This is a genomic window from Streptococcus sp. IsoGale022, from assembly GCF_031142805.1.
In the GTDB taxonomy this organism is placed as follows: Bacteria; Bacillota; Bacilli; order Lactobacillales; family Streptococcaceae; genus Streptococcus; species Streptococcus sanguinis_A.
On the sequence record NZ_JAKZJI010000015.1, the window covers coordinates 1 to 57,671 of the forward strand.

Sequence of the window (57,671 nt, forward strand, 5' to 3'; positions counted from 1 at the left end):
TTGCGGTTTTTTTGTTATAAAAATAGTCTAAATCACTCATCTAAGCGAATAAACATCATTGCGTTAAGTAAGGAGATGAGTGCGACCGTATTAATATTATTGGAATAGATCAGTCTCTTGTTCTCAATGGGTGGAATAACAAAATTAGAAATGATGATATCGTAAGGTGATTCTTTTAAAGAATCAATTGATAGTTCTAATTTATTCCAAACTTCAAGTTCAAAATTGTTGCTGCAATAATAAGAAAGTGTCTCTGCTACTGATTTTGCATGATACTGATCAAAATTACTCATGACTAGAACCTTTAATTTAGGCTGATTTTGTAAAAGATTCAGTACTAAATGTTTGCTGTGGGTGATAAAAGTATAGGATAGATGGTTGACTTTCATTGGTGTGCTATGGATATCCAAAGTCTCTAGATAATGTTCAATCCCTTCCTTTACCTCTGAAACAAAGCGAGGGAAAATATTTTTAAAGTTCTTGATTGTATTCCCTTTTTGATCAAACAGAATAAATTCTGTAGATAGTTCCTGGCGGTGCAGATGTGCTGTATTATGCAAATGACAAATAAGATTGTCATTATTGTCTATTTTTAGATTATATTTGCTTTCTATCTGATCAATTAAATCACTTAATAATTTATACGAATTTTTTACATAGCTGTCTGTTTTTGCGCAGCTCATAAATAGATTTTCATCAATGAAAAACATTTTTTGAAAATAGGAGACAAATAGTTGACCTATCACTTCTTTATTCAAAGAGATATGATATTCAGAATCAAAGCTCGCTACAATGTCTTCGATTCCTTCTGCCTGCATGAAAGATTCTAACAATTGATTGTTAAAAGAATCTTTCTCAACTTCCAAGAAATGACCAAACTTTATTCGATATAAATTTGTAACCAGGAGCAATTTTAACATTCTTTGAGTTGAGAAATTGACAGGAAATGAAGTTTCTTTATAGACCAGTTCTAACAGCTTACACAAAGGTTCTACAGAAAAATCTGTAAAGGGCCATTCAAGAAAATAATATTTTTCCGAAAAATATTGTGCAAAAAAATAACGGATATCAATCTCATCTCCAATTATCCGAGCAGGATTGAGACTAATTTTAAAATTATATTGTTTTTTTATGATTTTGTTAATATGACTGATTATACGATAGAGTGAAGAAGAGCTTATATAAAATTCTTTACAAATACTCTCAGTTTCATATCCTTCGTTAAAGAAGATGAATTCTAAAATTGAAAAATGGGTTGAATGCTTAAAAAAATGGTGATAGACCATTTCAATATCACTATCATCAGTATTAATGATACGTATGCCATTAGTAGACGAGTGAAAAATCAATTGAGGAAAAGAGGACTTGACATGGGATAAATCATCTTTTACTGAACGTTCCGTACAATTCAATAGTTCAGCTAGCTCAGAAATATGAAACCAGCGTTTGTTTTTAAATAGTAGTTCTAATAGTTCTAATTGTCTGTGGCTCTTTTTAGACAGTAATTCTCGCATTAAAATATTATCTTTCTTTATATAGTGTTTTTATTATCAGGCAATTATACCATATTTTGTGCATTTAACCTCGTTTAACAACTCTAAAATATATCTAAAAATGCTGATAAAAGCCTATAGAACAAGTAATTCTTATATTTGCGTATCTATAGTACAGATAAACGGAAAGAAAACCAAGTTGAATTATTATGTTTCCAAGTTGGAAAATTATATAATTATGTTAATCAAAAAATAATAGTAAAAAATATTATTAAACAATTTTGATTTAGAAAAAATTAGAAAGGAGAATCAATATGCTTTGGTCTATTATTGTTGGAGGAGTTATTGGTCTTATTGCTGGATCAATCACTAAAAAAGGCGGCTCAATGGGTGTTATTGCAAACGTTGTTGCAGGTTTAGTTGGTTCTGCTGTCGGTCAGTCACTTTTAGGAACTTGGGGTCCTAGTTTGGCTGGTATGGCCTTGCTTCCTTCTATCATTGGTGCAGTTATTGTAGTAGCTGTTGTATCATTTTTTGTAGGTAAAAAGGCATAAATTGTCTTTTTACTTTTCAAAATACAATTTAAAATTTAATGATGTGAGGATTCAATATGTCAAAATCAAGAAAAATACTTTCCCTTATTTTCTGTATTTTAATCTTGACAATTTTGATTCCTGTTTTGCTAGACTTTCATAAAGTCAGCGGTCTGGGGCTCCAGTTATTTAGCTGGAAGTTATTCATTTGGAAGCAGATTCCTTTTGTGGGTTACTATCTTTCTAGGTATGTTTTCTGGGGTACTGTGGTTTTAGCAAGCTTAATCTTACTACTGATGTTAGTGATAGCTTTTTATCCTAAGAGACGTTTGGAAATTCAGCTAGCTGATGCGGATGGGAAACTGATGCTGAAAAATTCAGCCATTGAAGGGTTTGTTCGTAGTCTGTTAACAGAACACGGTTTAATTAAAGATCCTACAGTTTCAGTAAATAGCCGTAAAAACAAATGCATGGTGTCCGTTAAAGGGGCAATCGTTCCTTCGGAAAACATCATCAAGAGAAGTCAGTTGATTCAAGAAGAAATTGCGTCTGGATTGACAGAATTCTTCGGAATCAATCATAATGTCAAGCTTAAAATCTCTGTCTCAGACTTCAAGCCAAAAGAAGCGGCTAAAAAAACTACTAGTCGTGTAAAGTAAGGAAGTAAAAAATGGAATGGTTTAAAAAATATCAATATCCAATCTTGTCTGGATTAGCAGGCATTATTCTAGCGTGTTTTATCCTATCCTTTGGCTTCTTTAAGACTCTATTTGTCTTGATTTGCGCTACTCTAGGGGCAGGAATTGGATATTATATTCAAAACAAAAATATATTTAAATAAGAATAAAGGAGTTTAACATGTCAAATAAAGATGTTAAAGATGTTGCAAAAAAAGAAGTTGCTCAAGCAGCTCATGAAGTAAAAGGTGAATTGACTTACGATGATAAGGTCATTCAAAAAATTATTGGTATCTCTTTAGAGAAAGTTTCAGGCTTGCTTGCTGTTGACGGTGGCTTCTTCTCTAACTTAAAAGATAAAATTGTCAACTCTGACAATGTCACTCATGGCGTTAACGTTGAAGTTGGTAAAGAACAAGTAGCTGTTGACTTGAACGTAGTTGTGGAATATCAAAAGAATGTTCCTGCATTATACGAGGAAATCAAAAAAGTTGTTGTGGAAGAAGTATCTAAGATGACTGATTTGGAAGTTGTTGAAGTAAATGTCAATGTTGTTGATATTAAAACAAAAGAACAACACGAAGCTGACTCAGTAAGCCTGCAAGATCGTGTGACAGACGTTGCTGAATCAACAGGCGAATTTGCTTCAGAGCAATTCGAAAAAGCAAAATCTGGTATTAGCGGCGGTTTCTCAGCTGTTCAAGAAAAAGTTGGCGATGGTGTAGAGGCTGTTAAAGACGCTGCATCAAATGAAAAAGCTCGCGTTCGTTAATTCTCTAACCAAGATTAGGAATTCTTATATTCTTTCATTGCTTTAAAAATTGAAACTAATAAAGGAGGTATCAATTATGTCTACAGAAGAAAAATTCAACCAAGCTAAAGGTTCTGTAAAAGAAGGCCTAGGCAAATTAACTGGTGATAAAAAAACAGAAAAAGAAGGAGCTGCTGAAAAAGTAGTTTCAAAAGTTAAAGAAGTTGCAGTAGATGCCAAAGATGCTGTTGAAGGCGCAATCGAAGGCGTTAAAAATATGGTTAAAAAAGACGAAAAATAAGAGAAAAATTGATTTTCCTTAAAAATAATCTTTCTTAATTCTAGCAGCGGACAAACGCTATATACAGTTTAAAGGAGGCCATATTTCAAGGTCTCCTTTTCTACTTAAAAGATTTTTTGATTTTTAGAGTGTAAACGCTTGCAAAAATCTAAATAGAGTACTATAATAGAGTTAAAGAAATAGAGAGAAAGGAAACCAAATTCATTCGCTTTTAAGTTTACTTTGTTGGTATAGTTGTTTGTAATACATAAGTAGTTGCTTTACTTGACATATTGGTTGAATTGTCAGACAGGCCTGCTTAGCTTGCCTGATTGTAACGATAGTATAGAAAGTAGAAGCTTTTAGATGGTTTTCAAACTTCGAGAATTCAATCAATAGTGCTTTATTATGTTATAGAGATTTCCAATGTTAAGATAAAAAGAAAATCATTAGCGGTTGAAGGAATTAAAAGTTTATAAAAAATAATAAAAACAATAAATAAAAAATTGTTATTCAGTTACACCTTGGATGAACTGATTGCTCTCATACCAGCGAAGTAAACCAGACCTCTAGCCGAGTAAAGCTAGAGGTCGTTTTTTGCTACGATTGGCATGCCATATATCTGGGGTGAAAGCCCTCTGGGGGATGTTTTCTTGTACTTTGCAAGTATAATATACCGTTGACAAGAAAGGGTTTTCGTTATATATTTATATTAGGAATGATGATTGGGAAACAATTAGCAGTTAGAAGGGAGGTTATTATAGGAGCTGTTTTTCAAGCGTCATCATTGCTTTTCATTATTAGAAGGGTATGATTATGCCGATTATAAGAAAAGTTCAAATGTATCTTTTACTTCTGTTTTTCTCTTTGAGCAGTGTCTTGCCAAGTCAGATTGTCTTTGCGGAGCAGTCGCAGAACGGAGAGATAAGCGATACAGTGCTGTCCAATCTCTATCTGGTAGACTCTTCTCTGCAAAAAAGTTGGTTTGTCCATCAATGATTTTACGTCATTAAATCGGAAAGACGACGAATTTTATCGGGATTTGAAGGAGTATGTCAATGATGTGGCTAATCAACTGACAGGCGATAAAGAAGCGATGGAGAAGCAGGAAAAAGCCAAAAACATGGCTAATCAATGGAATTATGCTTATGAGATGGCCAAGTTAAACATGGGCCGCGATGCCAATGCGACAACTCTTGAAAAAGAGACAGCCTATATGTATCTGTCTCACTTCGTGGACATTAAGACAGGTGTTTTAGAGAAAGTCGTACCAGAGTATTCTAACGAAACCTACTTCAGTTCCTGGATTGTCAATGACGACAGGCGCACTTACGATACCTATCTAAGAGGGGTTCAGAGGGGAGAACTGATTTATAATACTATCAATACCGTTAAAACCCTAAAAGATAGTGCTGATTTATTGAAGGAGGCTGTCAATATAGAAGAACTTGATTTGACTGCTTCGCAGACAGCACTTAGAGCATCTCATTTGATAATACAAGCTGGTAGAAGTGGAGTAGATTTAAGAAATCAAGTGGACACCTTTAAAACCTTATATAATTCTTCCTCAAATTTAAGGGAACTAATCGCAGCCTTGAATAAAAGTCTTGACTTGGAAAAATATGACGAATACTATAGGAATAGTGTGGTAGACTTACTCTTCAATGCTGTTTCCTCCGTAACAATCGGAGTAGACAGCTATGTTCTGTCAAGTCTGGGAGTTATGCCGCAAGGACTCTTCTTCATGGTCGCCAAGGATTTGATTGACAAATACCGCTGGATTTCGCTGATTCAATACAATGGCATGCGGGTCAGCAAGCGGATGCTCCGATACTATGGTGTTGACTGGTGATAAGCAATTTGCAAGACCATGTGAGCCAATAAAAGGTGAGAAACCCGAATATCATACAGCTTGATATTCGGGTTTTTGGAAAGGTAAAGAGAAAATGAAGCTGAAAAAAGAAAAATGTCGGCACCAGCTGTTTGACTATGAGGCCGACTATGTCATCTGCCCAGCCTGCGGTGAGCCTATTGCGGAGAATATACCGAATAATCCCAATTTCAAGCTGCAGATGATTCGGCGGAGTCGGAAGTATAAAAGATTTTTAAGGTGGAAAAAAGGTTATTTCTTTTTCTTGTTTTTAATATTATTTTTAATGTTATTCATTATCTTCAATTATCAATTCTTGGATAGTTTAGTGATTAAAAGCTACGGGATTACAGGTATTGATTCTTTTGAGCCTATTCTCAAATGGAGCTTCTATCCCTTCAAAGATGTTGTAGAGACAGCGGCCGTCCTCACTTTTATTCTTGCAGGACCTCAGCTTGATAGACGAGAATGGCTGAGACGCTGGCATCTTCAAAAGCATGCACATTACTATTTGGCATCATATCTGTATCCAGTAATCAGAGTAGCAAATTATATTCTGTTAATTTATCTAGGCAGTGAATTTTGGAGTAAGCTTATTTATTTAGAAGAGATGGACTTGTTGAATTATCACTTAGGTGGTCAGGAACTGATTTACGCTAGCGCGGTCTATGCTAAGGAAAATCTTCGCGGCCTTTACATTGTTCTGGGCCTTAATTTTCTTGCAGACTGCTGGCTCTTTTTCTACCAGCGCTTGGCTATATGGGCGAATCGTTTTTAGGATTTATGAAAGAGTATGAATATAAAAAAAGAAAAATGCCGCCACCAACTGTTTGACTATGAAGCCGACTATGTCATTTGTACGGCCTGCCTCTTTCTGCCTCTGATCTTTCCTTGCCATATCGGTCTTTGGGTAGAAGTGATTGGAATTTTGACGACCTAAATCCTGCCCGGCTTTCTCAGTAATCCCAATCACAGTTTTGTCTCGGCTGATCTCAGCCCCATCGATTTTGCTCATTTGATTGAGCGGCTGTTTCTTCTGGACATTATCACTTTTGGGTAGAAGTTGATTGGGCTTTCCGAGCATTTCGGCAATGAAAATTCCTCCCCCTGTCTGACCTTCTGCCCTATACCCCTTGTAATAAGCTAGAACGTAGATTCTCAATGAGGTTTCTGCTTATAGAGGTAGCGTTTCCGATTCTAAGCTTGATAGCTAGCCTGCTGTTCTTTTCTGCTCATGCTCTGGCAACGGTCGGGCTGGCTTTCTTGGTTACAGCTGCTATAATGGTTTATTTTGTCCGTTTTAATCTGACTGGCAAAGCCTAACCCTAAAAAGGGACAGTTTGCGGCTGTTTCTTTTTTTGCTGTCGGTGTGTTTTTCGTGGTTAGAAAAATAGCTCCATTCTAAGTGATAATGGAAAAACAATTTTTCTTTGTTTTGAAAAAAGCTGAAAAAATGCTATAATAGGTTAGATGTGCGAACCTTTGGTTTGCAAGACTGTAATTCGACTTGGCTAGCCAAGGACCGTTAGTAATAAAATAAAGAATCTTTGTTAAAAGTGAGGTTCTGAAAATTGAATAGGAGAAAAAATGAGCAAGAGCAATATTAAACTGATTGCTTTGGGCGGCGTACGTGAAAATGGTAAAAACCTCTACGTTGCCGAAGTGGATGATTCCATTTTTGTATTGGATGTTGGGTTGAAGTACCCAGAAAATGAGCAGTTGGGTGTGGATTATGTCGTTCCCAACATGGACTATTTGTTTGAAAACAAGAAGCGGATTGCGGGTGTCTTTCTGACACATGGGCACGCAGATGCGATTGGTGCTCTGCCTAATCTTTTGGCAGATGCGAAGGTGCCAGTTTTCGGATCAGAGTTGACGATTGAGCTGGCTAAGCTTTTTGTTAAAAATAACGATGCAGTTAAGAAGTTCAATGATTTCCATGTGATTGATGAAAATACTGAGATTGAATTTGGTAAAACCGTGGTTTCCTTCTTCCGGACGACCCACTCGATTCCTGAGAGTTTGGGAATTGTCATCAAGACCAGAAAAGGCAGCATCGTTTATACAGGTGATTTCAAGTTTGACCAGTCTGCCAGCCCCTCCTACGCGACAGACTTTGGCCGTTTAGCTGAAATTGGCCGTGAGGGTGTTCTGGCCTTGCTCAGTGATTCAGCCAATGCGGACAGTAGCGTTCAGGTGGCTAGTGAGAGCGAGGTTGGCAAGGAAATCGAAGATACGATTGCCGACTGGGATGGCCGCGTGATTGTTGCGGCGGTTGCCAGCAACTTGTCTCGTATCCAGCAGGTCTTTGATGCAGCTGCTGAGACTGGCCGTCGAGTGGTTTTGACAGGCTTTGATATTGAAAATATCGTTCGTACAGCTATCCGCCTCAAGAAGCTGTCCTTGGTGGACGAACGCCTTTTGATCAAGCCTAAGGAAATGTCTAAGTTTGAAGACCATGAGCTGATTATCTTGGAGACTGGCCGGATGGGTGAGCCTATCAATGGCCTGCGCAAGATGTCGATCGGCCGTCACCGCTATGTGGAAATCAAGGAAGGCGATTTGATTTACATCGTAACGACGCCGTCAATTGCCAAGGAAGCGGTCGTAGCTCGCGTGGAAAATATGATTTATCAGGCGGGTGGCATTGTCAAGCTGATTACCCAAAACCTGCGGGTTTCGGGTCATGGGAATGCGCGTGATTTGCAGCTCATGATTAACCTGCTGCAGCCTAAGTACCTCTTCCCTATTCAGGGTGAGTACCGTGGCTTGGATGCTCATGCTAAGGCTGCCATGGAAGTCGGCATGCTGCCGGAAAATATCTTCATTCCTAAGCGGGGCAGCATCATGGAATACGACCATGGTGATTTTGTGCCTGCTGGTGCTGTGTCAGCAGGAGATGTCATGATTGATGGGAATGCGATCGGTGATGTGGGCAATATCGTCCTGCGCGACCGCAAGGTCTTGTCTGAAGATGGTATTTTCATCGTGGCACTCACAGTTAACCGTAAGGAAAAGAAAATCATTTCCAAGGCTAAGGTACACACCCGTGGATTTGTCTATGTCAAGAAGAGCAGAGATATTTTGCGTGAAAGCTCTGACATTATCAATAAAACAGTGGAAGACTATCTGGCGCAGGATAGCTTTGACTGGGGTGAGCTGAAAGGAGCTGTCCGTGACAGTTTGGCCAAATATCTCTTTGACCAAACCAAGCGTCGTCCAGCTATTTTGCCGGTCGTTATGGAAGTGCGGTAAAAATCTAAACACAAATACAAGAAAAGTCGGGCTTCGGCTTTTTCTTGTCAGGAAGATACGAAGGAGAAATGCGAATGGCAGTGATGAAAATAGAGTATTATTCTGAGGCTTTGGAGATGGAATGGGGCGTCAATGTCCTCTATCCGGACGCAGCTCGTGTTGATAAGCCGGATGATAAGGATATTCCTGTTTTGTACCTGCTTCATGGTATGAACGGTAACCACAATAGCTGGCTCAAGCGCTCAAATATTGAGCGTCTGGTTCGCTCGACCAACTTGATTGTTGTTATGCCTAATACCAGCAACGGCTGGTACACCGATACTCAGTACGGCTTTAACTATTACGAAGCCATCGCTGAGGAGCTGCCTCGGGTGCTCAAGCGCTTTTTCCCAAATATGTCAGATAAGCGGGAGAAGAATTTTATCGCTGGTCTTTCCATGGGCGGATATGGAGCCTTTAAGCTGGCTCTCAAGTCTAACCGCTTTTCATACGCAGCTAGTCTTTCTGGCGCTTTGAGTTTTCTTGATGCTCGACCAGATAATGCTGAAATAGCAACACCAGCCTATTGGCGGGGAGTTTTTGGAGACTATAAAGACTGGACCAGTAGTCCTCATTCGCTAGAGAGCATAGCTAAGCAATCTGATAAAAAGACCAAGCTTTGGGCATGGTGCGGCGAAGAGGATTTTCTCTACGAGGCTAATCAGGAGGCAGTAAAAAACCTGCAAGACTTGGGCTTGGAGATTACTTACAGCCACAGCCCGGGTAAGCATGAGTGGTATTACTGGGAAAAGCAGATGGAGAATGTGCTGGCCTGGCTTCCTATCGACTTCCAGCTGGAAGAGCGCCTATCGTAAAAATAGACTGTAAAGTCGTATTCTGCCTTCAGAGTATGATATAATGATTACGTTTGAAAATCGGAGTGGGAATAATTCCCTGAAACACAAATAGGAGAATGGAACTTTGACAAAAGCGATTCGAGTGCGTTACGCACCAAGTCCGACTGGACTTTTACACATCGGAAATGCGCGGACTGCGCTCTTTAACTACCTCTATGCTCGTCATCATGGCGGGACCTTCATTATCCGTATTGAGGATACAGACCGCAAGCGCCATGTAGAAGACGGAGAACGTTCACAGCTCGAAAACTTACGCTGGCTGGGCATTGACTGGGATGAAAGTCCTGAGACTCACGAAAACTACCGCCAGTCTGAGCGCTTGGATATTTACCAAAAATACGTCAATGAACTCTTGGACAAGGGCTTGGCTTACAAGTCCTATGTGACTGAGGAAGAATTAGCGGCTGAACGCGAACGTCAGGAGGAAGCTGGTGAAACACCGCGTTATATCAATGAGTTTCTAGGCATGTCAGAGGACGAGAAGGCAGCCTACATCGCTGAGCGCGAAGCAGCGGGTGTTATTCCGACGGTTCGTCTGGCTGTTAATGAAGCTGGTGTCTACAGGTGGACTGACATGGTCAAGGGCGAAATTGAGTTTGAAGGCGGCAATATTGGTGGCGATTGGGTTATCCAGAAGAAAGACGGCTATCCAACCTACAACTTTGCTGTGGTTATTGATGACCATCTGATGGAAATTTCACATGTTATTCGTGGAGATGACCACATTGCCAACACGCCTAAGCAACTCATGGTTTATGAAGCTCTGGGCTGGGAAGCTCCAGAATTTGGCCACATGACCCTGATTATTAACTCTGAAACAGGTAAGAAGCTGTCCAAGCGCGATACCAATACCTTGCAGTTTATCGAGGATTATCGCAAGAAGGGGTATCTGCCAGAAGCAGTCTTTAACTTTATTGCACTGCTGGGCTGGAATCCTGGCGGCGAGCATGAGATTTTCTCTCGTCAAGAGTTGATTGAGCTCTTTGATGAAAAACGTCTCAGTAAGTCCCCTGCTGCTTTTGACCAGAAGAAGCTGGACTGGATGAACAACGAATACATCAAGAATGCAGATTTTGACACAATATTCGCTCTGGCTAAGGCATACCTGGAAGAAGCGGGCCGTTTGACAGACAAGGCAGAAAAGCTTGTAGAGCTCTATAAACCACAAATGAAGTCTGTAGACGAAATCGTGCCGCTGACAGACCTCTTCTTTGCGGACTTTCCAGAGTTGACAGATGCGGAGCGTGAGGTCATGGCTGGTGAAACGGTACCGACCGTGTTGACAGCCTTCAAAGAAAAGCTAGAAGCCATGTCTGATGCAGATTTTGTGACGGAGAATATCTTCCCACAAATCAAGGCTGTCCAAAAAGAGACAGGAATCAAGGGTAAAAATCTCTTTATGCCGATTCGGATTGCCGTTTCGGGCGAAATGCATGGACCAGAGCTGCCAGATACGATTTACCTGCTGGGCCGCGAAAAATCCATCCAGCATATCGAAAACATGCTGAATCAAATTCAATAAGATAAACCAGCTTTCTAGCTGGTTTTTACTTTGCAAATTTTTGTTTTTATGTCACAATTGTAATAAGAAAATACCTTAAGGAGAGAAAAATGAAAAAATGGATCATCATCTTGATTGGAGGACTAGTAGCCTTACTCGTGCTAGTAACCTGTAATCAAAAGAAAGAGCAGACGAATCCTGCTTCCAACAATTCTAAAGCAAGTTCGACTAGTTCTGCATCTTCTAAAAAGTTTGAAAGAGGGACCAATTCGAGCGAACTTGATAGTCAAGCGGATAATCAGGAAACTTCTGATACAGGCTCTCAGCAGAATTTGGAAACTGAAGCTGAAAAGTCTACCAAGGAAACTAGCAAAGGAGAGAAAGAGACGGCATCAACTTCTAGTTTGGATATGAAGGCTATTGCTTCTGGAGATTTCTCCAGCATGATTGGTACTTGGCAGGATGCCAAAGGGAACAGTTATACATTCGATGCGTCTGGTATTGAGTCAGATGTTGCCAAGCTTGAGACAGGAGATTACTCTGGGCCAGATGAAAATGGGATTTACCGAGCAGGGATTCGTTGGAAAAACCAAACTGGTGCTGCCTTTCTTATAATCCCAGCAGGAAAGAGTCTGCCAGCTGGGGAGACTGTCAATGGAACGGATCCGACTGATACCAGTCAAGATCGCTTTATCATTACTCAAAGCGTTTCCGAACATCCCGATGTTTTTTACCGCGTAAAATAAGGAGTCTTGACAGACTCTTTTTTCTTGTTTTAAGTCCAGTATATAATATATTGATTTTGAATAAAAATCGATAAAACGCTTTTATTTTAATAAATATTAAATTTCCTCTTGACATTCGCATTTTCATACAGTAGAATGTTTAAAAATAAAATGTAGAAGGATAGAGGTAATCGCATGGTTAAAGAGAAAGTCATTTTAGCGTATTCCGGCGGCTTGGACACTTCGGTGGCTATTACTTGGCTGGACAAGGATTATGATGTGATCGCGGTCTGCATGGACGTAGGTGAAGGAAATGATTTAGATTTCATTCATGACAAGGCGCTGAAAGTTGGCGCTATCGAATCACATGTTATTGATGTTAAAGACGAGTTTGCGGAAGACTACGTCTTGGTTGCTCTGCAAGGACACACCTTCTATGAACGAAAATATCCTCTAGTGTCCGCTCTGAGCCGACCTTTGATTTCTAAGAAATTGGTTGAAATTGCCCACAAGACGGGGGCGACGACCATTGCCCATGGCTGTACCGGAAAAGGAAACGATCAGGTTCGCTTTGAAGTGGCTATCGCCTCCTTGGATCCCAGTCTCAAGGTCATTGCTCCGGTTCGGGAGTGGAAATGGTCTCGGGAAGAAGAAATCAATTATGCCAAAGCTAATGGTGTGCCCATTCCTGCAGATCTGGATAGTCCTTATTCAGTCGACCAAAACCTTTGGGGACGGGCCAATGAGTGTGGTGTCTTGGAAAACCCTTGGAATGAAGCGCCGGAAGATGCCTATGATTTGACGGTTGCGCCAGAAGCAGCGCCAGACAGCCCAGTCTATGTAAATATTGACTTTGAGGCTGGCGTGCCAGTTGCTTTAGATGGCAAAAAGATGAAGTTGGCGGACTTGATTCTTGAGCTGAATGACTTGGCAGGACAGCACGGTGTTGGGCGGATTGACCATGTGGAAAATCGTCTGGTAGGGATTAAGTCTCGGGAAATTTATGAATGCCCTGGGGCGGTGACTCTCTTGGCTGCCCACAAGGAAATCGAGGATCTGACTCTAGTCAGAGAATTGGCTCATTTCAAGCCGATTATCGAAAATGAGCTGTCTAATCTCATCTATAATGGTCTCTGGTTTAATCCAGCGACAGAAGCCTTGATTGCCTATCTCAAATCCACCCAGCAAGTGGTCAATGGCACAGCTAAGGTGAAGCTTTATAAGGGGTCTGCGACAGTCGTGGCGCGTAAGTCTGACAATTCTCTTTACGATGAAAGTCTGGCCACTTATACCAGTGCAGATACTTTTGACCAGGATGCTGCGATTGGCTTTATCAAGCTGTGGGGGCTTCCATCTAAGGTTCACGCAGAGGTTCAGGCTCACAAAGACAAATAGAAAGGGGCTTTCCTATGGCGAATCATAAACTGTGGGGCGGACGTTTTGAAGCCTCTCTGGAAGGCTGGGTAGAAGAGTTTGGTGCCAGCATCGGATTTGACTATCGTCTGGCTCCTTATGATCTGCAGGGCAGCCTAGCCCATGTCAAAATGTTGGGGCAGACAGGAATCATTGCTCCAGAGGAAGCGGCTGCTATTCAGGCGGGCTTGGAAAAGCTGTTAGCACGTTATGAGGCTGGAGAGCTTGAGTTTGATGTGCGTAATGAAGATATTCATATGAATATGGAGGCTCTTCTGACCGAGGAGATTGGGCCAGTAGCTGGTAAGCTCCATACGGCTCGCTCCCGTAATGACCAGGTGGCGACAGATATGCACCTTTATCTCAAGGATCAGCTCGGTCAGATTGCGGAGAAACTCTTGAATTTGCGACAGGTGCTGCTGGCCTTGGCAGAAGAGCATGTAGAGACCATCATGCCAGGCTATACCCATCTGCAGCATGCTCAGCCGATTAGCTTTGCCCATCATCTGCTGGCCTATTATCAGATGTTCAGCCGGGATAGTCAGCGCTTTGCTTTTAATCTGGAGCATACGGATTTGTCTCCTTTAGGAGCAGCGGCTCTGGCGGGGACAACATTTCCGATTGACCGAGAGTTGACAGCTGATTTATTGGGCTTCAAAGGTATTTACCACAATTCCTTGGATGCGGTCAGTGATCGGGACTTTATCTTAGAATTTCTATCTAACAGCAGCATTCTCATCATGCATCTGTCTCGTCTCTGCGAGGAGCTGATTAACTGGTGCAGCTATGAATACGGCTTTGTCAGCCTGTCAGATACCTTTAGCACCGGGTCTTCCATTATGCCGCAAAAGAAAAATCCGGACATGGCGGAGCTGATTCGGGGCAAGAGCGGTCGGGTTTACGGTCATCTCTTCAGCCTTCTGACGGTTATGAAATCCTTGCCCTTGGCTTACAATAAGGACCTGCAGGAAGACAAGGAAGGCATGTTTGATACAGTAGATACCATCCAAAAATCGCTGGATATTATGGCGGGTATGCTGTCTAGTATGACTGTAAACAAAGAAAAAATGCTGGTCTCAACTCAGCAGGATTTCTCCAATGCGACAGAATTGGCTGACTATCTGGCCAAGAAAGGACTGCCTTTCCGGGAAGCCCATGAGATTGTCGGAAAGTTGGTGCTGGAATGCAGCAAGGCAGGCTATTACTTACAGGATATCTCTCTGAATCGCTATCAGGAAGTGTCGTCGCTGATTGAGGAAGATATTTATCAAGCGCTTGAGTCCCAGAATGCTGTACAAAAGCGGAATTCCCTTGGCGGGACAGGATTTGCACAGATCCGTCAGGAATTTGAAAGAGCGAAGAAACAGCTGGAAAAGGCATAAGATATAGGGAACATCGCAAGGGGATTGCGGTGTTTTTTAAGTGAATCGACCTTTTAAATATTTGTAAAAACAGCGTCATAGCGGCTCTTATTGGCATTTTCGAAAAATATGGTATAATAGATATAATTTTGGTGGATGGAGTTGAGTTTTGAGAAAAAACTATCGCGTCAAGAGCGAAAAAGATTTTAATGCGATTTTTAAAAAAGGGCAGAGTTTTGCTAATCGAAAATTTGTCGTTTACATGTTAGAAAAAGATCAGAAGCATTTTCGAGTTGGAATTTCCGTCAGTAAAAAGCTAGGGAATGCAGTAGTTCGTAATCGTATTAAAAGAAAAATTCGCCATGTCTTGATGCAGCATCAGAAACAGTTAGTCCAGGCAGACTTCGTCGTTATTGCTCGCAAAGGAGTGGAAGAGCTGGACTACCACCAAGTTGAACAAAATTTATTGCATGTATTAAAGATTGCTAAACTTTATCAGGAAGGATTCATTTGTGAAACAGAAAAGTAAATTAGGGATTTTGCTGGTTGCCTCGCTGCTCTTTCTCACAGCCTGCGGAACCAGTCAAGTAACGGCCGATTCACATGGCTTTTGGGAGAAGCTGGTCTATTTCTTTGCAGATACCATTCGCTTTCTATCATTTGGTGGAAGCAAGGGGATTGGGATTATTCTCTTTACCTTGATTATCCGGACAGTTCTCCTGCCGGTCTTCCAATTCCAGACGACTTCTTCGCGCAAGCTGCAGGAAGTACAGCCACATATCAAGCAGCTGCAGGAAAAGTATCCTGGTAAGGATATGGAGAGCAGAACAGCCTTGGCTGAGGAAACGCAAAAACTCTACAAAGAAATGGGTGTCAATCCCTATGCCTCATTCATTCCACTCTTTATCCAGATGCCAGTGCTCTTGGCTCTGTTTCAAGCCCTGACTCGGGTTGAATTTATGAAAACTGGCCACTTCCTCTGGCTCAATCTAGGAGCGACAGATCCGACCTTTATTCTTCCGCTGTTGGCGGCTCTCTTCACTTTCTTCAGTACTTGGCTTTCAAACAAGGCCTTGCCTGAGAGAAATGGCGGTATGACAGTCATGATGTACCTGATGCCAGTGATGATTTTCTTTTTTGCCCTCTATGCAGCGAGTGGGGTAGCCCTCTACTGGGCGGTCTCAAATGCTTATCAGGTGGTTCAGACCTTGCTGCTGAGCAATCCTTTTAAAATCATTGCCGAGCGGGAAGCCAAGGAACGGTCAGAGCGTCAATTGGAACAGAAAAAGAAACGTGCCCTGAAAAAAGCACAGAAAAAGAAAAAGTAAGTAAGAAGGAGGACTCTTGCAATGGTTATTTTTACAGGAGCAAGTGTTGAAGAAGCCATTCAAAATGGTTTGAAAACGTTGGATATTCCACGGATGAGAGCGCATATCACTGTTATTTCACGTGAGAAAAAAGGCTTTTTAGGTCTGTTTGGCAAGAAGCCAGCTCAGGTGGATGTCGAGCCGATTGCTGAGACGACAGTTGTCAAGGCCAATCAAAAGGCTGTAAAAGGTGTTCCCGAAGAGATTAACGCTCAGAATGAGCCTGTGCAGTCTGTCAGTGAAGCGACGGTTGATTTGGGCCGTGTGGTAGCTGCCATCAAGAAGGTCGAAGGAGAAGGCGAAGTTATCTCAGATGAGGTCAAGGCTGAAATTCTCAAAAATGACAAGCAAGCCAATACGATTTTAGAAGAGACTGGCACTATTGATCTTCTCAAGACCAACCAAGCTATTGATGAGGCAGTTGCTCAAGCAGAAGCGGACGATAGTAAGGTTATCTCTTTTGAACAAGCAGCTAAAGACAAGACTGAGCCGACAGAAACAGAAGAAAGCTCGTTTGCTGACTTAGGCATCCAAGTTGAAGCAGACTATGATATTGAAGAAGTAGTTGAAAACGTAACGAACTATGTTCAGAAAATTGTTGATGAGATGGATGTTGAAGCGGGCATTTCCAGCAGCCACAACCGCCGAACTATCAACATGCAGATTGATACCAATGAACCGGGGCGCGTGATTGGCTACCACGGAAAAGTCTTGAAAGCTCTGCAGCTATTAGCGCAAAACTATCTTTATAACCGATACTCTAAGAGCTTTTATATTTCCATTAATGTCAATGACTATGTTGAGCATCGGGCAGAAGTGCTGCAAAGCTATGCGCAGAAACTGGCTCAGCGGGCTTTGGAAGACCGACGCGGTCAGCACACAGACCCTATGTCTAACAGCGAGCGTAAAATTATCCACCGCATCATCTCTCGCATCGATGGCGTGACTAGCTATTCCGAAGGTGACGAGCCAAACCGCTATGTCGTTGTGGATATTGACAGCGAATAAAAAGAAAGCCAGCAGAGATGCTGGTTTTTGCATATAGAAAGGATTTTTATGTCACTTTTTCCAGCTATTGAAAGTTATCTGCCTCATCAAGGGGCTAAGTATATATCTCCAGACAAGGCAGGGCAGCTGCGTGAGTCTATGTTGGAGTTGAGAGCTAAGGGGCAGGCGGCACGCAAGGAGTTTGCAGACCTGGTCAAGGATTTTCAGAGCCTCTATCCTAAGCTGACCTTGGAGCGAACCAGCCAGTGGATGAATCAGGCACAGATACTGCGGCCCCATTTTTGGAATTATCTTAAAGGCTATGGAGAAATTACTGAGCCAATGTTTGCTCTGCGCTTGTATGGAACTGCAGAAGATTTTGGAGTGTCGCTGGAGGTGAGCTTCATGGAGCGCAAGAAAGATGAGCACAGCCTCAGCAAGCAAAATCGGGTATTGGAGCTACCTATTCAGCCACCAGCTTACTATTTTGCTCAGATAGATGGTGTGAGTCAGCGCTTTGAAGGCAGAGAGGAAAATCGCCAGTTCCTTAATCAGCAGCTGACGGTTGGACAAGTTCGTAAGGTCTTGGTCAAATACGATATTCCTCTTTCTCAGGCTGTTTCAAGAGAGCAGGTACTGTCCCAGCTTCAGGAGGCCATGACAGCCTTGATTCCCTTTTATGAAGCGACTCGGACTTTATGATTACGTTTACAAAGAGAAAGTTATTTAAGTAAGTATTGACAAAAGTCTTGGAATCATATAGAATAGTAAAGTATGTTTAGTAACTGATCACAACTAGCCGGCTAAACGAATACAAGAATCTAAGAGGAGGTATTCATCGTGAAACGTACTTATCAACCAAGTAAAATCCGTCGTGCGCGTAAACATGGTTTCCGCCACCGTATGTCAACTAAAAACGGTCGTCGTGTATTGGCAGCTCGCCGTCGTAAAGGACGCAAAGTTTTGGCTGCTTAATCCAAACGATTTATCAAAAAACCAGCGGAGACTCGAGACCGCTGGTTTTTTTGCGCTTTTAACGAGAGGACTCTATAGAACGAAGTTCAGTACTTGATAAGTGGTAGCAGTTTTGTCCTTTTTTTCTGAGTTCATAGATTTGAACTTTGTCCTCATAAGTTAATTTCATTTAAAAAACACCCCAAAAGTTAGATTTTTTGTGTCTAACTTTTGGGGTGCGGTTCATAATCTACTTTCTGGTTTTTGAATGTCGTTAAGATCCATTGCTCCTTATCCTGCTGGTAAAAGTATTGGATAAAGATAGCAGAGCAAGGTAAAGCTTATCAGGGCGTAAAAGATGCCAATGCGAATGGCTTGGATAGGTTTGTAGAAACGAATCAGGGTCAGTAGGCACCAAACTAAGAGTACTAGGATAAACCATGCTGAAATCAAGCGCAGCGGTGTTGGTCCGTAAAGGTAGATGTAGATGCCAAATAATTTCCAGCCAGCTAGCAAGGCCAGCAGACCCGTAAAGATAAAGAGGATAGTAGCTGCGAATCGCGTCCCTTTATAGTCCCAGAGTGGCTTTTTGGCAATCAGATAGAAGACACCTAGAACTGCAAAGTTAAGGATAGAGACCCGAACCAGCTGCCAGAAGCCAGCTACAGCAACAGTCGAAGCATTCTGTGGAGAAATAGCTTGAGCGACTGTTCCGGCGCTCAGGAGCTGACCGAGCTCACCCAGACCTGTCAGGAAGAAGACAGCATAGGTCAGACAGAGGCTACCGATGATAATGTAGGCTGCCAAAGCAGGGGCTACTCGCAAAGGGCAGATGCTTGCTTGAAATTTTTTGTAGCTTAGTTTAGTATCTTTTTTGCCTAACAGACTGCCGGCAAGGAGCCCATACAAGTAGAGACTAACAGGGACAGCCAGGCAGGCCTTGAAGAGAATCATGCTGCTATCAAGACTTGAAAAGAGCGAGTCAAGTAGATTCTCAATGAAATCAGCGGTATTGCTGAAGAAAGAGGCAAAGCTGTCTGAAACCTGACTCAGCTGGGACCAGACAAAGTAGACCAAGATTCCCGCGACAAAGAAGCTGCTGACAATAATAGCGAGCTGTTGGGCTTTCTTTGAAGATATACTGTCAGAGCTGTCAGAAGAGTCCTGCTGCTTACCTTCTATAAAGACTAGAATGGCAGCAATGAAGTTTTTAAAGGGCAGGATGCAGAAGGCTTGAATGGCATCAAACCAGACTAGAATCCCCAAACGCCCCTGACTTAACCAGCCGGTGCGGGACAGAATGTAGAAGGCGAATGAGATGTGGATGGCTAGAAATTGGAAAAATTCTAGCTGGCGATGAAGTCCCCAGATACTTAAAGCGAGGGCCTGAGCTAGCGTCATAATCAGAAAGCTTCTAGCCTCTAACCTGCTGTCAAGATTTTTCATCTGCAGAGATGGATAGGCCAATTTCCTGATTAGGGTTTCGCTTAACAATATAAGACCAATTGCAAAAGGGAAAAAGGGTGCAGTTTGATAATTAAAAAATACAGCAGAGTAAAAGTAAGTTAAGAGATAGAGAATCAGATAGCTGATTTTAAAGAATCGCAGTTGCCTGTCCTCTAGGCCTGTGAAGATGGTCTGTCGTTCTGCTTCTGCGGGCAGACAAGGCTGGACATTCATCTGTTCTTGTGCTGGATATTCCATAATTATTTCTCCTCCTCATCGTCAGGGATATACTCCAAAATATCGCCGGGTTGACAGTCTAGTTCACGGCAGAGAGCGTTGAGTGTTGAAAAGCGGACAGCCTTGGCTCGATTATTTTTTAGGATAGATAGATTGGCTGGTGTTAGATCAATCAACTCTGCTAAACGGCCAGCACTGATGCGCTTTTGCGCCATGACAAGGTCTAAATTTATCTGAATCATAAGACCTCCTAAATAGTGTAATCCACTTGATCCTGCAGCTCAATGGCCTTGCCAAAGGCATTGCGGATGACACGGATAATCAGCGTCAAGATGCTACAGGAAACAGTGACTAAGAGCATGGGCAGATAGGCTGTCAGTCCCATGAAGAGGGAGATAAGAGCGACAGTGCCGACTTCCCAGCCAAGATAGCGCATGTACTGAACATTTTGTGTGATAAAAACCTGATTTTTACCGATACGGCTAAGGAGTCGATAGAGATGGACAATGCAGGCTAGAGCCAGGCAACCGAGGACATAGCCGAGCAGCAGCAAGATCCAAAAGCGCGTCTCCCCTTGAAAGAAAGGAGAGGGAAATTCGATAACTAGATTGACGACCCAAGGTCCTAGGGCTATCAGGATAATGGAAGCAATAAATAAAAGGCTGATACTGATTTTTGTAAGAGTAATGCTCATATCTTCAGCAGTCTTTTTCATTTTGTCCGTCATAATTTCCTCCAACTAACGTTTCATTTCTTAGTAACTATAACACGTATTTTATCGATAATCAATAAAAAACTATCGAGAAAAGATAAAATCAGTCTTAAGAACTAGATGAAATTTTCTAAAAATCTCTTATTTTATAGAGATGGATTTCTTGTCTGGAGATGAACAGAGCAGAAGGGGATGAATATTTTGCTTGATTTTTGATATAATGAAAAACAGGAATTGTATACTCTTTTTGGTTAGAAGCGGAGTATCTGTATGTAAGGAGGGAAGAGCTTGTGGGTGTAAAGCTTGTTCATTATCGTAGTAAGTTATATGAATTTCTCATGGTGCCTGCCATCGTTTCAAGGGATGATAAACATATGTGGATGGATTTACGGCAGAATCAAAAGGAGCTGCTTCTTGATGTACAGCCGCATTATGATAAGCTCTATCAGGATTTACTTCCTTTGAAAAAGGAGCTTGTTGCGGTTAGTTTGTTTGAAGGAGCTACGGTGGGACTGGCTCCGCTCCTCTACCTCTACTTGCTAGAAAAAGGAGAAGATCCGGCCAATCCGCATGACTTGTTAGAATGTTTGAAAAAACTAGACGCAGAGCAAATCATCTATTGTTTATCACTTAAGCTTTCTAAAGGGGAAGTCACCAAGGGACATCCTGAAGATCTGCTGGCTTTTATAGAGAATAGTGACAAGTCTCCAGAAAATAAATGGTACTGCTACCAAGCTATTCAGCATCCAGAGAAGCTTCGGGACCAATTAGTTTCCTTGCTGGAAAGAGTGTTCGAGCTCTATCAGCCTATTTATGAGCAGTTTGAGAAGGAAGTTCTAGCTTTTGAACAAGAATTTAGCCTATCTGATGTGATGAATGATGATGAGCAGAATGCCAAGCTTCTTGAAAAAGACACACAAGTCTTTGTTCTGTCACCCATGTTTATTGACTCTTTTCTCGAAAAGGTCCCTGATTTCACTTCCTATTCTTTAGTCCTTTCGACGAGAAGTTCCCAGTTATCAAAGGCGGAATCGGAGCTTAACGATGAAACATTTGCTCTAACCTTAAAAACTCTTGGTGATGAAACCCGCTATAAAGTCTTGATTGAATTGATTCAGCCGCATGCCAAGAATAAAGATATAGCTAAAAAACTGGGGCTTACAAGAGCCTCTATCTCATTCCATACGCAGAAGCTGCTAAATTCTGGCTTGCTGGAGCTTGTGGTGGATGATGATTCTGTTAAATACACGGTCAATAAAGAACTGATTCGAAAGATTATAGAGAAGTTCAAACAGGACCTAAAATAGTTTCAGAAGACCTGGATTTATTCTAGGCCTTCTTTTTGTAAAGCAATAATCTAACAAAAGTTTGACAATAGACTAATTTATTGTTATGATTTGTTAAACAAAAATCTAACAAGAGTAAAGGAGATGTCGTATGATTGTTTTTGCAAAAAACAAAAATTTTCGCCAGTTGCTCATCAATCAATGGATTTCAGGTTTTGGAGACATTGTTTTTTATTTGGCTTTGATGAACTATGTTTCCGCCTATTCCTTTGCTCCACTTGCGGTTTTATTGATTTCTCTTTCTGAAACGCTACCTCAGTTAATTCAAGTTTTTACTGGAGTTGCGGCGGACTTTCAGAAGAATCGTATCCATAAATACCTGCTTATACAGTTTAGTAAGGTACTCTTATATAGCTTGGTAACATTTTTGCTGCTTGGACAAGATTTCTCTTTCTTGACTCTGCTTGTGATTTGCTTGATTAACTTTCTGTCGGATAGTCTGAGTTATTTTTCAGGTGCCATGCTGACGCCGGTTTATGTAAAGGTTATTGAGCAAGATATGACCTCTGCTATGGGCTTTCGGCAGGCTAGTATGAGTCTGGTTCATATTTTGGGGAATCTAGCTGGCGGTTTTCTCATTGCTTGGATGAGTATTGGAGCTTTGGCAGGTCTGAATGCTCTGACATTCTTGCTAGCTTACCTTGGTTTTTGGCATATTAGTAAAAGTTTACAGGACTTAGAACCGGAGCTCAGCAGTGCCAAGGAGCTAAATAAAGAGAATTATTGGCAGCATTTATTGGATTCTCTTAAGGTCTTACTGGGATTGAAAAACGTTGTGAGGTTGTTATTGGTTTCAACCTTTGGGCAAGTCACTCTGAACATTCTGACGCCAGTAGCGACTCTTTTATTGCTGAAAAGGCCTTTTTGGAATTTGCAGATCGGTCAGTCCATTGCCGTGTTAATTGTTCTAAGTTCCGCTGGTCTGATCTTAGGGAACATTTTGAGTGGCAGTTTGCTGAAAAAACTTTCTACTAAGCTTGCTATGTATGCAAGCTTAGTATTTGAGGGCTTTATTCTTTGCGGTTTTTTCTGGCAAAACTTTTTACTTGTACTGATAGCAAGCTTTGCTTGTGCTGTTGTAGTCGGTCTGCTAAGTCCAAGATTGCAGAAATCTGTATTCAGTATGATTCCAGAAGAGTCCATGGGGGCCATCCAGTCAGCTATTAATCTATTTAGCATGGCTGTTCCGAGTGTTTTATCCATGCTGTTAATAGCTCTTGCCAGCAGCATGGGAATTATTTATATTCTCCTCCCGCTTGTGTTAATGCTAGCACTGTCTTTCTACTTAATTATTCCAATGGAGAACTTGAAGATGGATTCGGATAGCTGTTGAATGGCAGCTATCTTATTTTTTCTGCTTTGAAGAGACTTCTGATTTTTCAGGTCATTTTTGGTATAATAAAGGACAGGAAATACAAGGAAGTAAACCATGAAGATTTTTGATACACATACGCATTTAAATGTGGAAGAATTTGCTGGTCGAGAGGCAGAGGAGCTCCAGTTGGCCTCTGAAATGGGCGTCAGCAAAATAAATATTGTCGGTTTTGACCGACCGACTATTGAGCGCGCTTTGGAGTTGGCAGACAGCTATGATCAGCTTTATGCTACGATTGGCTGGCATCCGACTGAGGCTGGGACTTATGATGAGGCGGTGGAAGCCTATCTGCTGGACAAGCTTCGTCACCCCAAGGTGCTGGCTTTGGGCGAGATTGGGCTGGACTATCACTGGATGACTGCGCCCAAGGATGTTCAGGAGCGGGTATTTCGCCGCCAAATCCAGCTCTCTAAAAAGCTGAATCTACCCTTTGTCGTTCACACACGTGATGCCTTGGAAGATACTTATGAGATTATCAAGAGTGAGGGAGTTGGTCCTCGAGGCGGTATTATGCACTCTTATTCTGGCTCTTTGGAAATGGCAGAGCGCTTTATCGAGCTAGGGATGATGATTTCCTTTTCTGGAGTGGTTACTTTTAAGAAAGCGACGGATATTCAGGAGGCTGCGCGGAGCCTGCCTTTGGACAAAATCCTCATCGAGACTGATGCACCTTACTTGGCGCCTGTTCCCAAGCGTGGCCGAGAAAACAAAACAGCCTACACCCGCTATGTTGTAGAGAAAATTGCTGAGCTTCGTGGGCTGACTGTCGAAGAAGTAGCGCAAGCGACCTATGCCAATGCAAAGAAGGTGTTTGGGCTTGACTGAGAAGATAAAAATCCCTCAGGTAATCGTTGTCGAGGGCAAGGATGATACAGCTAATCTTCAGCGATTTTACCAAGTTGACACTTACGAGACGAGAGGTTCCGCTATCAATGAAGAAGACCTAGAGCGGATAGCGAAACTGCACCAGCTGCGTGGGGTTATTGTCTTTACCGATCCAGACTACAACGGTGAGCGTATCCGTCGAATGATTATGGAGGCAGTGCCAACTGCTCAGCATGCCTTTCTCCGCCGTGACGAGGCGGCTCCCAAGTCTAAGAGCAAAGGTAAGTCGCTTGGAGTAGAGCACGCTTCATTTGAGGATTTGCAGCAGGCATTGGCTGGGCTGGTCGGATATTTTGACGATGAAGATAATTTTGATATTAGCAAAAGCGATCTTGTGCGACTAGGTCTGATTATGAGAAGCGATAGCCGACAGCGTCGAGAGTATCTGGGTGAGGAGCTCCGTATCGGCTATTCTAACGGCAAGCAGCTACTCAAACGCTTGGAATTGTTTGGAGTGACCTTGGCGGAAGTGGAAGAAACCATGCTCAAATATTCAGACTAACGGAGTAAGAAATGAAAAAAGTAATTATTACGGGTGGCAATAGTGGTATTGGCTACCAGGCTGCTAAACAGTTAGCTGAAAAGGGGTGGTCAGTGACCCTATTTTGCCGGCGAAAAGAAGCTGCTGAGCAAGCCTGTGAGAAAATCCGTCAACAAACAGGAAATCTGCATGTAGATTATATCTTGGTTGATTTATCTGATATGAAAAGTGTCAGGAAAGCGGTAGAACAGTATATCCAAAAAGAAGAGAATTTAGATGTTTTAATTAACAATGCGGCTGATTTTGATTTATCAATCAAAAGTCCTGTGATAACCAAAGATGGATTGGAAAAGCAATTTGCGACCAATGTTGTCGCCCCTTTCTTGCTTTCTATCCTGTTGAAAGGTTTGTTGGAAAAGTCAGAAAGTGGTCGGATTATTAATATTTCTTCCCAAGGGCTGGTGCTTTATCCTTTCATGAAGCTTGATTTTGAAAATTTATCCGGTCAAAAACATTACAGTCCTGCTAAGATCTATTATCAGAATAAGCTGGCCTTGTTGATGCTGTCACTTTATATGCGGAAACATTGGAAAGGTATCAAGGTTCAGGCGATCCGTGTGACCAATGTCAAAGTAGATATGCGCCGCTATGATCACCTCAGCGCTTTTATGAAAAATCTTTATAAAATTAAGTCTAGATTTTCGATTAGTCCTGAAAAAATGGCGAAAGTCTATATAGCTTTATCTACAGAAGATGGCTATGATGGCTTTTTGTATGACGAGAAATGCAAAGAAGTTAAGGCTAATGCATTTGCTTACGAGGCAGAAGAGCAGAAAAAACTTTACACCTTGCTAGGGCAAATGACCTCCTTAAAAAATAATGAATAAAGAATTAGAAAAGAGAAAAGATGCGTATTGCAGACCATAGTGTGACCCGTGCCATTCTGGAGCGTCACGGTTTCACCTTTAAAAAATCTTTCGGTCAGAATTTTCTGACGGATACCAACATCCTCCAGAAGATTGTGGACACAGCTGAGATTGACAAAAAGGTCAATGTCATCGAGATTGGGCCCGGTATTGGGGCTTTGACAGAATTTTTGGCGGAAAGTGCCGCGGAGGTCATGGCCTTTGAGATTGATGATCGGCTAGTGCCGATTTTGGCGGATACTCTGCGCGATTTTGACAATGTGACAGTGGTTAATCAGGATATTCTCAAGGTTGATTTGGCCCAGTACATAGCAGAGTTTAAGAATCCAGACCTACCTATCAAGGTAGTGGCAAACTTGCCCTACTACATCACGACGCCGATTCTTATGCATTTGATTGAGAGCGGGATTCCTTTTAGTGAGTTTGTCGTGATGATGCAGAGAGAAGTAGCGGATCGGATTTCGGCTCAGCCGAATACCAAGGCCTATGGTAGTTTGTCGATTGCGGTCCAGTATTACATGACGGCCAAGGTTGCCTTTATCGTGCCGAGGACAGTCTTTGTGCCAGCGCCAAATGTGGATTCAGCTATTCTCAAGATGGTGCGCAGAGACCAGCCTGCAGTTGCGGTACAGGACGAGAAATTCTTTTTCAAGGTCTCCAAGGCCAGCTTTGTCCACCGCCGGAAGACTCTCTGGAATAACCTAACCAGTTATTTTGGGAAGTCAGAGGAGACTAAAGGCAAACTGTCAGCAGCCTTAGAACGAGCTGACTTATCTCCAAGTGTTCGGGGAGAAGCTCTGAGTTTAGAAGAATTTGCTCGCTTGGCAGACGCTTTGAAGTCTGAGGGATTATAAAAAAATAGAAGATCCGCTCTGTATAGCTGTTCTTCTATTTTGCTAATGAGGTACATATGAAAGTGAAATTTCTGTCTTTTCTCTGCAGTGTAATTCTGCTTCATAATAACAAAAAATCCTATCAATCATGATAGGATTGCTTTTTATGCGGAGGAAGGGATTTGAACCCTCACACCCGTACGGGCACATGCGCCTGAAGCATGCGTGTCTGCCGTTCCACCACCTCCGCTTGAGATTCTATTATAACTTATTTTTGTGAAAATGCCAATAGAGAATGTGAAATTTTTTCATACTACGAAAAAGCCTCTATTTTTTCTTTACTAAAATAGTTCTATAATATTGCCATTATAGTAAGTATTTGTTACAATAAAATTAACTGCTTATTTAGGTAATGAAATAAAAAGGAGAATGTTATGAAACTGAAAAGATGGCTGCTGTTTTTGATGCTGCCCCTTCTGTTTTTGCTGGATTTGAAGCTGTTTAAAGTAACTGCTCAAGCTGATGCTTTGAAGAATGCAATCACAGATATTAAAATCTGGGACCATTCTAATGGCCGCGAAGCAACCAAGGTTAACGGTGCTTACAATTTGGTTCAAGGGGGAAATTATCGTTATGAGTTAGTCTTTGATTTATCTGCTTACGATAATCGCCTAAAGGATGGGGATACCTTTACCTTTACAGTACCAAACGGTGCAACCATTGCTAATGGGACGACCTTTAATCTGATAGATCAGGAAACGCAGGTTGCTCTTGGAGCTGCTAAGATGACATCGAATGGTTCTGCTAAAGGCGGTGTCATTACGGTTACACTTCAAAATTTGGCGGATTATAGATTGAAAACGACTGCCAGTGGAGTAAGAGGAAGCTTCTTCTTTGATTTTCAGGCGACAACAGTAGGCGCTCAACAGGATTGGAATTACAATCCTGAGGAAACTCAAGGATCAATGAGTCATAAGGTAACCATTAACGAGCGCAAACAGAGCAATTTTTCAACAGAGGGAGAAAACTATGCCAAAATAGGAGGAGTTATTGCGAAGAAGCCATATAATTCGACTATTCTTGGCAAGAGCGGTGACTACTCACACAACTGGACTGTGCGTATCAATACTCAGCAAAAGACTTACAACTCTCCAATTGTTATCAAGGACACCATTCCTGATAGCAGCGCGCCAATGCAATTCGTTCCAGAGCAATTTGTTCTGCGTCGGGGAGTTTATACAACAAGCTTGTCTAGTATCGCAAATTCAGTTATCTTAAAAGAGGGCCAAGATTATACGGTTACTTATAATGAGACCTATACTGAATTTACTCTGACAATTCTTAATCCAGACAACCATGCCTTTATGTTGAGCTATATGACAACTTCACCAGCTGATGGTTCTTTGGTGTCGAATACGGCTGAGATGGAAGTTGATAATGAAAAACTGCCATTCAGAGATGACCGTCCTGGTCAGACGAGTTCTACAGTAGAGCGTAGTAGCCGGATTACAGAAGGCGGTGTCATTACAGCGGATATCAGCAACAGTCTGGTTCTCTACAAGCAAGATTCTAAGACTGGCAAAATGCTGGAAGGTGCTGTCTTTAAGGTGACAACTCCTAGCGGTGAAGAGATTACTCTGCCGCCGACAGATGCTAACGGTCGGGTTTCTACACAGCCTTTTTCAAGTGAAGAAATCAAGAAAGGTCAATTCACAGTAGAAGAAGTAACAGCTCCGGAAGGCTATGTACTGGACAGCAATCCGATGAAAGTGACTATCAAGGCTGATGGAGCGGTTAAGACAGTCAAGAATACGGTGGATTCAAATGCCAGCAAAAAGCTGACAGTCAGGAAAGTTTGGAAAGATGAAAACAATCAGGATGGCAAGCGTCCGGCTTCTATTGCTGTAGATGTCTACGCTAACGGTCAAAAGTTAGCTGATAAGACAGTGACCGTAACTGGTGGAAGTACAGATGCAGAGTGGACAGCTCAGACAACTGATTTACCAATCTTTGATGCAAGCGGTCAAAAAATCACCTATACAATCGGTGAAGATCAGCTTGATGGATATGATGCTCCAGAAGTAAATCAGGAAAATCTCACTGTTACCAATAGTCGTACGCCAGAGAAAATCGCTATCAAAGCTAGCAAGAAATGGGATGACGCTGAAAATCAAGACGGCAAACGTCCTGCCAATGTTGTTGTAAAACTTTATAAAGAAGTTGGTGGTCAGAAATCAGAAGTTGCGAATCGAACTCTGACCGAAGCTGATCAGTGGTCAACTGAGTTTACTAACTTGAACAAGTATGAAGAAGGACAAGAAGTCGTTTACTCTCTGGAAGAAGACGCGGTCCCTCACTATCAATCTCAGGTAACTGGCAATGCTGCTGACGGCTTTGTGGTGACCAACACTTACAAGCCAGAAACCATCAAGATTTCCGGTCAAAAGAAGTGGGATGATGCGGAAAACCAAGACGGCAAGCGTCCAAATGCTGTTAGAGTCAAGATCTTGAAAGGCCAAGATATTGTCGATGTACAGGAAGTGACGGCTGCCAACGGTTGGAAATATGAATCCAATCCTCTTCCTAAATATGCAGCTGGCCAAGAAATTGCCTACACTGTAAGCGAAGAAGCTGTCTCAGGATACACGAGCAAGGTGGACGGCTACAACATCACCAACTCTTACACTCCAGAAACGGTCAAGATTTCTGGTCAGAAAGTCTGGGATGATGCGGAAAACCAAGATGGTAAGCGTCCAGCTTCTGTTAAGGTTAAAATTCTGAATGGTGATACGGTTGTTGATGAGCAAAATGTGACTTCTGCTAACGAATGGAAGTATGAGTCGAAGGCTCTGCCTAAGTATGCAGCAGGTCAAGAAATCACTTATACCGTAAGTGAGGAAGCTGTACCAGGTTATACTAGTAAAGTAGATGGTTACAACATCACTAATTCTTACACTCCAGAGACAACGACTGTGTCTGGAAGCAAGACTTGGGAAGATGGCGATAACCAAGATGGCAAACGTCCAGCTTCTATCACAGTTAATCTGCTAGCTGACGGTCAAAAAGTCAATACTCAAACAGTCGGAGAGGCAGAAGGCTGGTCTTACAACTTTACTGGCTTGCCAGTCTACAAGGATGGCCAACGAATTACCTATACAGTAACGGAAGAAGCTGTACCAGGTTATTCAACCAGTCTCAATGGCTACAATATCACTAACTCTTATACACCAGAAAAGACAGAAATCACTGCTAGCAAGACTTGGAATGACAGCGACAATCAAGACGGCAAGCGTCCAACTAAGATTAGCATTAAGCTGATGAAGACCGTCGGCGGTGTCAAGACAGAAGTCGCTAGCAAGGAAGTGACCGCTGCTGATCAATGGCAAACCAAATTTGAAAATCTGCCAGTCTATGAAAATGGTCAGAAGATTGATTACTCTATCGAGGAAGATGATGTGGCTGGCTACACTAAAGAAATCAAAGATTTCACAGTTACCAACTCTTACACTCCAGAGATGATCAAGATTTCCGGTCAAAAAGTCTGGGATGACGCTGATAACCAAGATGGCAAGCGCCCGGCTTCTGTTAAGGTTAAGGTGAAAAATGGCGATACTGTCGTAGATGAGCTGGAAGTAACAGCTGCTAACGATTGGAAGTTTGAGTCTAAAGCTCTTCCTAAGTATGCAGCAGGTCAAGAGATTGCCTATACTGTTACTGAAGAAGCAGTTGCGGAATATCAAACTAAGATTGATAAGTTCACCATTACTAATTCTTACACTCCTCAAAGTACGGAGTATGCTGTTACGAAGGTCTGGGATGATGCTAATAACCAAGACGGTAAGCGTCCAGCTTCTATCACAGTGCAACTGTATAGCTCAGTAAATGGTAAAGAGCCAGTTGCTGTCGCAGGTAAGACATTAACCTTGACGGCTGATAATGAGACAGCTGCTAACACTTGGAAAGCAAGCTTCACCAATCTGCCTCAGTTTGACAAGGGACAGGAGATCACCTACTCTGTCAAAGAGGATGATGCAACAGTAGCCGCTTTGAAAGAAAAAGGTTATAGTCCGAAAGTAGAAGGTCAGACAATCACTAACTCTCATACTCCTGAGCAGGTTAAAGTTTCTGGTCAGAAAGTCTGGGATGATGCAGACGATCAAGACGGCAAACGCCCAACATCTATTACAGTTAAAGTAATGGATGGAAGCACTGTTGTTGATACACTTGAAGTAACAGCTGCTAATGGATGGAAGTTTGAATCTAAAGACCTGCCTAAATATAGAAATGGTCAAGAGATTGCCTACACACTTACTGAAGATGCTGTTGCTCAGTATGAAACTAAGATTGATAAATTCACCATTACCAACTCCTATACTCCAGAAACCGTTAAAGTCTCTGGTCAAAAGGTTTGGGATGATGCTAATAATCAAGATGGCAAGCGCCCAGCATCCATCAAGGTCAAGATTTTGGACGGAGATAAGGTGGTAGATGAGCTGGAAGTGACAGCTGCTACTGACTGGAAGTTTGAGTCCAAAGATCTGCCTAAGAATAAGAAGGGCAAGAAAATCAACTATACAGTCCTTGAAGAAGTGACGGTTGAGGGGTATAGCAGCAGCCAAGAACAAGCAACAGATGGCAGCTTCACTTTGACTAATAGCTATAAACCAACACAGATTGCTGTTAAGGGAACTGCGGTATGGTCAGATGCTGAAAATCAAGATAAGGTGCGACCTTCTAAGATTACTGTTCGACTCTTGGCAGATGGCAAGCCAATCAAAGAAGAGGTTGTGTCAGGAGAAAATGGTTGGCAGTATGACTTTAGCGGCCTTCCTAAGTACAAGGACGGTAAGGAAATTGTCTATAGCGTTGCGGCTGATCCAGTAGATGGCTACAAGCTTGAGATCAACGGTACTCAGCTGACCTTCAGTCATATCCCTGCTAAGAAAGAGAGTGTTGAAGATAAGGTTTCAACTAATAAGCCAGGCGGTCAAGCTCCGAAAGTCGGAGGAAAAGCTCTTCCTCGTACTGGTCAGGAAGAAAATCTCCTTGTTACTATTCTTGGCTTCCTAGCAGCTCTTCTCGCAGGAGGAATGCTGATGGCTAAGGCGAAACGCAGCTAATCAGTTTTGTGACTTACTGAAAATCACAGTAAGCATCTCATTCGATATAAAAAAGCGAACAGGTTCTTTTGAGCCTGTTCGCTTTTATCATGCCAGTTTCATTCTAAATATTTTAAAGCAGCTGCTTTCTATGAAAAATGAACCTAACCTTAAGAAATGCCTTCTATGCAAAACAAGCAAGCTAAATCTCGCATTTTTTGTTATAATGAGTGTATTAACTTTTAAGGAGCAATCTTGCAAGGAAAAATCATTAAGGCCCTGGCTGGTTTCTATTATGTAGAGTCGGACGGACAGGTTTATCAAACCAGAGCGCGGGGTAATTTTCGCAAAAAAGGGCAGACACCCTATGTCGGTGATGAAGTCGAATTTTCAGCAGAAAAAGACTCGGAAGGCTATATTTTAAAAATAGCAGAGCGTAAAAACAGCCTCGTTCGGCCGCCGATTGTTAATATCGACCAGGCAGTTGTAATCATGAGCGCGAAAGAGCCAGATTTTAATGCCAATCTGTTGGATCGCTTTCTGGTGCTTTTAGAGCATAAGAGGATTCATCCTATTATCTACATCAGCAAGTTAGACCTGCTTGAAGATGAGCAGAGCTTGGATGCCTATGTACAGTCCTATCAGGCTATCGGCTATGAGGTCGTTAAAGCAACTGAGGAGTTATTACCGCTGCTGACAGGGAAAATCACTGTTTTCATGGGACAGACTGGGGTTGGAAAGTCCACCCTGCTCAATAAAATCGCTCCAGACCTGCAGCTTGAAACAGGAGAGATTTCTGAAAGTCTGGGCCGTGGCCGTCATACGACACGGGCTGTCAGCTTTTACAATCTAAATGGTGGGAAGATTGCCGATACACCAGGATTTTCGTCTTTGGATTACGAGGTGACTACAGCTGAAGATCTCAATCAAGCTTTTCCAGAGATTGCTGAGGTCAGTCAGTCCTGTAAGTTTCGTACTTGCACTCATACCCACGAGCCAGCTTGTGCTGTCAAGCCAGCAGTTGAGTCCGGCCAGATAGCGTCATTCCGCTTTGATAATTACCTGCAGTTTCTCAGCGAGATTGAAAATCGTCGGGAGACCTATAAAAAAGTTGCCAAAAAAAATTCTAAATAAGGAGAAGAACTATGACTTCATTCAAAATTGCCCCTTCAATCTTAAGTGCGGACTATGCTAATTTTGAATCAGAACTGAAAAAGTTAGAAGCAACAGGCGCTGAGTATGCTCATATTGATATTATGGATGGTCATTTTGTACCCAATATCAGCTTTGGGGCTGGGGTTGTTGCCAGTATGCGTCCTCACAGCAAGCTAGTCTTTGATTGTCATCTGATGGTTTCCAATCCTGAACATCATATTGAAGAATTCGCTCGTGCCGGTGCAGATATTATCAGCATCCATGCCGAAGCGACACCTCATATCCATGGAGCACTGCAGAAGATTCGGGCAGCGGGAGTCAAACCTAGTGTTGTGATTAATCCGGGAACACCAGTTGAAGCAGTCAAAAATGTTTTGAATTTGGTTGATCAAGTCCTTGTGATGACAGTTAATCCAGGCTTTGGTGGTCAGGCCTTTCTGCCAGAAACCATGGATAAGATCCGTGAGCTGGTCGTTCTGCGTGAAGTCAATCAGCTGAATTTTGATATTGAAGTGGATGGCGGTATTGACGATAAGACCATTGGAATTGCTAAAGAAGCTGGTGCCAATGTCTTCGTAGCAGGCAGCTATGTCTTTAAGGGTGATGTCAATCATCAAGTTCAGACCTTACGGGATGCCTTGCATGACTAAGATTGCGCTGTTTGCTGGCGGGAATTTGGAGCATTTTAGCTTAGATTTTGATGTTTTGGTCGGAGTAGATCGTGGAAGTCTCTTTCTGCTTGAGCAGGGAGTTTGTCCTGACTTGGCTGTCGGGGATTTTGACTCTGTGACTGAGGAAGAATTGCTGCGCATAAAAGACAGTGCCAAGGAAGTCATTCAGGCCCATCCTGAAAAGGATGATACGGACTTGGAGTTAGCTGTTCTAGCTTGTTTTGAACGGTATCCAGATGCCCATTTGACCATTTTCGGCGCCTTTGGGGGCCGTCTGGATCATGCCTTGGCCAATGTTTTCCTACCCAGTAGTGAAAAAATTGCACCTTATATGGAGAAGATTTTTCTGGAAGACGAACAGAATCTGCTGACCTATGTTCCCAAGGGGCGCCATGAAATCAGGCCGGTAACTGGCATGCGTTATCTAGCCTTTCTGCCGTCGGATGATGCTGCCTTAACGATTGAGGGCGCCAAATATCCGCTCAATAAAGATAACTTTTTTTTCAAAAAAGTGTATGCTTCTAACGAATTTATAGATAAGCCCATTTATTTGGACTTTGATAGCGGCTATACAGTCGTCATTTACAGCAAAGACAGGAGCTGATATGGAGTTTATAATCATCCTCATTCTTTTGGGAAATCTAGTGCTGACCTTTCTTTTATGGCAAAAGCTTAGTCAGCAGACCGAGACGCTAAAGCAAGTCTTGGAAAATCAGGCAGATCATCTATCGGATCAGTTGGACTATCGCTTGGAGCAAGAAAGCCAGAAAAAGCAAACGGCTCAGAAAGAGCTGGAATTAGCTCTGGGAGATCGTTTGAGCGAGGTCAGGACAGATTTGCACCGCAATTTGACAGAGCTGCGCTTGGAAATCAGTGACAACCTGACCAAGAATCGGGATAAAACTGACGAGCGTATGCGGCAAATCCAAGAGTCCAATGAAACCCGTCTAGAGCAGATGCGGCAGACTGTTGAAGAAAAACTGGAGAAGACACTTCAGACTCGTCTTCAGACTTCTTTTGAAACGGTCTCTAAGCAGTTGGAGTCTGTCAATCGCGGCCTGGGAGAAATGCAGAGTGTTGCTCGAGATGTCGGTACACTGAATAAGGTCTTATCCAACACCAAGACCCGAGGGATTCTAGGGGAGCTGCAGCTTGGTCAGATTATCGAGGACATCATGACGGCCAGTCAGTATGAGCGAGAGTTTGTGACGGTGGCCGGTTCCAGTGAGCGTGTCGAATATGCTATTAAACTGCCGGGACAGACAGAGCATGAATATGTCTATCTGCCTATTGATTCTAAGTTTCCTCTGGCTGATTACTACCGTTTGGAAGATGCTTATGAGTCTGGTAGCAAGGAAGAGATTGAGCTCTATCGCAAGTCTCTCTTAGCAAGTGTTAAACGCTTTGCCAAGGATATTAAGAGTAAATATCTGGCACCACCAGCTACGACCAATTTTGGAATTATGTTTCTGCCAACGGAAGGTCTCTATTCGGAAGTTGTCCGCAATCCAGCCTTTTTTGACAGATTGCGACGTGAGGAGCAGATTGTGGTGGCAGGTCCATCGACCTTGTCTGCCTTGCTCAACTCGCTCTCTGTCGGCTTTAAAACGCTCAATATCCAAAAAAGTGCTGACGACATCAGCAAGGTTCTGGGTTCTGTCAAATCCGAGTTTAACAAGTTCGGTGGCATTCTGACCAAGGCACAAAAACACTTGCAGCATGCTTCGGGCAATATTGATGAACTCTTAACCCGTAGGACAGGAGCTATCGAAAGAACCTTACGCCATATTGAGCTGTCTGACCAAGACCTCGATTTAAATTTACTTGATTTTTCAGAAGAAAGGGAAAACAATGAAGATTAATCAAATGAAAAAAGATGAACTGTTTGAAGGTTTCTATCTGATCAAGTCAGCAGAAGTCCGTCAGACAAGGGCTGGGAAAAATTATCTGGCCTTCACTTTCCAAGACGATACAGGAGTAATCGAGGGCAAACTCTGGGATGCTCAGCCACATAATGTTGAAGAATTCACTGCTGGCAAGGTTGTGCACATGCAAGGCCGGCGGGAAGTCTACAATAACACACCTCAGGTAAATCAACTGACCCTGCGCCTTCCTAAGGCTGGAGAGCCCAATGACCCAGCGGATTTCAAGGAAAAGCCGCCAGTAGACCAGAAAGAAATCCGAGATTATTTATCTCAGATGATTTTTAAGATTGAGAATTCGGTCTGGCAGCGCGTGGTCCGCTCGCTTTATAGCAAGTATGACAAGGAGTTTTATTCTTATCCAGCTGCCAAGACCAATCACCATGCTTTTGAGTCTGGTCTGGCCTTTCATACCGCTACTATGGTCAAGCTGGCAGATGCTATCGGAGACATTTATCCTCAGCTTAATAAAAGCTTGTTATTCGCAGGGATCATGCTCCATGATCTGGCCAAGGTTATTGAGCTCAGCGGTCCGGAAAATACAGAGTACACTGTGCGAGGCAATCTGATTGGGCACATCGCTTTGATTGATGAAGAATTGACCAAGACCTTGATGGAGCTGAAAATTGACGATAGTAAGGAAGAGGTTATTGTTCTGCGGCATGTGCTTCTCAGCCACCACGGTCTCTTGGAATACGGCAGTCCTGTCCGGCCTAAGATTATGGAGGCGGAAATTCTGCACATGATTGATAATCTGGATGCGGAGATGATGATGATGACTGCTGCATTAGGACTTGTAGATCCAGGTCAAATGAGCAATAAAATATTCGCTCTTGAAGGCCGTTCCTTCTACAAACCAAAACTTGAACAGTAAAATACGAAAAATGGACATTACTTGGAAAAGAATGTTCGTTTTTTTGTTTCTGTTATGGTATAATGAATAAAATAACTTTAATTGGTGAAAAAATGAAATTAAGAAGAAGTGAGCGTATGGTGGTTATTTCTAATTATTTGATTAACCATCCTTATGAATTAACGAGCTTAAATACATTTGCAGAAAAATACGAATCTGCCAAATCTTCTATTTCAGAAGATATTGTCATTATTAAGCGAGCCTTTGAAGAGATTGAAATTGGGACCATTGAAACGATTACTGGTGCCGGTGGAGGAGTCATTTTCAGCCCGTCTATCTCAGATGCAGAAGCTAAGACCATTGTGCAAGGTCTTTGTGATCAGCTGTCTGAAAGTAATCGGATTCTTCCGGGGGGCTACATTTACCTATCGGACCTGCTCAGTACTCCATCCATTTTGAATAATATCGGACGGATCATTGCAAAAAGCTTTAAAGATCAACAGATTGATGCTGTCATGACGGTTGCGACTAAGGGGGTTCCTTTGGCCAATGCCGTAGCCAAGGTACTTAATGTACCTTTTGTCATCGTTCGTCGGGATTTAAAGATTACAGAAGGATCGACGGTCAGTGTCAACTACGTATCGGGCTCCAGCGGAGATCGTATTGAAAAGATGTTCTTGTCCAAGCGCAGTCTCAAGGCTGGCAGTCGCGTCTTGATTGTGGATGACTTCCTCAAAGGTGGGGGGACCATTACAGGGATGATTAGCCTCTTATCTGAGTTTGACTCTGAGTTGGCAGGTGTAGCTGTCTTTGCGGACAATGCGCAGGCCAATCGCGATTATCTAGACTATAAATCGCTCTTGAAAGTAACCAATATTGATGTCAAGGCGAATACCATTGATGTGGAAATTGGAAATATATTTGATTAGGGAAAAGGGCGGAGATTATAGATGAAAACAGTTTTAGAAAAGTTTGACCACAGTCCGCTGTGGATTCGTTTAGGAGTATTGTTGATTTTATTTGGGATTCTGATTACTGGCATGATTTTGGTGCAGGGACAGGCTAATTCCACCAGAAATTCAGTTAGTTCAGCTGCCAGCATCGCATCAAGCAGCTCTTCCCTACAGCTATCCTCTGCTCAAAAAGAAGCGCAGGAAAAAGAAATTCAGGAAGAGGAGCAAGCAGTCCAGGCCGCAGAAGAAGCAGTTAAACAGCTTGAAACCATGCAAACTTTGGAAGATTTGCAGCTAGCTAAGACTGCAGCAGAGAAGGTTAAGGATGCAGCGACGAAGGCTAGATTCCAAAGCCGTATTCAGGCGATAGCAGTCTTGATTGATCCGGAAGTAGCTCAGGCCGCTGTTTCTGAAAATCCAGCTGCTGTATCAGAAGAAGCAGTGGCTCAGCCGCAGCAATAAGTTAGCAGCAATCTAATAAGCAGAGATAAGCTTAAAGTAGAAAAAATGTATTGACAGAAAAGTATCGTCGTGCTATAATGATAGACGGTACTTTTTACTTTTGGTCTCTCAAAAGTGTACAGAGACGTGCTGACAAATGTTGCAAAAGTACACGCAGATGGTAGCTGTCACCAAGTGTATCATCACCAAAATTAAAAAAATACAGGAGAATGTAGATGCCTACAATTAACCAATTGGTTCGCAAACCGCGTAAATCAAAAGTAGAAAAATCTAAATCACCAGCTTTGAACGTTGGTTACAACAGCCATAAAAAAGTTCAAACAAACGTATCTTCACCACAAAAACGTGGAGTTGCAACCCGTGTCGGAACTATGACACCTAAGAAACCGAACTCTGCCCTTCGTAAGTTTGCCCGTGTACGTCTGAGCAACTTGATTGAAGTTACAGCTTATATCCCAGGTATCGGACACAACCTGCAAGAGCACAGCGTGGTGCTTCTTCGTGGTGGACGTGTAAAAGACCTTCCAGGGGTACGTTATCATATCGTCCGCGGTGCACTTGATACAGCAGGTGTTACTGATCGTAAACAAGGCCGTTCTAAATACGGTACTAAAAAACCAAAAGCATAAGGAAAGGGGAGAAAGATAAATGAGTCGTAAAAACCAAGCGCCTAAGCGCGAAGTATTGCCAGATCCGCTTTACAATTCAAAATTAGTTACTCGTCTTATCAACCGCGTTATGCTTGATGGTAAGCGTGGTACAGCGGCTTCTATCGTTTACGGAGCTTTTGACCAAATCAAAGAAGCAACTGGAAACGATGCGTTGGAAGTATTTGAAACAGCTATGGAAAACATCATGCCTGTACTTGAAGTTCGTGCTCGCCGTGTCGGTGGTTCAAACTATCAAGTTCCGGTTGAAGTTCGTCCAGAACGCCGTACAACACTTGGACTTCGCTGGTTGGTAACTATTGCTCGTCAACGTGGTGAGCACACAATGGTTGACCGCCTTGCAAAAGAAATCTTGGATGCATCTAACAACACTGGTGCAGCTGTTAAGAAACGCGAAGATACTCACCGTATGGCAGAAGCTAACCGTGCCTTCGCACACTTCCGTTGGTAATATAGGATGCGAAAGCGTTAAGAAAGTCCCAGAGAAAATAGGGAATCGAAGCAGGTTGCGACTGCAACCAATGAGATTCATCTTTTTCTCCAGACTTTTAGCCCGAGTTCAATTGAGCTCGGTCAGCTCTTATCTATAATTCAACTGATCATCTCACAAGTTGAGACCAACAAAAACAAGATAAGCATTGAGAACGGGTAGGTCCTGCCTATCCGTTTTTGCTAAATAATGTTATAATAAACTGTAAAATAAATTAATAGGAGAAATAACCAAATGGCTCGCGAATTTTCACTTGAAAAAACTCGTAATATCGGTATCATGGCCCACGTCGATGCTGGTAAAACAACAACAACTGAGCGTATTCTTTACTACACTGGTAAAATCCACAAAATCGGTGAAACTCACGAAGGTGCGTCACAAATGGACTGGATGGAGCAAGAGCAAGAGCGTGGTATCACTATCACATCTGCTGCGACAACAGCTCAATGGAACAACCACCGTGTAAACATCATTGACACACCAGGACACGTGGACTTTACAATCGAAGTACAGCGTTCTCTTCGTGTCTTGGATGGTGCGGTTACCGTTCTTGACTCACAATCAGGTGTTGAGCCTCAAACTGAAACAGTTTGGCGCCAAGCAACTGAGTACGGAGTTCCTCGTATCGTATTTGCTAACAAGATGGACAAGATTGGTGCTGACTTCCTTTACTCAGTAAGCACTCTGCATGATCGTCTTCAAGCAAACGCTCATCCAATCCAATTGCCAATTGGTTCAGAAGATGACTTCCGCGGAATTATCGACTTGATCAAGATGAAGGCTGAAATCTATACTAACGACCTTGGTACAGATATTTTGGAAGAAGATATCCCAGCTGAATACCTTGAGCAAGCGCAAGAATACCGTGAAAAATTGGTGGAAGCAGTTGCTGAAACTGATGAAGATTTGATGATGAAATACCTTGAAGGTGAAGAAATCACAACTGACGAATTGAAAGCTGCTATCCGTAAAGCAACAATCAATGTTGAATTCTTCCCAGTATTGTGTGGTTCAGCCTTCAAGAACAAGGGTGTTCAGTTGATGCTTGATGCGGTTATTGACTACCTTCCAAGCCCACTTGACATCCCAGCAATCAAAGGTATCAACCCAGACACTGAAGAAGAAGAAACTCGTCCTGCATCTGATGAAGAGCCATTTGCAGCTCTTGCCTTCAAGATTGCAACAGATCCATTCGTAGGTCGTTTGACCTTCTTCCGTGTTTACTCAGGTGTTCTTCAATCCGGTTCTTATGTAATGAACACTTCGAAAGGTAAACGTGAGCGCATCGGACGTCTTGTGCAATTACATGCCAATAGTCGTCAAGAAATTGAAACCGTTTATGCTGGGGATATTGCAGCTGCTATTGGTTTGAAGGATACGACTACTGGTGACTCATTGACAGATGAAAAAGCAAAAGTGATTCTTGAGTCGATCCACGTTCCAGAGCCTGTTATCCAGCTGATGGTTGAGCCTAAGTCTAAGGCTGACCAAGACAAGATGGGTATTGCTCTGCAAAAACTGGCTGAAGAAGATCCAACTTTCCGTGTTGAAACAAACGTTGAAACTGGTGAAACAGTTATCTCTGGTATGGGTGAGCTTCACTTGGATGTCCTTGTTGACCGCATGCGTCGTGAGTTCAAGGTTGAAGCTAACGTAGGTGCTCCTCAAGTATCTTACCGTGAAACTTTCCGTGCTTCTACTCAAGCTCGTGGATTCTTCAAACGCCAATCTGGTGGTAAAGGTCAATTCGGTGACGTATGGATTGAGTTCACACCAAACGAAGAAGGAAAAGGCTTCGAGTTTGAAAATGCTATCGTCGGTGGTGTGGTTCCACGTGAATTCATTCCAGCGGTAGAAAAAGGTTTGGTTGAGTCAATGGCTAATGGTGTCCTTGCTGGTTACCCAATCGTTGACGTGAAAGCTAAACTTTACGATGGTTCATACCACGATGTCGATTCATCTGAAACAGCCTTCAAGGTTGCGGCTTCACTTGCATTGAAAGAAGCTGCTAAGACTGCTCAGCCTGCTATCCTTGAGCCAATGATGTTGGTAACAATTACTGTTCCTGAAGAAAACCTTGGTGATGTTATGGGTCACGTAACAGCTCGTCGTGGACGTGTTGATGGTATGGAAGCTCATGGTAACAGCCAAATCGTTCGTGCCTATGTTCCACTTGCTGAAATGTTCGGTTATGCTACAGTTCTTCGTTCAGCATCACAAGGACGCGGTACCTTCATGATGGTATTTGACCACTATGAAGATGTACCTAAGTCAGTACAAGAAGAAATCATTAAGAAAAACAAGGGTGAAGCTTAAGCTTTGAGTTGAACCTTGGCACTCGCGTTTGCGGGTGCTTTTTCTATTTTTGGAGAACTGTCCCCTCAATAAAAAGGGGAAATGATTGATTTTGTAAGTTGTATTTCTACATTTTCAAAAGATACTGCTTTGCTTTTTCAAATCAATGAAAGTCGAAATGAAAGTTAGTGAAAGAATTCATAATACTTGTTAATAACAATGAAATCAGTTGCATTTTACCTCAATTAAGTATATAATAGAAATGTTGAAAGGTGATTTGTAGCAACTCAAGTTACTCTTTTCACATAAAAATTTTTTGATTTTCATAAGGAGGAAATCACGAATGGTAGTTAAAGTTGGTATTAACGGTTTCGGTCGTATCGGTCGTCTTGCTTTCCGTCGTATCCAAAACGTAGAAGGTGTTGAAGTTACTCGCATCAACGACCTTACAGATCCAGTAATGCTTGCACATCTGTTGAAATATGACACAACTCAAGGTCGTTTCGATGGTACTGTTGAAGTTAAAGAAGGTGGATTCGAAGTTAACGGTAAATTCGTTAAAGTTTCTGCTGAACGTGACCCAGAACAAATTGACTGGGCTACTGACGGTGTAGAAATCGTTCTTGAAGCAACTGGTTTCTTTGCTAAGAAAGATGCTGCTGAAAAACACCTTAAAGGTGGTGCTAAGAAAGTTGTTATCACTGCTCCTGGTGGAAATGACGTTAAGACAGTTGTATTTAACACTAACCATGACGTTCTTGACGGTACTGAAACAGTTATCTCAGGTGCTTCATGTACTACAAACTGCTTGGCTCCAATGGCTAAAGCACTTCAAGACAACTTCGGTGTTGTTGAAGGATTGATGACTACTATCCATGCTTACACTGGTGACCAAATGATCCTTGACGGACCACACCGTGGTGGTGACCTTCGTCGTGCTCGTGCTGGTGCTGCAAACATCGTTCCTAACTCAACTGGTGCTGCTAAAGCTATCGGTTTGGTTATCCCAGAATTGAACGGTAAATTGGACGGATCTGCACAACGCGTTCCAACTCCAACTGGATCAGTTACTGAATTGGTTGCTGTTCTTGAAAAGAACGTAACAGTTGATGAAGTAAACGCAGCTATGAAAGCAGCAGCTAACGAATCATACGGTTACACAGAAGATCCAATCGTATCTTCAGATATCGTAGGTATGTCTTACGGTTCATTGTTTGACGCAACTCAAACTAAAGTTCTTGATGTTGACGGCAAACAATTGGTTAAAGTTGTATCATGGTATGACAACGAAATGTCATACACTGCACAACTTGTACGTACTCTTGAATACTTCGCGAAAATCGCTAAATAATTCAATGGTAAAAGAAAGAGGCTCATTTGAGTCTCTTTTTCTGTACCTTGCTTTGTGAGAATCATCAAAGACAGAGCTGTGGTATGTTGTTCTTCTATTTTCCAAATTTTTAGTCATATAGAAAGTCATTTTTACTACATCTGTCCATTTTTCTAAATGCTTCAAGGGAGCTGTTTAGTGAAGAGAGAATCCAAGCATACTTTCCTTAAAGAAAACTATACCAATTTCATGCTTGACAAAGTGAAAAACTGTGTGTATACTAGCTTTGTTGGAGTTTTTGGACTCCAAGAAGACTATACCAATTTTTAATAAGAAGGGCTGGTTTCTAAGACTAGAAATCAGAAGTAACGTTATGTGTGGAATTGTCGGAGTTGTCGGAAATCGCAACGCAACAGATATTTTGATGCAAGGCTTGGAAAAGCTGGAATACCGAGGTTATGACTCGGCTGGAATTTTTGTAACAACAGGGAAAACTTCTAGTCTGGTCAAGTCGGTCGGTCGTATCGCTGACCTACATTCTAAAATTGGCATTGATGTTGCTGGGACTACTGGTATCGGACATACTCGTTGGGCTACTCATGGAAAACCAAGTGAAAACAATGCCCATCCTCATACTTCACAGACTGGCCGTTTTGTCTTGGTTCACAACGGTGTGATTGAGAACTATCTTGATATTAAGAATACTTATCTAGCTGGTCATGACTTCAATGGGCAGACAGATACAGAGATTGCTGTGCATCTGATTGGCAAATTTGCTGAAGAAGAAGGCTTGTCTGTTTTAGAAGCCTTTAAAAAAGCTCTTCACATTATCCGTGGTTCTTATGCCTTTGCTTTGGTGGATTCAGAAGATGCAGATGTTATCTATGTTGCTAAGAATAAATCTCCACTTTTAGTCGGACTGGGTGAGGGCTACAATATGGTCTGCTCAGATGCTATGGCCATGATTCGCGAGACAAGTCAGTTTATGGAAATTCATGACCAAGAGCTGGTTATTGTCCGTAAAGACAGTGTGGAAGTGCAGGATTATGACGGGCATACTCTGGAGCGTGAAAGCTATACAGCTGAGCTTGACTTGTCCGATATTGGTAAGGGAACTTATCCATACTATATGCTCAAGGAAATCGATGAGCAGCCAACTGTGATGCGTAAGCTAATCAGCGCTTATACAGATGATAAGGGGCAAGTATCAGTAGATGCAGATATTGTCAAAGCTGTTCAGGAAGCTGACCGTCTCTATATCCTTGCAGCTGGAACTTCTTACCATGCTGGCTATGCTTCTAAGCGTATGCTGGAAGAGCTGACAGATACACCTGTTGAGCTGGGCATTGCTTCTGAGTGGGGCTATGCTATGCCGCTCCTTAGCAAGAAGCCTCTCTTCATCTTTATCAGCCAATCTGGTGAGACAGCTGACAGCCGTCAGGTCTTAGTCAAGGCGAATCAGATGGGTATTCCAAGTTTGACCGTGACCAATGTTCCAGGTTCTACGCTTTCTCGGGAAGCCAATCATACCATGCTGCTGCATGCAGGTCCGGAAATTGCGGTTGCTTCTACTAAGGCCTATACAGCTCAAATTGCAACCTTGGCTTTCTTGGCTAAAGCTGTTGGGGATGCCAATGCTTCTGAAAAAGCGGCAGTCTTTGACTTGGTTCACGAGCTGTCCTTAGTTGCGCAGTCTATTGAGTCCACTTTGTCAGAAAAAGAGTTGATTGACAATAAGGTCCGTGGCCTTCTAGAAACAACTCGCAATGCTTTCTATATCGGCCGTGGTCAAGACTACTATGTGGCGATGGAAGCTAGCTTAAAACTCAAAGAAATTTCTTATATCCAGTGTGAAGGCTTCGCGGCTGGTGAGCTCAAACACGGTACGATCTCTCTGATTGAAGATGGAACACCAGTTTTGGCCCTGCTTTCAGACGAAGTCTTGGCTAGCCATACTCGGGGCAATATTTCAGAAGTCGTAGCTCGGGGTGCCAAGGTGTTGACCATTGCTGAGGAGAATGTAGCCAAAGAAGGCGACGATATCGTGCTCAATCAGGTTCACCCATACCTGTCACCAATCTCTATGGTGGTACCGACACAGCTCATTGCTTACTTTGCAACCTTGCACCGTGGCCTGGATGTTGACAAACCGCGTAATCTGGCTAAGTCTGTCACTGTAGAATAAGTGCAGCAGGCTGTGCCTATAAAAATTATCTATCTCGTCTATAGAAAATATATATGGTACTTATCTAAAAAGGGTACAGAAAATAAGGTTATTCAGCAGAGTCTGAAAAGCCTTGAAAAAGCTAGCTTAGTCTAGCTTTTTTATTTTGCTTTGATAAATATTTTTAATCAGGCTGATAGGGAAAATATATTTCCCAGGAGAAAAAGAGGATGGTAAGATATATTACAAATTCAAAGAAGGAGGAAGTAATGGTCAGCAAGAAAGAATTAGTGCTGAGAGCTTTTCGGGGTGAAGAAGTTGACCGAGTACCAGTTGGTTTCTGGTTTCACTTTGTAAGCCAAGAGGAAAAGATGTTGGGCCTGGATAATCCAGTGATTTTCAATAAAAGTGTTGAGGGGCATGTTGCTTATGTTCGAGCTGCACGGCCAGACTTTGTCAAGATTATGAGCGATGGCTTCTTTAAGTATCCTAGCGCGCTTTATTCGGATCATATTGAGTCCATTCGGGACTTGGCTGCTATCCAGTCTATCGGAGAGCATCATCCTTGGATTGAGCAGCAGATTGAGATGGTTAAGGCTGTAAAAGCAAGCTATCCAGAGGACCTCGCTTCCTTCTACAATATCTTTGCGCCGGTCTCCTATCTCAAGCGCTGGTTCCGCAGGGAAGGGTCACGAGGAGATAGAGAAATTGCAGATTTTCTGGCAGAGGATTCCGAGCTGACAGGACATGTTTTAGATGTCATTGCCGGCGATATTGCTATTTTGACTAGACGTATCATTGAGGAAGCGGGCATTGAGGGGATTTATCTCAGTACCCAGCAAGTCCAAGACGGTCGGGTAGATGCGGCCAGTTATCGTCGTTATATTGAGCCTAGTACGGTCAAGGTTCTGGAAGCGGCCAATGCGGCTGGCGGTCAGAATATTCTCCACATTTGCGGCTTTGAAGGAGCCAGCAATGATTTGGAACTGTTCAAGGACTATCCGGCTCAAGTCTTTAACTGGGCAACCCATCATGAGGGTGTCAGCTTAGCGGAAGGGCGCAAGCTCTTTAGCGGTCAGACTGTCCTGGGCGGCTTTGAAAATGGCAGAGCAGCTCTTCTAAATACAGGCAGTCGTGCAGAGTTAGAGGATGAGACCAAGCGGCTGCTGGCTGCAGCTGGCAGACAGGGAGTGATTCTTGGGGCTGACTGCACAGTACCAGATGATTTCGAAGTAGAAAGACTGGACTGGATTCGTCAGGCGGCTAGTCAGTTCTGATAGATTTGCCAAAGCAATCAAAGAGTAATTTTCAACTCTTTCAAGGAGGAAGATAGATGAACTGGTATCAAAAAAGGCTTGCTGCTCTTGCTCTGATGTTCTTGATAATAGGCACCTTTCTGAGCATCAGTCAGATTTATGCTCACCAGTCTTCAGACAAAAAAGAAGATGATTTGCAGGTGCTCAAGAAACTGCCAGAGCAGTCAACTGGATTGATGCAGCCCGATGATATTGTGGCTCTGCTCTTGTCGGATTAGAATTTTACTTAAAAAGATGAATTAACCTAATTAAAAAGCTAAAAAACAACTCGTTGGCGAGATAGGAACAATAGAAAAAGGAGAGAAGATGACTTCAAAAAGAGAATTAGTACTGAAGGCTTTCAGAGGAGAGCCCGTCGACCGAGTGCCAGTTGGTTTCTGGCATCATTTTACCAGCGAGGAGGAGTGGCTGGCTGGTTTTGGAAATCAGGCCATTATTGATAAAAATCTGGCTGGTCATCAAGCTTTTCTGGCAGAAGTCGAGCCAGACTTTATCAAGCTGATGAGTGATGGTTATTTTGCCTATCCTAACGAGCGCTTGAAAAAAGTCCAATCTATCAAGGAGTTGGCAGATATTGAGCCGCTAGGTGCTGACCACCCTTGGATTAGTGAGCAGGTGGAGCTGGTTCAGAAGATTAAGGCTAGCTTTACAGAGGACTTGGTCGCTATTTACAATATTTTTGCGCCAGTGACCTATTTCAAATGGTTGGTCGGCAAGGTTGCCGGTGGAGATGACATCATTGCAGATTTCCTGGCAGAGGATGCGGTGCTCACGAAGCGGGTGCTGGATGTGATTGCTCAAGATATTGCGGCTCTGACGGAGCGGATTATCAAGGAAGCTGGTGCGGATGGAATCTACCTCAGCGTTCAGAGCATTCAGGATGCGCGGGTGTCAGCTGAAGACTATAAGACTTTTATTGCTCCTAGTGAATTGGCGGTGCTGGAAGCAGCCAACGCGGCTGGCGGAGTGAATATCCTGCACATTTGCGGTTACGAAGGCGCGCGAAACGATGTTCATCTTTTCACAGATTATCCAGCTCAAGTCATCAACTGGGCAGTGGGGCCAGAAGGCATCAGCCTAGCGGAGGGACGAAAATTATTTGGCGGCCGCACTGTCCTAGGTGGTTTTGAAAATGGCAAGGACGGCCTGCTCTACACGGGCAGTCAAGCGGCTATTAAAGACGAGACCAAGCGGCTGATAGCAGAGGCTGGCAAGGACGCTTTGATTATCGGGGCTGACTGTACTATTCCAAGCGATATTAAGACAGAGCGGATTCAGTGGGTTCGCCAAGCAGCAAACTTAGCATAAGAAGGAGACGAAAGAATGAGCAAGAAAAAATGGATTATTGGTGGAGCAGCAGTGATTGCTATTGTAGCAGCGACTTATTTGGGGCGGACCTTGACAGGTGCTTCATCTAGCAAGACGAGCAGCTCTGCATCTGGCAGTGGCAAGGTCACGACTTTAAAAGTGGCACATACACAGAACTATGTTCCTTATGACTTTGTGGATGAAAAGGGAGAATCAGATGGCTATGAGGTTGCTGTTCTCAAGGCTATTGATGAAAAGCTGCCAGACTATCAGTTTGAATATACTGGTACTAGTGACGAGGATCTTTTAGTCGGTCTGGAATCTGGGAAATATGATATTGGAACCAAGGGAGCATGGTACACCGAAGAGCGGGCGAAGAAGTTCATCATTCCAGAAAGCCCAATCGGTGCTAGCATTATCGGTTTCACTATCCGCAAGGAAGACGCTGCAAAATTTAAGACCATTGATGATTTTGCCAAGGAAAAGGGTAAGCTGGTACCTATCTCTCCGCAGAATGCTCAATGGGCCGTTATCGAAGAATATAACAAAAAGCATAGCGGTGCTCCCATTGATTTGACTGCAGCAGAGACCTTCAAGGTTGCTGATGCTTATGCTTGGGTTCTGGAAGGGCGCTACGATGCTTTTTTTGACATCAAGCTGTCGTTTGAAAAAGCTGTGACAGACAAGGAAGGTTCTTACCATCAGTATGCGGATCAACTAACTTGGTTCCCTTACAAGGGGATTCCGACCTATCCCCTGCTTCATAAAAACGAAAAAAATGAAAAATTTGCCAAGGCATACGAGAAGGCAATTAAGGAACTGGAAAAAGACGGAACCTTGGCTAAACTATCGGAGAAGTATTTCGGAGAAGATGTCTTCTCTTATGTGGACAAGGATTAGTGGCTGTTGTCTGCTGATCATGGAAAATCAAAGGCTGACTGAGAAACTAGCTAAATACAGAGCTGGTGGCTTCTAAGCTGACCTTGATGCTGTTTGAAGGAATTTTCAAAGAGAGAGCAAGGCTGCTCCAATCTGAAAGTGTCCGTCCAAGAGAAGCTTATTCTATCTAATCACTGTTGAAGGAGAAGAAAATTATGGTCTCGTATGACTTATCCCGTGTCTTTGGCCTGCTGCCTAGTCTGCTGCAGGCTCTGCCGACCACTTTATGGATTATGTTTGTGACAGCATTGATTGGCTCCTTGCTGGGTGGTCTGTTGGCTTGGGCTCAGATTGCTGAGGAGCAGTCTTTTGCTGGTCTGGCTAGAGGATATATATTTATTCTTAGATGTACACCGCCTATTGTCTTACTTTTCTTGGTTTTTTATGGTATTCCAGAGTTTTTAGAATGGTGGCTGGGGCTGGATATCAATAATTGGTCGCGGACTGTTTTTGTCATCATCACCATGATTTTGCTCTTTGCGGCCATGATTGCGGAAGTCTTCAAGGCAGCTTATCTTGCTGTTCCCAAGGGACAGACCGAGGCAGGTCTCAGTATTGGCTTGACACCGGTACAGACTTTTCTGCGCATCGTCCTGCCACAGGCTTTTCGCATCGCCCTGCCCAATCTCACGACTGCCCTTCTTAATCTCATGCGGGATGCTGCTCTGGCTTATACGATTGGGGCAGTTGATGTCATGGGAGCAGGACAAAATCTCATCAGCCGGAATCTGGGAAATTATTCCCTCGAAACCTATACAGCGGTGGCCTTGATTTACTGGGGGATTGCCCTAGTGGTTTCGCTGGCTTCCCAGCTTCTGGAAAAAAGTCTGACAGTCAAGGAGAGGTAAAGCATGGATTTGAATTATATTGTAAATACCTTTCTGGTAACGTTGAAAGGAATTCCAGTAACCCTGATCATTATGGTGGTGGCTATTCTGCTCAGCTTTATTCCGGCTCTTCTTCTAGCTCTGGGGCAGATTTATAAAGTTCGAGGTGTGCGGACCTTTTCGGTGGTTTATCTGGCCTTTATTCGGGCAACGCCGCCCATTTTGCTCATTCTCTTTTTCTACAGTCTTTTTCCTAGCTTACTGAATCAAATATTCAAAAGTCTGGGTAGTCAGGTAGACGTCTTTAAGTTCAATCCGCTTTACTATGCTTTCATCATCTATAGCCTAATGACGACAGGTAGTTTGTCGGAAATACTGCGCTCTGCCATTTTGACAGTGGATAAAGGGCAGTTGGAGGCGGCTCAAGCGATTGGTTTAACGAATTTTCAAGCTTATCGGAGGATTGTTTTTCCTCAGGCATTGCGCTCTGCCCTGCCCAATCTGGCCAATCTGGTTATCAATCTAGTCAAGGGAACCTCGCTGGTGTTTGTCATGACGGTCAAGGATATCACAGCCTTGGCTAAGATAGAGGCCTCCCATTCTTACCAGTATTCAGAGTCTTACCTGGTGATTTTTGTTATTTATCTCATTATTTGTGGCTTGATTCAGTGGATTTTTAGGGACTTGGAAAAGCGCTCCGCTCTTGCTTAGGAAGGAAAGATTATGTTAGAAGTAAAACATATCTCCAAACGATTTGGAGAGCACCAGGTGCTGGCAGATGTCAGTCTCAAGGTCAATCAAGGTGACGTTGTGGTTATTCTGGGACCCTCAGGCTCTGGGAAAACAACATTTCTGCGCTGTCTGAATCACTTAGAAAAAGCGGATGGCGGCCAGCTGACTTTGTCTGGTAAGGACTATGATTTGGCTAAACTTAGCAAAAAGGAGATTTTGGAAATTCGTAGAAAGACAGCCTTTGTCTTTCAGCATTATAATCTCTTTGCCAATAAAACAGCCCTTGAAAATATCTTAGAGGGCTTAGTGATCGCTCGTAAGATACCGAGAGAAGAAGCGCTTGAGATTGCAGAAGAGTCCTTGAAGCGCGTGGGCCTCTTGGCCTACAAGGACTATTATCCTTCTCAGCTATCAGGCGGCCAGCAGCAGCGGATTGGAATTGCCCGTGCCATTGCTGTCAAGCCAGATGTCATCCTGCTGGATGAGCCAACTTCGGCTCTAGATCCGGAACTGGTCGGGGAAGTTCTCAGTGTCATGAAACAGCTGGCTCAAGAGGGAGTGACCATGGTCGTTGTGACCCACGAGATGAGCTTTGCCCGAGATGTGGCCAACCATGTCATCTTTATGGACGGAGGTCATATCGTCGAAGAAAATCCTCCTCAGGAATTCTTCAGCAGTCCAAAGGAAGAGCGGACCAAACAGTTTCTGTCCCGCATTCTGTCGGATGCCAGTTATAGTGTAGAGTATATGATTTAAAATCTGGATTGTGTCCAGATTTTTATTTTTGATAGATAGCTGTTATTCTTTGACTTGATAATGGATGCATGAGTAGATAGTAAAAAACTAGACCGAGATACGCCTATTTCGGTCTAGTTTGTGTTTAAAGAAAGTTGCTTACCAGAGGATTTCGCATTGGCTGCCGACAGCATTTTGGAAGGATTCAACTGGTGGCTGGTCGGTGATAATGCAATCCAGACTAGAGTAGTTGGAAAGTTTGAAATAATGACTGGTGTTAAACTTAGAGTGGTCGGCCAATAGAATTGCCTTGTCACTATTAGCTATCATTTCCCGCTTGATGTGTGCCTGATTATGGTTGGCTTCGTAAGCAGCGTAGCGATCCAATCCGCGGCAGCTAAAGAAGAGTAAGTCTGCATGGAAATTGTTGATGAAGTTGGCAGCAAAATCGCCCAGCGCGGAATTGGTTCCGCAGCCAATGTGTCCGCCTGATAAGAAGAGGGTGACGTTTTCAAAGTTATTTAGCTGGCGGGCTGCTTCAATACCATTGGTTATGACACGTAGGTTCTGGAAAGGTGCCAAATGCGGAATGAGCATGGCTGCAGTCGTAGAGCTGTCAATGAAGATAGACTGGTTATGAGTGATAAAAGTTGAAGCAATTTCAGCAATTTGCTGCTTGCTTTTTTCTTCTTCACGGGCGCGAGCAGAATACACATATTCTACATTGTTGGTCGTAATCAGCATGACCTCACCATGAGAGCGGATGATTTTCCCCTCTTTTTCTAGCTCAATCAAGTCCCGTCGAAGTGTTGATGTAGAACAGTACAAAAGTTCTTCAAGTTGGGCGGTAGCAATAATCTTTCGCTTGCTGAGAATGTCTATAATTCGACTCATTCGTTCCAAAGAAACCATAGGGACCTCCACTGATGAACAAAGCTGAACATTTATGGTCACATTATAACACAATAAACGAAAAAAAATCAATATAGTAACCATTAAATTGAACGATTATGAACAGTTTTGGCTATATTGTTATATAAAAGTTGGCTATTTATCAATTAGAGGTATAGGTATTGAATGCGTTTACAAAAAAGATTATGATGAATCCAGAAAGGAGTGAGATTATGGATCATCAAGAAGAAATAATCCGCGAACAAATATGTGATGTATGCCACAAGATGTGGCAATTAGGCTGGGTAGCCGCTAATGACGGCAATGTCTCAGTCCGTCTAGACCAAGATACCATTATTGCAACGCCAACAGGTATCAGTAAGAGCTTTATCACGCCTGAAAAACTCGTCAAGCTCAATCTAAAAGGGGAGATTATTGAGGCTCAGGACGGCTATCGTCCATCCAGTGAAATCAAGATGCACATTCGCTGCTATGAAGAACGGGAGGATGTGAATGCTGTCGTCCACGCGCATCCGCCAATTGCGACTGGCTTTGCACTGGCTCACATTCCGCTTGATACCTATTCCTTGATTGAGAGTGCCATTGTAGTAGGAGCCATTCCAATCACTCCCTTTGGTGTGCCATCTACCATGGAAGTGCCAGATGCCATCACCCCATACTTGCCAGAACATGATGTCATGTTACTTGAAAATCATGGTGCCTTGACTGTAGGAAGCGATGTGATTACAGCTTACTATCGGATGGAAACCTTGGAGCTGGTTGCTAAGACCACCTTCCACGGACGCATGTTGCTTTCCACTAAGGGAGTTGAGGAGGAAGAGATTTCTCGTCCAACCTTGGAACGCTTGTTTGCAATGCGGGCCAATTACAAAGTCACAGGCCGTCACCCTGGTTATCGTAAATATAATGGTGACGGAAGCATCAAAGAATAAGAAACATCGGAGGAAATGATTATGACTCAACATCCACGTATTGGAATTCGTCCAACCATTGACGGACGTCGCCAAGGTGTTCGGGAATCACTAGAAGTACAAACCATGAATATGGCTAAAAGTGTGGCGGACTTGATTAGCTCAACCTTGAAATATCCTGACGGTCAGCCTGTTGAATGTGTTATTTCGCCATCTACCATCGGTCGTGTCCCTGAGGCAGCTGCATCGCATGAATTATTCAAAAAATCAAATGTCTGCGCGACTATCACAGTGACACCATGCTGGTGCTATGGCAGTGAAACCATGGATATGTCACCAGATATTCCGCATGCAATCTGGGGCTTCAATGGCACTGAACGGCCAGGAGCTGTTTATCTCGCTGCAGTACTGGCTTCACATGCTCAAAAAGGTATTCCAGCTTTTGGTATTTATGGCAGAGATGTCCAGGAAGCTAGCGACACTGAAATTCCAGAAGATGTAAAAGAAAAAATTCTCCGTTATAGTCGGGCTGCTTTGGCAACAGGACTGATGCGTGACACAGCTTACTTGTCTATGGGCAGCGTCTCCATGGGAATTGGTGGTTCCATTGTCAACCCAGACTTCTTCCAAGAATACCTGGGCATGCGCAATGAATCAGTTGATATGACGGAGTTTACTCGTCGGATTGACCGAGGCATTTATGACCACGAAGAATTTGAACGGGCCATGGTTTGGGTCAAAGAGCACATCAAAGAGGGTGTGGATCGCAACCGTGAAGACTTGGTTCTTTCTCCAGAAGAAAAAGCAAAACAATGGGAATTTGTAGTCAAGATGTTCATGATTGGCCGAGACCTCATGCAAGGCAATCCTCGCTTGGCTGAGCTTGGCTTTGAGGAAGAAGCTGTTGGGCATCATGCCTTGGTTGCTGGCTTCCAAGGTCAGCGTCAATGGACTGACCACTTCCCGAACGGGGACTTCATGGAAACCTTCCTCAATACTCAGTTTGATTGGAATGGTATCCGTAAACCTTATGTCTTTGCGACAGAAAATGACTCGCTCAACGGTGTGTCCATGCTCTTTAACTATCTCTTGACAAATACACCGCAAATCTTCGCAGATGTCCGGACTTATTGGAGTCCAGAAGCGGTAGAACGTGTAACAGGACACAAGTTAGAAGGCCAGGCAGCTAATGGCTTCCTGCACTTGATTAACTCTGGCTCTTGTACCCTGGATGGAACGGGGCAAGCCAGTCGAGACGGCAAACCAGTCATCAAGCCATTCTGGGAATTGGAACAAAGTGAAGTAGATGCGATGCTTGAAAATACAGACTTCCCACCAGCCAATCGCGAATACTTCCGTGGTGGTGGCTTCTCTACTCGCTTCTTGACCAAGGGTCATATGCCTGTAACTATGGTGCGCTTGAATATCCTGAAAGGCGTAGGTCCGGTCTTGCAAATCGCTGAAGGCTATACCTTGGAATTGCCAGAGGAAGTGCATCATACCTTGGATAATCGGACAGATCCAGGCTGGCCAACCACTTGGTTTGCACCGCGTTTGACAGGAAAAGGTGCCTTCAAGTCTGTCTATGATGTTATGAACAACTGGGGAGCCAACCACGGTGCTATCACCTATGGCCATATTGGAGCGGATTTGATTACGCTGGCTTCCATGCTGCGTATCCCAGTTAATATGCACAATGTGCCAGAGGAAGGCATCTTCCGTCCCAAGAACTGGTCACTGTTCGGTACAGAAGATTTGGAATCAGCCGACTACCGTGCTTGCCAATTATTAGGGCCAATTCATAAATAAAGATTTTGGGAGGGCGTGCCTCTTTCTAGGCACGCAGCCTGCCCGATAGAAAGAGAGTAGCTTAGATGACCAAGACAATTATTCTAGCCTGTGTGGGCGGCTTAACAACCAGTATGTTGGTAGAGCGAATCAATGAAGTTATTCATCGTGACCAATTGGATTATTCCTTTTATTCCATTGGGATTACGGGTATGAATAACTTGAAGAATATCGATGTCTTATTGCTCAGTCCGCAATTAGCCTATCTAGAAGAAAAGGCTAAAGCAAGTCTGCAGGTCCCAGTCGCAGTCATTAGTGATGAAGATTTCGAGTTGATGAGAGGCGAAGAAGTGCTTCGTCAGGCTGAAGTATTGATGGACTAGGCTTATGGTAGGACAAGACAAAGGCTCAAGCCAAGAACTGATGCGACTGATTATCAAGAGTAGTAAAGTGACTGCGCAAGTCATGCAGAGTTTGGAGTTGGCTCAGTCAGGTCAGAAGGAAGAAGCAAATGCTGAGTTGGAACAAGCGAGAAAACTCAGCGTGGAGGCTCACAACTTACAGACCAGCCTTATCCAGTCTGAACTGAGTGGTCAAGCCAATCCTCCAAGTCTGCTAGCGGTCCATGCTCAGGACCATTTTATGAATAGCCATTTATTACTCGAATTAGCCGCCGTATTTCTCAATCAAATAGAAGAAATCGAAGATTTAAAAGCAAGAATTGCAAAACTGGAACAGGTAGGTGAGTAGCATGGATCATCCTGTCATATTAGAAATGAAGGGCATTGTTAAAAGCTTCGGTCCAGTCCGAGCCTTAAAAGGGGTCAATTTTGACTTGCGGGCTGGTGAAGTGCATGCTCTAATGGGTGAAAATGGGGCTGGTAAATCCACTTTGATGAAGGTCTTGACTGGTATCTATGGAGCAAATGAGGGTACTATTCATTACAATCAAGAAGAAGTGGTCTATTCCAAGCCCAAGGAAGCAATGGATGCAGGGATCGTTATCGTTCACCAAGAATTGAATATGATGAACCATCTAACAGTGGCTCAAAATATCTTTATTGGACGGGAAGAAGTTCAAGGCAGCTTCTTTATTAACGATGCATCCAGTATTAAGAAAGCAAAAGAACTCTTTAGTCTCTTAAAACTAGACATTAACCCAACTGAAAAAGTAGGAAATCTGACGGTTGGGAAACAACAAATGGTCGAAATCGCAAAGGCCCTCTCAATGGATGCCAAAGTGATAGTCTTTGACGAACCGACAGCAGCTCTGACTGAATCGGAAATCAATGAGCTCTTTGTCATCATTGACGACCTGCGTGCAAAAGGTGTCGGTATTATCTACATTTCTCACCGGATGGATGAGATTGCCCGCATCACAGACCGCGTGACTGTTATGCGGGACGGCGAGTATGTAGGCACGGTCAATACCAAAGACACCACCAAGGATGAAATCATCTCGATGATGGTTGGACGGACGATTTATGAAGATCCCAAGGCTGCATCAACAGTAGCAGAAGATGCCCCTGTGGTGCTGGAGGTGAAAAACCTCTGTGCAGGAACGGCCGTTAAAGATGTGAGTTTCAAACTCCATAAGGGTGAAATTCTAGGCTTTTCAGGATTGATGGGAGCCGGTCGGACAGAAGTTGCCCGTTTGCTGTTTGGTGCAGACAAAAAAGAAAACGGTTCCATTATTATAAATGGGAAAGAAGTAAGCATCAATTCTCCCCAGGATGCCATTCGGGAAGGAATTGGTTACTTATCTGAAGACCGCAAGCGCTTTGGCTGTATCGTGGACATGACCATTGCCAACAATACGGTCATAACCAATCTTGATAAGTATATCAAGGCTGGATTGATTGATGATGGTGCTATTGTCAAGGCGAGTGATCAGTTTGTTCAATCTTTACATACCAAGACACCGTCATCCAAACAGCTGGTTCGCAATCTTTCGGGAGGCAACCAGCAGAAAGTGGTCATCGCCAAATGGCTGGAACAAAATAGTGATATTTTAATCTTTGATGAGCCGACACGAGGGATTGATGTCGGTGCCAAAAGTGAAATATACACACTGATGAATGATCTGGTTGCTCAAGGCAAATCCATTATTATGATTTCGTCAGAACTGACAGAAATCTTACGGATGAGCGATCGAATCGTAGTCATGTGTGAAGGTAGAAAAACGGGTGAGCTGGATATTAGCCAAGCAACACAAGAGAGAATCTTGGCGCTAGCGACTGACCGTTAAAAGTGAAAACAGAGGTGTTTACGTATGGAAGAGAAACAATCCTTATGGATGAAATTAGAAAAAACAGTTGGTTTACAAAAGCTGATTGCCTTGATTGCCTTGGTGGTAATCTTTGCCTTCTTTGCCATCTCCAGCGAATCATTTCGTTCGTTTGATACAGTAGTCAGTATCTTAGATGCGTCATATTATATTGGTTTCCTTGCCATTGGGGTCACATTTGTCATCATTACAGGTGGTATTGACCTCTCTATTGGTACGGTGATGATGTGCTCGGCTATTATCGGGGGCGTCCTTCATACCAAGATGGGCTGGCCGCTCTGGCTGTCTTTGCTGGCCATTCTAGTCATTGGAGGATTATTCGGTCTGCTCAATGGAATCATGGTCGCAAAATTCGGTTTGCCGCCTTTTATCGCGACGCTGGGTACGATGATGATTTCCCGAGGTCTGAGTTCCATTGTCTCAAATGTCCAAAGTGTAACCTTCCCTCTTCGTGGAACAGGTGAAGGTTGGTACAAAGATTTATTCCGAACCCAGGGTAATTTCCCGACAGGCTTAATCGTGCTGGTGCTTGTGGCTGTCCTTGCTGCGGTAGTATTGAACAAGACAAAAATTGGCCGCTATATCTTCGCTATTGGCTCCAATAAAGAAGCTACTCGTCTGTCTGGGGTCAATGTTGTCAAATGGGAAGGCATGGCCTATGTCATAGGCGGTCTGTCAGCAGGGCTTGCTGCCGTTGCTTATGCGGCCACCTACTCTACGATTCTGCCAGGTACTGGTAATGGTATGGAGCTGGATGCGATTGCCGGTGTCGTAGTAGGGGGAACTTCTCTAGCTGGCGGTGTCGGATCTGTTATTGGTACCATTATCGGGGTCTTCATCATGTCAGTCCTGAAAATTGGTTTGCCTTATATCGACCTACAGCCCCACTATCAACTCTTTATTACTGGTTTCGTTGTTATCGTCGCTGTTTATTTTGATATTTTCATTCGCAAGAATAAGAAGAAATAAGTACAGCCCTCGCTATCATATTCATGAATTTATAAGATATAATAGGAGTTTTTACCATGAGAAAATCATTTAAATTTGCTACTGCGGCACTTCTTGCTGCTGCTGCAATTGGACTAGTTGCTTGTTCTTCTAAGAAAGACAGTAATAAAGCTACAAACAGCAAGGGTGGGGACTATCGTGTAGAAGTAATTGCCAAAGGATTCCAACACGATTTCTGGAAAGCCGTAAATAAAGGTGCTGAACAAGCAGCAGATGAATTTGGAGCCAAGATTACTTTTGTCGGCCCTCAAAATGAAACCGCTATCGCAGAACAATTGGAACAGTTGAACAATGCCATTAACAAAAATCCAGATGCGATTGCCCTAGCAGCGCTTGATACCGAATCAGAGCTAGATGCCATCAAACAAGCCCAGGCCAAGAACATTCCTTTGATTGGTTTTGACTCAGGAGTTCCAGGTGCACCAGACGGAGCAATCAAAGCAACCGCCTCTACAGATAACCATGCTGCTGGTGCCAATGCAGCAGAACACTTGTTCCCATTGTTAGAAAAGAAATTGGGCGACAAACCGGTTCGTATCGGG

57 protein-coding genes, 1 tRNA gene and 1 pseudogene (1 of these 59 running past the window's edge) are annotated in these 57,671 nt (G+C 43.1%); 52 read left to right on the plus strand and 7 right to left on the minus strand.

Going from position 1 to position 57,671, the window contains the following annotated elements:
* Positions 1–32: 32 nt before the first annotated feature.
* A complete protein-coding gene (locus RG608_RS08220; RefSeq protein WP_268686784.1) occupies positions 33–1,514 on the minus strand; it encodes a M protein trans-acting positive regulator PRD domain-containing protein in 1,482 nt (493 codons plus the stop codon).
* A gap of 293 nt (positions 1,515–1,807) precedes the next feature.
* Here RG608_RS08220 and RG608_RS08225 point away from each other — a divergent pair, with 293 nt between their 5' ends.
* The 8 genes from RG608_RS08225 (at position 1,808) to RG608_RS08260 (ending at position 6,382) form a co-directional block, all read left to right on the plus strand.
* Positions 1,808–2,047, plus strand: coding sequence for a GlsB/YeaQ/YmgE family stress response membrane protein (locus RG608_RS08225; protein WP_002899160.1), 240 nt, complete (start codon positions 1,808–1,810; stop codon positions 2,045–2,047).
* 56 nt (positions 2,048–2,103) lie between these two features.
* Positions 2,104–2,685, plus strand: coding sequence for an alkaline shock response membrane anchor protein AmaP (amaP, locus tag RG608_RS08230; protein WP_268686785.1), 582 nt, complete (start codon positions 2,104–2,106; stop codon positions 2,683–2,685).
* Between the two features lie 11 nt (positions 2,686–2,696).
* Positions 2,697–2,867 (plus strand): DUF2273 domain-containing protein, encoded by a 171-nt coding sequence (locus RG608_RS08235; protein ID WP_002899156.1) that lies wholly within the window; start codon positions 2,697–2,699, stop codon positions 2,865–2,867.
* Positions 2,868–2,884: 17 nt separating this feature from the next.
* Positions 2,885–3,475 carry an Asp23/Gls24 family envelope stress response protein gene (locus RG608_RS08240; RefSeq protein ID WP_002928115.1) on the plus strand — a complete coding sequence of 197 codons (591 nt, stop codon included), beginning with the start codon at positions 2,885–2,887 and terminating at the stop codon, positions 3,473–3,475.
* A gap of 76 nt (positions 3,476–3,551) precedes the next feature.
* Positions 3,552–3,755: a CsbD family protein gene (locus tag RG608_RS08245; protein WP_002908609.1), complete on the plus strand. Its 204-nt coding sequence runs from the start codon at positions 3,552–3,554 to the stop codon at positions 3,753–3,755.
* Between the two features lie 819 nt (positions 3,756–4,574).
* Positions 4,575–4,733, plus strand: a complete 159-nt coding sequence (locus RG608_RS08250; protein WP_268686786.1) for a hypothetical protein — start codon at positions 4,575–4,577, stop codon at positions 4,731–4,733.
* Positions 4,720–5,586 carry a hypothetical protein gene (locus RG608_RS08255; RefSeq protein WP_268686787.1) on the plus strand — a complete coding sequence of 289 codons (867 nt, stop codon included), beginning with the start codon at positions 4,720–4,722 and terminating at the stop codon, positions 5,584–5,586. Before RG608_RS08250 ends, RG608_RS08255 begins: the two co-directional genes overlap by 14 nt.
* 94 nt (positions 5,587–5,680) lie before the next feature.
* Positions 5,681–6,382 (plus strand): hypothetical protein, encoded by a 702-nt coding sequence (locus tag RG608_RS08260; RefSeq protein ID WP_002928110.1) that lies wholly within the window; start codon positions 5,681–5,683, stop codon positions 6,380–6,382.
* A 3-nt stretch (positions 6,383–6,385) separates the two neighbouring features.
* Here the strand turns inward: RG608_RS08260 and RG608_RS08265 are convergent, their stop codons facing one another.
* A complete protein-coding gene (locus RG608_RS08265; protein ID WP_308946827.1) occupies positions 6,386–6,766 on the minus strand; it encodes a hypothetical protein in 381 nt (126 codons plus the stop codon).
* Positions 6,767–7,191: 425 nt separating this feature from the next.
* Here RG608_RS08265 and RG608_RS08270 point away from each other — a divergent pair, with 425 nt between their 5' ends.
* The 11 genes from RG608_RS08270 to rpmH all read left to right on the plus strand — a co-directional run bounded on the left by RG608_RS08270 (position 7,192) and on the right by rpmH (position 18,084).
* The gene (locus tag RG608_RS08270; RefSeq protein WP_268686789.1) at positions 7,192–8,859 is read left to right on the plus strand and encodes a ribonuclease J; all 1,668 of its coding nucleotides are present in this window, start codon (positions 7,192–7,194) and stop codon (positions 8,857–8,859) included.
* Between the two features lie 74 nt (positions 8,860–8,933).
* Entirely contained in the window at positions 8,934–9,713 is a 780-nt protein-coding gene (locus tag RG608_RS08275; RefSeq protein WP_268686790.1) for an alpha/beta hydrolase family protein, read from the plus strand.
* Positions 9,714–9,819: 106 nt separating this feature from the next.
* Positions 9,820–11,277 carry a glutamate--tRNA ligase gene (gene gltX, locus RG608_RS08280; RefSeq protein ID WP_268686791.1) on the plus strand — a complete coding sequence of 486 codons (1,458 nt, stop codon included), beginning with the start codon at positions 9,820–9,822 and terminating at the stop codon, positions 11,275–11,277.
* Positions 11,278–11,366: 89 nt separating this feature from the next.
* Positions 11,367–12,002: a DUF6287 domain-containing protein gene (locus tag RG608_RS08285; RefSeq protein ID WP_268686792.1), complete on the plus strand. Its 636-nt coding sequence runs from the start codon at positions 11,367–11,369 to the stop codon at positions 12,000–12,002.
* Between the two features lie 174 nt (positions 12,003–12,176).
* The gene (locus tag RG608_RS08290) at positions 12,177–13,376 is read left to right on the plus strand and encodes an argininosuccinate synthase (RefSeq protein WP_002928100.1); all 1,200 of its coding nucleotides are present in this window, start codon (positions 12,177–12,179) and stop codon (positions 13,374–13,376) included.
* Positions 13,377–13,390: 14 nt separating this feature from the next.
* Positions 13,391–14,776, plus strand: coding sequence for an argininosuccinate lyase (gene argH / locus RG608_RS08295; protein WP_308946829.1), 1,386 nt, complete (start codon positions 13,391–13,393; stop codon positions 14,774–14,776).
* Positions 14,777–14,924: 148 nt separating this feature from the next.
* Positions 14,925–15,284, plus strand: a complete 360-nt coding sequence (gene rnpA / locus RG608_RS08300; protein ID WP_268686794.1) for a ribonuclease P protein component — start codon at positions 14,925–14,927, stop codon at positions 15,282–15,284.
* Positions 15,268–16,083 (plus strand): YidC/Oxa1 family membrane protein insertase, encoded by an 816-nt coding sequence (locus tag RG608_RS08305; protein WP_268686795.1) that lies wholly within the window; start codon positions 15,268–15,270, stop codon positions 16,081–16,083. Before rnpA ends, RG608_RS08305 begins: the two co-directional genes overlap by 17 nt.
* A gap of 21 nt (positions 16,084–16,104) precedes the next feature.
* Positions 16,105–17,130 (plus strand): RNA-binding cell elongation regulator Jag/EloR, encoded by a 1,026-nt coding sequence (gene jag, locus RG608_RS08310; RefSeq protein WP_268686796.1) that lies wholly within the window; start codon positions 16,105–16,107, stop codon positions 17,128–17,130.
* 48 nt (positions 17,131–17,178) lie between these two features.
* On the plus strand, positions 17,179–17,811 hold the full coding sequence (locus tag RG608_RS08315) for an HI_0552 family protein (protein ID WP_268686797.1): 633 nt from the start codon (positions 17,179–17,181) through the stop codon (positions 17,809–17,811).
* A 138-nt stretch (positions 17,812–17,949) separates the two neighbouring features.
* Positions 17,950–18,084, plus strand: coding sequence for a 50S ribosomal protein L34 (gene rpmH, locus RG608_RS08320; protein WP_002893904.1), 135 nt, complete (start codon positions 17,950–17,952; stop codon positions 18,082–18,084).
* A 270-nt stretch (positions 18,085–18,354) separates the two neighbouring features.
* On the opposite strand, the gene RG608_RS08325 is transcribed toward rpmH, so the two are convergent.
* Genes RG608_RS08325 through RG608_RS08335 form a run of 3 tightly spaced genes read right to left on the minus strand, consistent with a single transcriptional unit; the run spans position 18,355 to position 20,473 of the window.
* Positions 18,355–19,767 (minus strand): DUF4153 domain-containing protein, encoded by a 1,413-nt coding sequence (locus RG608_RS08325; protein ID WP_268686798.1) that lies wholly within the window; start codon positions 19,765–19,767, stop codon positions 18,355–18,357.
* Between the two features lie 2 nt (positions 19,768–19,769).
* Complete coding sequence (locus RG608_RS08330) at positions 19,770–19,988, minus strand: helix-turn-helix transcriptional regulator (RefSeq protein WP_002899126.1); 219 nt, start codon at positions 19,986–19,988, stop codon at positions 19,770–19,772.
* Positions 19,989–19,996: 8 nt separating this feature from the next.
* Positions 19,997–20,473 carry a DUF2975 domain-containing protein gene (locus tag RG608_RS08335; protein ID WP_002917772.1) on the minus strand — a complete coding sequence of 159 codons (477 nt, stop codon included), beginning with the start codon at positions 20,471–20,473 and terminating at the stop codon, positions 19,997–19,999.
* Between the two features lie 205 nt (positions 20,474–20,678).
* On the opposite strand from RG608_RS08335, the pseudogene RG608_RS08340 reads away from it, so the two are divergent.
* The 6 genes and pseudogenes from RG608_RS08340 (at position 20,679) to rsmA (ending at position 26,325) form a co-directional block, all read left to right on the plus strand.
* A pseudogene (locus RG608_RS08340) lies at positions 20,679–21,765 on the plus strand (ArsR/SmtB family transcription factor).
* Between the two features lie 130 nt (positions 21,766–21,895).
* On the plus strand, positions 21,896–23,137 hold the full coding sequence (locus RG608_RS08345; protein WP_268686799.1) for an MFS transporter: 1,242 nt from the start codon (positions 21,896–21,898) through the stop codon (positions 23,135–23,137).
* 96 nt (positions 23,138–23,233) lie between these two features.
* Positions 23,234–24,004: a TatD family hydrolase gene (locus RG608_RS08350; protein ID WP_268686800.1), complete on the plus strand. Its 771-nt coding sequence runs from the start codon at positions 23,234–23,236 to the stop codon at positions 24,002–24,004.
* A complete protein-coding gene (gene rnmV, locus RG608_RS08355; RefSeq protein WP_308946834.1) occupies positions 23,976–24,566 on the plus strand; it encodes a ribonuclease M5 in 591 nt (196 codons plus the stop codon). The genes RG608_RS08350 and rnmV overlap by 29 nt, the downstream gene beginning before the upstream one ends.
* 11 nt (positions 24,567–24,577) lie before the next feature.
* A complete protein-coding gene (locus RG608_RS08360; protein ID WP_268686801.1) occupies positions 24,578–25,432 on the plus strand; it encodes an SDR family NAD(P)-dependent oxidoreductase in 855 nt (284 codons plus the stop codon).
* Positions 25,433–25,452: 20 nt separating this feature from the next.
* Entirely contained in the window at positions 25,453–26,325 is an 873-nt protein-coding gene (gene rsmA, locus RG608_RS08365; protein ID WP_002928046.1) for a 16S rRNA (adenine(1518)-N(6)/adenine(1519)-N(6))-dimethyltransferase RsmA, read from the plus strand.
* 146 nt (positions 26,326–26,471) lie between these two features.
* Here rsmA and RG608_RS08370 read toward each other — a convergent pair.
* A tRNA-Leu gene (locus RG608_RS08370) sits at positions 26,472–26,554 on the minus strand.
* A gap of 184 nt (positions 26,555–26,738) precedes the next feature.
* Here RG608_RS08370 and RG608_RS08375 point away from each other — a divergent pair.
* From RG608_RS08375 to RG608_RS08470, 20 genes are all read left to right on the plus strand, one after another.
* Entirely contained in the window at positions 26,739–31,424 is a 4,686-nt protein-coding gene (locus RG608_RS08375; RefSeq protein WP_308946830.1) for a Cna B-type domain-containing protein, read from the plus strand.
* A gap of 234 nt (positions 31,425–31,658) precedes the next feature.
* Entirely contained in the window at positions 31,659–32,537 is an 879-nt protein-coding gene (gene rsgA, locus RG608_RS08380) for a ribosome small subunit-dependent GTPase A (protein ID WP_268686803.1), read from the plus strand.
* 11 nt (positions 32,538–32,548) lie between these two features.
* Positions 32,549–33,208 (plus strand): ribulose-phosphate 3-epimerase, encoded by a 660-nt coding sequence (gene rpe / locus RG608_RS08385; protein ID WP_002893879.1) that lies wholly within the window; start codon positions 32,549–32,551, stop codon positions 33,206–33,208.
* Positions 33,201–33,833 (plus strand): thiamine diphosphokinase, encoded by a 633-nt coding sequence (locus RG608_RS08390; RefSeq protein WP_268686804.1) that lies wholly within the window; start codon positions 33,201–33,203, stop codon positions 33,831–33,833. The genes rpe and RG608_RS08390 overlap by 8 nt, the downstream gene beginning before the upstream one ends.
* Position 33,834: 1 nt before the next feature.
* Positions 33,835–35,091 (plus strand): DNA recombination protein RmuC, encoded by a 1,257-nt coding sequence (gene rmuC, locus RG608_RS08395; RefSeq protein WP_268686805.1) that lies wholly within the window; start codon positions 33,835–33,837, stop codon positions 35,089–35,091.
* Positions 35,081–36,025: a 3'-5' exoribonuclease YhaM family protein gene (locus RG608_RS08400; protein WP_061595329.1), complete on the plus strand. Its 945-nt coding sequence runs from the start codon at positions 35,081–35,083 to the stop codon at positions 36,023–36,025. Before rmuC ends, RG608_RS08400 begins: the two co-directional genes overlap by 11 nt.
* A 92-nt stretch (positions 36,026–36,117) precedes the next feature.
* Positions 36,118–36,933: a pur operon repressor gene (gene purR, locus RG608_RS08405; protein WP_268686806.1), complete on the plus strand. Its 816-nt coding sequence runs from the start codon at positions 36,118–36,120 to the stop codon at positions 36,931–36,933.
* 21 nt (positions 36,934–36,954) lie between these two features.
* Positions 36,955–37,419 (plus strand): hypothetical protein, encoded by a 465-nt coding sequence (locus RG608_RS08410; RefSeq protein WP_268686807.1) that lies wholly within the window; start codon positions 36,955–36,957, stop codon positions 37,417–37,419.
* A 215-nt stretch (positions 37,420–37,634) separates the two neighbouring features.
* A complete protein-coding gene (gene rpsL / locus RG608_RS08415; protein ID WP_002893867.1) occupies positions 37,635–38,048 on the plus strand; it encodes a 30S ribosomal protein S12 in 414 nt (137 codons plus the stop codon).
* 19 nt (positions 38,049–38,067) lie between these two features.
* The gene (gene rpsG / locus RG608_RS08420) at positions 38,068–38,538 is read left to right on the plus strand and encodes a 30S ribosomal protein S7 (protein WP_002893865.1); all 471 of its coding nucleotides are present in this window, start codon (positions 38,068–38,070) and stop codon (positions 38,536–38,538) included.
* Between the two features lie 273 nt (positions 38,539–38,811).
* On the plus strand, positions 38,812–40,893 hold the full coding sequence (gene fusA / locus RG608_RS08425; RefSeq protein ID WP_002902195.1) for an elongation factor G: 2,082 nt from the start codon (positions 38,812–38,814) through the stop codon (positions 40,891–40,893).
* A gap of 322 nt (positions 40,894–41,215) precedes the next feature.
* Positions 41,216–42,223 (plus strand): type I glyceraldehyde-3-phosphate dehydrogenase, encoded by a 1,008-nt coding sequence (gene gap / locus RG608_RS08430; protein WP_002893859.1) that lies wholly within the window; start codon positions 41,216–41,218, stop codon positions 42,221–42,223.
* Positions 42,224–42,575: 352 nt separating this feature from the next.
* Positions 42,576–44,387 (plus strand): glutamine--fructose-6-phosphate transaminase (isomerizing), encoded by a 1,812-nt coding sequence (glmS, locus tag RG608_RS08435; RefSeq protein ID WP_268686808.1) that lies wholly within the window; start codon positions 42,576–42,578, stop codon positions 44,385–44,387.
* A 209-nt stretch (positions 44,388–44,596) separates the two neighbouring features.
* Entirely contained in the window at positions 44,597–45,643 is a 1,047-nt protein-coding gene (locus tag RG608_RS08440) for a uroporphyrinogen decarboxylase family protein (protein WP_268686809.1), read from the plus strand.
* Positions 45,644–45,699: 56 nt separating this feature from the next.
* Positions 45,700–45,900, plus strand: coding sequence for a hypothetical protein (locus RG608_RS08445; protein WP_268686810.1), 201 nt, complete (start codon positions 45,700–45,702; stop codon positions 45,898–45,900).
* Positions 45,901–45,988: 88 nt separating this feature from the next.
* Entirely contained in the window at positions 45,989–46,990 is a 1,002-nt protein-coding gene (locus tag RG608_RS08450; RefSeq protein WP_268686811.1) for a uroporphyrinogen decarboxylase family protein, read from the plus strand.
* A 15-nt stretch (positions 46,991–47,005) separates the two neighbouring features.
* Positions 47,006–47,890: a transporter substrate-binding domain-containing protein gene (locus RG608_RS08455; RefSeq protein ID WP_002928009.1), complete on the plus strand. Its 885-nt coding sequence runs from the start codon at positions 47,006–47,008 to the stop codon at positions 47,888–47,890.
* Between the two features lie 194 nt (positions 47,891–48,084).
* Positions 48,085–48,777 carry an amino acid ABC transporter permease gene (locus tag RG608_RS08460; protein WP_002916549.1) on the plus strand — a complete coding sequence of 231 codons (693 nt, stop codon included), beginning with the start codon at positions 48,085–48,087 and terminating at the stop codon, positions 48,775–48,777.
* A gap of 3 nt (positions 48,778–48,780) precedes the next feature.
* Positions 48,781–49,467: an amino acid ABC transporter permease gene (locus RG608_RS08465; protein WP_002928001.1), complete on the plus strand. Its 687-nt coding sequence runs from the start codon at positions 48,781–48,783 to the stop codon at positions 49,465–49,467.
* A 12-nt stretch (positions 49,468–49,479) separates the two neighbouring features.
* Positions 49,480–50,244, plus strand: coding sequence for an amino acid ABC transporter ATP-binding protein (locus tag RG608_RS08470; protein ID WP_002902206.1), 765 nt, complete (start codon positions 49,480–49,482; stop codon positions 50,242–50,244).
* A gap of 138 nt (positions 50,245–50,382) precedes the next feature.
* Here the strand turns inward: RG608_RS08470 and RG608_RS08475 are convergent, their stop codons facing one another.
* The gene (locus RG608_RS08475) at positions 50,383–51,135 is read right to left on the minus strand and encodes a DeoR/GlpR family DNA-binding transcription regulator (protein ID WP_002928000.1); all 753 of its coding nucleotides are present in this window, start codon (positions 51,133–51,135) and stop codon (positions 50,383–50,385) included.
* Positions 51,136–51,347: 212 nt separating this feature from the next.
* Here RG608_RS08475 and RG608_RS08480 point away from each other — a divergent pair, with 212 nt between their 5' ends.
* The 7 genes from RG608_RS08480 to RG608_RS08510 all read left to right on the plus strand — a co-directional run.
* Complete coding sequence (locus tag RG608_RS08480) at positions 51,348–52,067, plus strand: class II aldolase/adducin family protein (RefSeq protein WP_032906171.1); 720 nt, start codon at positions 51,348–51,350, stop codon at positions 52,065–52,067.
* A 21-nt stretch (positions 52,068–52,088) separates the two neighbouring features.
* Positions 52,089–53,855, plus strand: coding sequence for an L-fucose isomerase (locus tag RG608_RS08485; protein WP_308946831.1), 1,767 nt, complete (start codon positions 52,089–52,091; stop codon positions 53,853–53,855).
* A gap of 65 nt (positions 53,856–53,920) precedes the next feature.
* Entirely contained in the window at positions 53,921–54,217 is a 297-nt protein-coding gene (locus tag RG608_RS08490; RefSeq protein WP_002916544.1) for a PTS sugar transporter subunit IIB, read from the plus strand.
* Between the two features lie 4 nt (positions 54,218–54,221).
* Positions 54,222–54,584 carry a PTS lactose/cellobiose transporter subunit IIA gene (locus RG608_RS08495; RefSeq protein ID WP_268686813.1) on the plus strand — a complete coding sequence of 121 codons (363 nt, stop codon included), beginning with the start codon at positions 54,222–54,224 and terminating at the stop codon, positions 54,582–54,584.
* A 1-nt stretch (position 54,585) separates the two neighbouring features.
* On the plus strand, positions 54,586–56,082 hold the full coding sequence (locus RG608_RS08500) for a sugar ABC transporter ATP-binding protein (RefSeq protein WP_268686814.1): 1,497 nt from the start codon (positions 54,586–54,588) through the stop codon (positions 56,080–56,082).
* 24 nt (positions 56,083–56,106) lie between these two features.
* A complete protein-coding gene (locus RG608_RS08505) occupies positions 56,107–57,090 on the plus strand; it encodes an ABC transporter permease (protein WP_268686815.1) in 984 nt (327 codons plus the stop codon).
* A 56-nt stretch (positions 57,091–57,146) separates the two neighbouring features.
* Positions 57,147–57,671, plus strand: the start of a protein-coding gene (locus RG608_RS08510) for an ABC transporter substrate-binding protein (RefSeq protein WP_002927987.1). It continues 558 nt past the right edge of the window; the window shows 525 of its 1,083 coding nt (coding positions 1–525); its start codon is at positions 57,147–57,149; the stop codon falls past the right edge of the window.

Bases quoted from the DNA above. Each gene is read 5' to 3' on its own strand.
- argH (WP_308946829.1), top strand. From the start codon at position 13,391: ATGGCGAATCATAAACTGTGGGGCGGACGTTTTGAAGCCTCTCTGGAA.
- RG608_RS08460 (WP_002916549.1), top strand. From the start codon at position 48,085: ATGGTCTCGTATGACTTATCCCGTGTCTTTGGCCTGCTGCCTAGTCTG.
- rpsG (WP_002893865.1), top strand. From the start codon at position 38,068: ATGAGTCGTAAAAACCAAGCGCCTAAGCGCGAAGTATTGCCAGATCCG.
- RG608_RS08445 (WP_268686810.1), top strand. From the start codon at position 45,700: ATGAACTGGTATCAAAAAAGGCTTGCTGCTCTTGCTCTGATGTTCTTG.
- RG608_RS08485 (WP_308946831.1), top strand. From the start codon at position 52,089: ATGACTCAACATCCACGTATTGGAATTCGTCCAACCATTGACGGACGT.
- gap (WP_002893859.1), top strand. From the start codon at position 41,216: ATGGTAGTTAAAGTTGGTATTAACGGTTTCGGTCGTATCGGTCGTCTT.
- RG608_RS08235 (WP_002899156.1), top strand. From the start codon at position 2,697: ATGGAATGGTTTAAAAAATATCAATATCCAATCTTGTCTGGATTAGCA.
- RG608_RS08325 (WP_268686798.1), bottom strand. From the start codon at position 19,767: ATGGAATATCCAGCACAAGAACAGATGAATGTCCAGCCTTGTCTGCCC.
- rmuC (WP_268686805.1), top strand. From the start codon at position 33,835: ATGGAGTTTATAATCATCCTCATTCTTTTGGGAAATCTAGTGCTGACC.
- rnmV (WP_308946834.1), top strand. From the start codon at position 23,976: ATGCAAAGAAGGTGTTTGGGCTTGACTGAGAAGATAAAAATCCCTCAG.
- RG608_RS08475 (WP_002928000.1), bottom strand. From the start codon at position 51,135: ATGGTTTCTTTGGAACGAATGAGTCGAATTATAGACATTCTCAGCAAG.
- RG608_RS08335 (WP_002917772.1), bottom strand. From the start codon at position 20,473: ATGACGGACAAAATGAAAAAGACTGCTGAAGATATGAGCATTACTCTT.
- RG608_RS08375 (WP_308946830.1), top strand. From the start codon at position 26,739: ATGAAACTGAAAAGATGGCTGCTGTTTTTGATGCTGCCCCTTCTGTTT.
- RG608_RS08285 (WP_268686792.1), top strand. From the start codon at position 11,367: ATGAAAAAATGGATCATCATCTTGATTGGAGGACTAGTAGCCTTACTC.
- RG608_RS08490 (WP_002916544.1), top strand. From the start codon at position 53,921: ATGACCAAGACAATTATTCTAGCCTGTGTGGGCGGCTTAACAACCAGT.
- RG608_RS08290 (WP_002928100.1), top strand. From the start codon at position 12,177: ATGGTTAAAGAGAAAGTCATTTTAGCGTATTCCGGCGGCTTGGACACT.
- RG608_RS08505 (WP_268686815.1), top strand. From the start codon at position 56,107: ATGGAAGAGAAACAATCCTTATGGATGAAATTAGAAAAAACAGTTGGT.
- amaP (WP_268686785.1), top strand. From the start codon at position 2,104: ATGTCAAAATCAAGAAAAATACTTTCCCTTATTTTCTGTATTTTAATC.
- RG608_RS08245 (WP_002908609.1), top strand. From the start codon at position 3,552: ATGTCTACAGAAGAAAAATTCAACCAAGCTAAAGGTTCTGTAAAAGAA.
- purR (WP_268686806.1), top strand. From the start codon at position 36,118: ATGAAATTAAGAAGAAGTGAGCGTATGGTGGTTATTTCTAATTATTTG.
- RG608_RS08500 (WP_268686814.1), top strand. From the start codon at position 54,586: ATGGATCATCCTGTCATATTAGAAATGAAGGGCATTGTTAAAAGCTTC.
- RG608_RS08470 (WP_002902206.1), top strand. From the start codon at position 49,480: ATGTTAGAAGTAAAACATATCTCCAAACGATTTGGAGAGCACCAGGTG.
- rpsL (WP_002893867.1), top strand. From the start codon at position 37,635: ATGCCTACAATTAACCAATTGGTTCGCAAACCGCGTAAATCAAAAGTA.
- jag (WP_268686796.1), top strand. From the start codon at position 16,105: ATGGTTATTTTTACAGGAGCAAGTGTTGAAGAAGCCATTCAAAATGGT.
- fusA (WP_002902195.1), top strand. From the start codon at position 38,812: ATGGCTCGCGAATTTTCACTTGAAAAAACTCGTAATATCGGTATCATG.
- RG608_RS08260 (WP_002928110.1), top strand. From the start codon at position 5,681: ATGAAGCTGAAAAAAGAAAAATGTCGGCACCAGCTGTTTGACTATGAG.
- RG608_RS08225 (WP_002899160.1), top strand. From the start codon at position 1,808: ATGCTTTGGTCTATTATTGTTGGAGGAGTTATTGGTCTTATTGCTGGA.
- RG608_RS08440 (WP_268686809.1), top strand. From the start codon at position 44,597: ATGGTAAGATATATTACAAATTCAAAGAAGGAGGAAGTAATGGTCAGC.
- RG608_RS08220 (WP_268686784.1), bottom strand. From the start codon at position 1,514: ATGCGAGAATTACTGTCTAAAAAGAGCCACAGACAATTAGAACTATTA.
- RG608_RS08495 (WP_268686813.1), top strand. From the start codon at position 54,222: ATGGTAGGACAAGACAAAGGCTCAAGCCAAGAACTGATGCGACTGATT.
- RG608_RS08270 (WP_268686789.1), top strand. From the start codon at position 7,192: ATGAGCAAGAGCAATATTAAACTGATTGCTTTGGGCGGCGTACGTGAA.
- rpe (WP_002893879.1), top strand. From the start codon at position 32,549: ATGACTTCATTCAAAATTGCCCCTTCAATCTTAAGTGCGGACTATGCT.
- RG608_RS08465 (WP_002928001.1), top strand. From the start codon at position 48,781: ATGGATTTGAATTATATTGTAAATACCTTTCTGGTAACGTTGAAAGGA.
- RG608_RS08315 (WP_268686797.1), top strand. From the start codon at position 17,179: ATGTCACTTTTTCCAGCTATTGAAAGTTATCTGCCTCATCAAGGGGCT.
- rsmA (WP_002928046.1), top strand. From the start codon at position 25,453: ATGCGTATTGCAGACCATAGTGTGACCCGTGCCATTCTGGAGCGTCAC.
- RG608_RS08275 (WP_268686790.1), top strand. From the start codon at position 8,934: ATGGCAGTGATGAAAATAGAGTATTATTCTGAGGCTTTGGAGATGGAA.
- RG608_RS08240 (WP_002928115.1), top strand. From the start codon at position 2,885: ATGTCAAATAAAGATGTTAAAGATGTTGCAAAAAAAGAAGTTGCTCAA.
- RG608_RS08410 (WP_268686807.1), top strand. From the start codon at position 36,955: ATGAAAACAGTTTTAGAAAAGTTTGACCACAGTCCGCTGTGGATTCGT.
- RG608_RS08330 (WP_002899126.1), bottom strand. From the start codon at position 19,988: ATGATTCAGATAAATTTAGACCTTGTCATGGCGCAAAAGCGCATCAGT.
- glmS (WP_268686808.1), top strand. From the start codon at position 42,576: ATGTGTGGAATTGTCGGAGTTGTCGGAAATCGCAACGCAACAGATATT.
- RG608_RS08350 (WP_268686800.1), top strand. From the start codon at position 23,234: ATGAAGATTTTTGATACACATACGCATTTAAATGTGGAAGAATTTGCT.
- RG608_RS08345 (WP_268686799.1), top strand. From the start codon at position 21,896: ATGATTGTTTTTGCAAAAAACAAAAATTTTCGCCAGTTGCTCATCAAT.
- RG608_RS08360 (WP_268686801.1), top strand. From the start codon at position 24,578: ATGAAAAAAGTAATTATTACGGGTGGCAATAGTGGTATTGGCTACCAG.
- RG608_RS08390 (WP_268686804.1), top strand. From the start codon at position 33,201: ATGACTAAGATTGCGCTGTTTGCTGGCGGGAATTTGGAGCATTTTAGC.
- RG608_RS08400 (WP_061595329.1), top strand. From the start codon at position 35,081: ATGAAGATTAATCAAATGAAAAAAGATGAACTGTTTGAAGGTTTCTAT.
- RG608_RS08250 (WP_268686786.1), top strand. From the start codon at position 4,575: ATGTATCTTTTACTTCTGTTTTTCTCTTTGAGCAGTGTCTTGCCAAGT.
- RG608_RS08450 (WP_268686811.1), top strand. From the start codon at position 45,989: ATGACTTCAAAAAGAGAATTAGTACTGAAGGCTTTCAGAGGAGAGCCC.
- RG608_RS08455 (WP_002928009.1), top strand. From the start codon at position 47,006: ATGAGCAAGAAAAAATGGATTATTGGTGGAGCAGCAGTGATTGCTATT.
- RG608_RS08480 (WP_032906171.1), top strand. From the start codon at position 51,348: ATGGATCATCAAGAAGAAATAATCCGCGAACAAATATGTGATGTATGC.